This is a genomic window from Sphingobium nicotianae (assembly GCF_018603885.1).
GTDB classification, from domain to species: domain Bacteria; phylum Pseudomonadota; class Alphaproteobacteria; order Sphingomonadales; family Sphingomonadaceae; genus Sphingobium; species Sphingobium nicotianae.
The window spans coordinates 57,672-115,342 of the sequence record NZ_JAHGAW010000014.1; the positions used below are offsets into that span (position 1 = coordinate 57,672).

Annotated in this window: 47 protein-coding genes (2 of these 47 cut by a window edge); 21 read left to right on the plus strand and 26 right to left on the minus strand. The window is 64.5% G+C overall.

Features of this window, described 5'->3' with window-relative positions; translation table 11 throughout:
* A protein-coding gene (locus tag KK488_RS19040) for a heavy metal translocating P-type ATPase (RefSeq protein ID WP_214625298.1) crosses the window boundary here: on the plus strand, window positions 1–236 show its end. Its footprint begins 1,909 nt before the window's first position; the window shows 236 of its 2,145 coding nt (coding positions 1,910–2,145); the start codon falls outside the window, past its left edge; it ends in the stop codon at window positions 234–236.
* Entirely contained in the window at window positions 233–406 is a 174-nt protein-coding gene (ccoS, locus tag KK488_RS19045; protein WP_214625299.1) for a cbb3-type cytochrome oxidase assembly protein CcoS, read from the plus strand. The genes KK488_RS19040 and ccoS overlap by 4 nt, the downstream gene beginning before the upstream one ends.
* A gap of 73 nt (window positions 407–479) precedes the next feature.
* Here the strand turns inward: ccoS and KK488_RS19050 are convergent, their stop codons facing one another.
* The 4 genes from KK488_RS19050 to KK488_RS19065 all read right to left on the minus strand — a co-directional run bounded on the left by KK488_RS19050 (window position 480) and on the right by KK488_RS19065 (window position 5,178).
* Window positions 480–998, minus strand: a complete 519-nt coding sequence (locus tag KK488_RS19050) for an aromatic-ring-hydroxylating dioxygenase subunit beta (protein WP_214625300.1) — start codon at window positions 996–998, stop codon at window positions 480–482.
* Window positions 995–2,338 (minus strand): aromatic ring-hydroxylating oxygenase subunit alpha, encoded by a 1,344-nt coding sequence (locus KK488_RS19055; RefSeq protein WP_214625301.1) that lies wholly within the window; start codon window positions 2,336–2,338, stop codon window positions 995–997. The genes KK488_RS19050 and KK488_RS19055 overlap by 4 nt, the downstream gene beginning before the upstream one ends.
* Window positions 2,339–2,360: 22 nt before the next feature.
* Complete coding sequence (locus KK488_RS19060) at window positions 2,361–4,301, minus strand: flavin-containing monooxygenase (protein ID WP_250890758.1); 1,941 nt, start codon at window positions 4,299–4,301, stop codon at window positions 2,361–2,363.
* 364 nt (window positions 4,302–4,665) lie between these two features.
* Window positions 4,666–5,178 (minus strand): HdeD family acid-resistance protein, encoded by a 513-nt coding sequence (locus KK488_RS19065; RefSeq protein WP_432653876.1) that lies wholly within the window; start codon window positions 5,176–5,178, stop codon window positions 4,666–4,668.
* A gap of 212 nt (window positions 5,179–5,390) precedes the next feature.
* Here KK488_RS19065 and KK488_RS19070 point away from each other — a divergent pair, with 212 nt between their 5' ends.
* A complete protein-coding gene (locus KK488_RS19070) occupies window positions 5,391–6,428 on the plus strand; it encodes a zinc-dependent alcohol dehydrogenase family protein (RefSeq protein ID WP_214625303.1) in 1,038 nt (345 codons plus the stop codon).
* A 32-nt stretch (window positions 6,429–6,460) separates the two neighbouring features.
* Window positions 6,461–7,348, plus strand: a complete 888-nt coding sequence (locus tag KK488_RS19075; protein WP_214625304.1) for a universal stress protein — start codon at window positions 6,461–6,463, stop codon at window positions 7,346–7,348.
* 62 nt (window positions 7,349–7,410) lie between these two features.
* Here KK488_RS19075 and KK488_RS19080 read toward each other — a convergent pair whose 3' ends face one another.
* Window positions 7,411–7,995 (minus strand): NAD(P)H-dependent oxidoreductase, encoded by a 585-nt coding sequence (locus tag KK488_RS19080; RefSeq protein WP_214625305.1) that lies wholly within the window; start codon window positions 7,993–7,995, stop codon window positions 7,411–7,413.
* On the minus strand, window positions 7,992–10,673 hold the full coding sequence (locus KK488_RS19085) for a bifunctional acetate--CoA ligase family protein/GNAT family N-acetyltransferase (RefSeq protein WP_214625306.1): 2,682 nt from the start codon (window positions 10,671–10,673) through the stop codon (window positions 7,992–7,994). The genes KK488_RS19080 and KK488_RS19085 overlap by 4 nt, the downstream gene beginning before the upstream one ends.
* A gap of 348 nt (window positions 10,674–11,021) precedes the next feature.
* Here KK488_RS19085 and KK488_RS19090 point away from each other — a divergent pair, with 348 nt between their 5' ends.
* Genes KK488_RS19090 through KK488_RS19100 form a run of 3 tightly spaced genes read left to right on the plus strand, consistent with a single transcriptional unit; the run spans window position 11,022 to window position 15,173 of the window.
* The gene (locus KK488_RS19090) at window positions 11,022–12,155 is read left to right on the plus strand and encodes an HlyD family secretion protein (protein ID WP_214625307.1); all 1,134 of its coding nucleotides are present in this window, start codon (window positions 11,022–11,024) and stop codon (window positions 12,153–12,155) included.
* Between the two features lies 1 nt (window position 12,156).
* Window positions 12,157–13,731: an MDR family MFS transporter gene (locus KK488_RS19095; RefSeq protein WP_214625308.1), complete on the plus strand. Its 1,575-nt coding sequence runs from the start codon at window positions 12,157–12,159 to the stop codon at window positions 13,729–13,731.
* Window positions 13,731–15,173, plus strand: a complete 1,443-nt coding sequence (locus KK488_RS19100) for an efflux transporter outer membrane subunit (protein WP_214625309.1) — start codon at window positions 13,731–13,733, stop codon at window positions 15,171–15,173. Before KK488_RS19095 ends, KK488_RS19100 begins: the two co-directional genes overlap by 1 nt.
* Here the strand turns inward: KK488_RS19100 and KK488_RS19105 are convergent.
* Complete coding sequence (locus KK488_RS19105) at window positions 15,144–15,719, minus strand: TetR/AcrR family transcriptional regulator (protein ID WP_214625310.1); 576 nt, start codon at window positions 15,717–15,719, stop codon at window positions 15,144–15,146. The genes KK488_RS19100 and KK488_RS19105 overlap by 30 nt on opposite strands.
* Window positions 15,720–15,884: 165 nt before the next feature.
* Window positions 15,885–18,146 carry a heavy metal translocating P-type ATPase gene (locus tag KK488_RS19110; protein ID WP_214625351.1) on the minus strand — a complete coding sequence of 754 codons (2,262 nt, stop codon included), beginning with the start codon at window positions 18,144–18,146 and terminating at the stop codon, window positions 15,885–15,887.
* 424 nt (window positions 18,147–18,570) lie between these two features.
* Between KK488_RS19110 and KK488_RS19115 the strand changes: the two genes are divergently transcribed.
* The 3 genes from KK488_RS19115 to KK488_RS19125 all read left to right on the plus strand — a co-directional run bounded on the left by KK488_RS19115 (window position 18,571) and on the right by KK488_RS19125 (window position 22,360).
* Window positions 18,571–21,144, plus strand: a complete 2,574-nt coding sequence (locus KK488_RS19115) for a cation-translocating P-type ATPase (protein ID WP_214625311.1) — start codon at window positions 18,571–18,573, stop codon at window positions 21,142–21,144.
* Between the two features lie 173 nt (window positions 21,145–21,317).
* Window positions 21,318–21,977 carry a peroxiredoxin gene (locus KK488_RS19120; protein WP_432653875.1) on the plus strand — a complete coding sequence of 220 codons (660 nt, stop codon included), beginning with the start codon at window positions 21,318–21,320 and terminating at the stop codon, window positions 21,975–21,977.
* A 2-nt stretch (window positions 21,978–21,979) separates the two neighbouring features.
* Entirely contained in the window at window positions 21,980–22,360 is a 381-nt protein-coding gene (locus tag KK488_RS19125; protein WP_214625313.1) for an ArsR/SmtB family transcription factor, read from the plus strand.
* Window positions 22,361–22,388: 28 nt separating this feature from the next.
* Here KK488_RS19125 and KK488_RS19130 read toward each other — a convergent pair whose 3' ends face one another.
* Together KK488_RS19130 and cydD are read right to left on the minus strand one after the other, a co-directional pair.
* Entirely contained in the window at window positions 22,389–23,981 is a 1,593-nt protein-coding gene (locus KK488_RS19130) for an ATP-binding cassette domain-containing protein (protein WP_214625314.1), read from the minus strand.
* Window positions 23,978–25,555: a thiol reductant ABC exporter subunit CydD gene (cydD, locus tag KK488_RS19135; protein ID WP_214625315.1), complete on the minus strand. Its 1,578-nt coding sequence runs from the start codon at window positions 25,553–25,555 to the stop codon at window positions 23,978–23,980. Before cydD ends, KK488_RS19130 begins: the two co-directional genes overlap by 4 nt.
* A 109-nt stretch (window positions 25,556–25,664) precedes the next feature.
* On the opposite strand from cydD, the gene KK488_RS19140 reads away from it, so the two are divergent.
* From KK488_RS19140 to cydX, 3 genes are read left to right on the plus strand one after another with little or no spacing between them, the layout of a single operon-like run.
* The gene (locus tag KK488_RS19140; protein WP_214625316.1) at window positions 25,665–27,239 is read left to right on the plus strand and encodes a cytochrome ubiquinol oxidase subunit I; all 1,575 of its coding nucleotides are present in this window, start codon (window positions 25,665–25,667) and stop codon (window positions 27,237–27,239) included.
* 11 nt (window positions 27,240–27,250) lie between these two features.
* Window positions 27,251–28,399, plus strand: coding sequence for a cytochrome d ubiquinol oxidase subunit II (gene cydB / locus KK488_RS19145; protein ID WP_214625317.1), 1,149 nt, complete (start codon window positions 27,251–27,253; stop codon window positions 28,397–28,399).
* A 17-nt stretch (window positions 28,400–28,416) separates the two neighbouring features.
* Complete coding sequence (cydX, locus tag KK488_RS19150; RefSeq protein ID WP_214625318.1) at window positions 28,417–28,527, plus strand: cytochrome bd-I oxidase subunit CydX; 111 nt, start codon at window positions 28,417–28,419, stop codon at window positions 28,525–28,527.
* Window positions 28,528–28,824: 297 nt separating this feature from the next.
* Here the strand turns inward: cydX and KK488_RS19155 are convergent, their stop codons facing one another.
* The 4 genes from KK488_RS19155 to KK488_RS19170 are packed head-to-tail and all read right to left on the minus strand — an operon-like array spanning window position 28,825 to window position 33,748.
* The gene (locus tag KK488_RS19155) at window positions 28,825–29,148 is read right to left on the minus strand and encodes an ArsR/SmtB family transcription factor (protein ID WP_250890760.1); all 324 of its coding nucleotides are present in this window, start codon (window positions 29,146–29,148) and stop codon (window positions 28,825–28,827) included.
* Entirely contained in the window at window positions 29,145–32,360 is a 3,216-nt protein-coding gene (locus KK488_RS19160; RefSeq protein ID WP_214625319.1) for an efflux RND transporter permease subunit, read from the minus strand. Before KK488_RS19160 ends, KK488_RS19155 begins: the two co-directional genes overlap by 4 nt.
* Window positions 32,357–33,388, minus strand: a complete 1,032-nt coding sequence (locus KK488_RS19165; protein WP_214625320.1) for an efflux RND transporter periplasmic adaptor subunit — start codon at window positions 33,386–33,388, stop codon at window positions 32,357–32,359. The genes KK488_RS19160 and KK488_RS19165 overlap by 4 nt, the downstream gene beginning before the upstream one ends.
* A gap of 18 nt (window positions 33,389–33,406) precedes the next feature.
* Window positions 33,407–33,748, minus strand: a complete 342-nt coding sequence (locus KK488_RS19170) for a rhodanese-like domain-containing protein (RefSeq protein WP_214625321.1) — start codon at window positions 33,746–33,748, stop codon at window positions 33,407–33,409.
* An 87-nt stretch (window positions 33,749–33,835) separates the two neighbouring features.
* Here KK488_RS19170 and KK488_RS19175 point away from each other — a divergent pair, with 87 nt between their 5' ends.
* From KK488_RS19175 to KK488_RS19190, 4 genes are read left to right on the plus strand one after another with little or no spacing between them, the layout of a single operon-like run.
* Window positions 33,836–35,116, plus strand: a complete 1,281-nt coding sequence (locus tag KK488_RS19175; RefSeq protein WP_214625322.1) for an NAD(P)/FAD-dependent oxidoreductase — start codon at window positions 33,836–33,838, stop codon at window positions 35,114–35,116.
* 31 nt (window positions 35,117–35,147) lie between these two features.
* Window positions 35,148–35,351, plus strand: a complete 204-nt coding sequence (locus KK488_RS19180; protein WP_214625323.1) for a YgaP family membrane protein — start codon at window positions 35,148–35,150, stop codon at window positions 35,349–35,351.
* Complete coding sequence (locus tag KK488_RS19185) at window positions 35,348–36,619, plus strand: TolC family protein (protein ID WP_349356938.1); 1,272 nt, start codon at window positions 35,348–35,350, stop codon at window positions 36,617–36,619. Before KK488_RS19180 ends, KK488_RS19185 begins: the two co-directional genes overlap by 4 nt.
* 39 nt (window positions 36,620–36,658) lie before the next feature.
* Window positions 36,659–37,006 carry a carboxymuconolactone decarboxylase family protein gene (locus KK488_RS19190; protein WP_250890762.1) on the plus strand — a complete coding sequence of 116 codons (348 nt, stop codon included), beginning with the start codon at window positions 36,659–36,661 and terminating at the stop codon, window positions 37,004–37,006.
* Window positions 37,007–37,563: 557 nt separating this feature from the next.
* Here the strand turns inward: KK488_RS19190 and KK488_RS21625 are convergent.
* From KK488_RS21625 to KK488_RS19205, 3 genes are read right to left on the minus strand one after another with little or no spacing between them, the layout of a single operon-like run.
* Complete coding sequence (locus tag KK488_RS21625) at window positions 37,564–40,650, minus strand: bifunctional diguanylate cyclase/phosphodiesterase (RefSeq protein ID WP_214625324.1); 3,087 nt, start codon at window positions 40,648–40,650, stop codon at window positions 37,564–37,566.
* Complete coding sequence (locus KK488_RS19200; RefSeq protein ID WP_214625325.1) at window positions 40,643–41,248, minus strand: TOL_0243 family YfiR-like periplasmic protein; 606 nt, start codon at window positions 41,246–41,248, stop codon at window positions 40,643–40,645. Before KK488_RS19200 ends, KK488_RS21625 begins: the two co-directional genes overlap by 8 nt.
* Before the next feature lie 3 nt (window positions 41,249–41,251).
* Window positions 41,252–43,378, minus strand: coding sequence for a TonB-dependent receptor plug domain-containing protein (locus KK488_RS19205; protein ID WP_214625326.1), 2,127 nt, complete (start codon window positions 43,376–43,378; stop codon window positions 41,252–41,254).
* Window positions 43,379–43,871: 493 nt separating this feature from the next.
* Between KK488_RS19205 and KK488_RS19210 the strand changes: the two genes are divergently transcribed.
* Window positions 43,872–47,882, plus strand: a complete 4,011-nt coding sequence (locus KK488_RS19210) for a bifunctional diguanylate cyclase/phosphodiesterase (RefSeq protein ID WP_214625327.1) — start codon at window positions 43,872–43,874, stop codon at window positions 47,880–47,882.
* 123 nt (window positions 47,883–48,005) lie between these two features.
* Window positions 48,006–48,650 (plus strand): helix-turn-helix domain-containing protein, encoded by a 645-nt coding sequence (locus KK488_RS19215; protein WP_214625328.1) that lies wholly within the window; start codon window positions 48,006–48,008, stop codon window positions 48,648–48,650.
* 11 nt (window positions 48,651–48,661) lie between these two features.
* Here the strand turns inward: KK488_RS19215 and KK488_RS19220 are convergent, their stop codons facing one another.
* Genes KK488_RS19220 through KK488_RS19260 form a run of 9 tightly spaced genes read right to left on the minus strand, consistent with a single transcriptional unit; the run spans window position 48,662 to window position 56,588 of the window.
* Complete coding sequence (locus KK488_RS19220; RefSeq protein WP_214625329.1) at window positions 48,662–49,588, minus strand: type II secretion system F family protein; 927 nt, start codon at window positions 49,586–49,588, stop codon at window positions 48,662–48,664.
* A gap of 15 nt (window positions 49,589–49,603) precedes the next feature.
* The gene (locus KK488_RS19225; RefSeq protein WP_214625330.1) at window positions 49,604–50,557 is read right to left on the minus strand and encodes a type II secretion system F family protein; all 954 of its coding nucleotides are present in this window, start codon (window positions 50,555–50,557) and stop codon (window positions 49,604–49,606) included.
* Window positions 50,554–51,855: a TadA family conjugal transfer-associated ATPase gene (locus tag KK488_RS19230; RefSeq protein ID WP_214625331.1), complete on the minus strand. Its 1,302-nt coding sequence runs from the start codon at window positions 51,853–51,855 to the stop codon at window positions 50,554–50,556. Before KK488_RS19230 ends, KK488_RS19225 begins: the two co-directional genes overlap by 4 nt.
* The gene (locus tag KK488_RS19235; protein ID WP_214625332.1) at window positions 51,852–53,048 is read right to left on the minus strand and encodes a CpaE/TadZ family protein; all 1,197 of its coding nucleotides are present in this window, start codon (window positions 53,046–53,048) and stop codon (window positions 51,852–51,854) included. Before KK488_RS19235 ends, KK488_RS19230 begins: the two co-directional genes overlap by 4 nt.
* Window positions 53,048–53,437, minus strand: a complete 390-nt coding sequence (locus KK488_RS19240) for a CpaD family pilus assembly lipoprotein (RefSeq protein ID WP_214625333.1) — start codon at window positions 53,435–53,437, stop codon at window positions 53,048–53,050. Before KK488_RS19240 ends, KK488_RS19235 begins: the two co-directional genes overlap by 1 nt.
* The gene (locus tag KK488_RS19245; RefSeq protein ID WP_214625334.1) at window positions 53,434–54,882 is read right to left on the minus strand and encodes a type II and III secretion system protein family protein; all 1,449 of its coding nucleotides are present in this window, start codon (window positions 54,880–54,882) and stop codon (window positions 53,434–53,436) included. The genes KK488_RS19240 and KK488_RS19245 overlap by 4 nt, the downstream gene beginning before the upstream one ends.
* Entirely contained in the window at window positions 54,879–55,811 is a 933-nt protein-coding gene (cpaB, locus tag KK488_RS19250; RefSeq protein ID WP_214625335.1) for a Flp pilus assembly protein CpaB, read from the minus strand. The genes KK488_RS19245 and cpaB overlap by 4 nt, the downstream gene beginning before the upstream one ends.
* Window positions 55,808–56,353, minus strand: a complete 546-nt coding sequence (locus KK488_RS19255) for an A24 family peptidase (RefSeq protein WP_214625336.1) — start codon at window positions 56,351–56,353, stop codon at window positions 55,808–55,810. The genes cpaB and KK488_RS19255 overlap by 4 nt, the downstream gene beginning before the upstream one ends.
* A 43-nt stretch (window positions 56,354–56,396) precedes the next feature.
* Window positions 56,397–56,588: a Flp family type IVb pilin gene (locus KK488_RS19260; RefSeq protein ID WP_250890763.1), complete on the minus strand. Its 192-nt coding sequence runs from the start codon at window positions 56,586–56,588 to the stop codon at window positions 56,397–56,399.
* Window positions 56,589–56,868: 280 nt separating this feature from the next.
* On the opposite strand from KK488_RS19260, the gene KK488_RS19265 reads away from it, so the two are divergent.
* Both KK488_RS19265 and KK488_RS19270 read left to right on the plus strand, forming a co-directional pair.
* On the plus strand, window positions 56,869–57,531 hold the full coding sequence (locus tag KK488_RS19265; RefSeq protein ID WP_214625337.1) for a tetratricopeptide repeat protein: 663 nt from the start codon (window positions 56,869–56,871) through the stop codon (window positions 57,529–57,531).
* 77 nt (window positions 57,532–57,608) lie between these two features.
* Window positions 57,609–57,671: the beginning of a pilus assembly protein TadG-related protein gene (locus KK488_RS19270; protein ID WP_214625338.1), read on the plus strand. The gene runs 1,143 nt beyond the window's last position; 63 of the gene's 1,206 nt are visible here — the first part of the coding sequence; it begins with the start codon at window positions 57,609–57,611; the stop codon falls past the right edge of the window.

The following is a 57,671-nucleotide window of genomic DNA, read 5'->3' on the forward strand; positions in this document are numbered from 1 at the left end:
CCGATATCGTGTTCCTGGGCGACAGCTTGCTCTGCCTGCCGAAGGCAGTGCGCGCGGCGCGCGCGACGATGCGGATCGTGCGCGAGAATTTCGCGCTGGCCATTGGCTACAATATCCTGGCCGTTCCGCTTGCCATGACCGGTCACGTGACCCCCCTCGTCGCGGCGCTGGCCATGTCGACCAGTTCGCTGATCGTGATCGCCAATTCGCTGCGCTTGCGCTGGGCCGTCAAATGAACGGCCTGCTCATCCTCATCCCCGTGGCTCTCGCGCTCGGCCTTGGCGGCCTGGTCGCCTTTCTATGGTCGCTGCGCGCCGGTCAGTTCGATGATCCGGACGGCGCGGCCATGCGCATCCTTATCGACGACCCGAACGACGACCGGCCGACGCCCATCAAGGATCGATAGTCCTCGGATACGCAAAAGGGGCCGGCCTTGGACGGCCGGCCCCTTCGCAATGGCGTGACGGAAATCTCCGTCGTCAGATCGCGTTCACGTCCAGAACGGTCGGCACCAGATCGTTCGCGAGGCGGATGATCTTGCTGGCGATGCGCCATTCGCCGTCCACCTGCCGCAGTCCGTGACGGTAGCGGCCGAAATGATAGGAAAGGCGATCGCTGCGCGGATCATAGGCGTGAGTCACGAAGCTGGAGAAGACGACATGCTCGTCGCCGTCCATGCCGCCCAGCTCGACATTGCTGAGGATGTGCGCCACGCGCGGCAGGGTGCGCGAGACCGGCGAGAGGCCGGAGGTCAGGCGCGTGACCCGGTCGCGCAGATTGGACCGTCCGCGATAATAGATGAGCGACAGCTCCCGGTCGGGATCTTCCGTCTGGCTGTTGTCGTCGCGCCAGGCCGGCATCCAGTAGAGCGCGTCCTCGGTATAGAGGTCGAGCCAGCCCGCGAAGTCCTGCTCGTCGAGCAGCCGGGCTTCGCGCGTGATCAGCGCCTGCGCGTCCGCCAGCGTCAGCCGCGCGCGCTCAAGGGTCAAGTCGTTCATGCCAGCACCTCGCTCATCCGATCCAACCATGCGTGATAATAGCCCTGGAACAATGTCTCGTCGGCCAGTTGCGACGGGCCGGCGACGCTGCTGACCGGTTCCATCCCGAGCCGGTCGGACAGGTCATTGCCGCCCTTGCGGGTGGCGGCGAGGCCGCGGGCATGGCCTTGCAGCCAGGGGCCGTCCTGACCCGTCATGCCGGTCTGGCATTCCTCGTACACGGCGTTGTCATCAGCGATCGCCATGCCGGTGGGATTGAAGAAATCCTCATACTGGCGGATGCGCAGCCGTCGCGCCTCGGCGCTTTCGCCCTTGGGGACAAGGCACCATGTCTCCATCTCGGTCAGATTATGCGCGATCGGCCGGATGACGCGCAGCTGGGTGGAAGCGTTCACCGCCACCTGCGCGTTCGGGAACAGGCTGAGGTTGCGCATGTTGAACATCCAGGCGGTGCGGTCCGCGCCGAACTTTTCCAACAATGCGGTGTGGGACGAGTAGAGCGCCTGACTGGGGTTCGGCTCCATGCGCCCCCAGGTCACGACATGCCCGTGCTCGAAGATGTAGGAGCCGCCGACGATCCCCTCGTCGCCGCCTTTCCAGAAGTCGGCGCCGGCCAGGCTGGACTTGACCGCCGCGCCATTCTCGCCCGCCGCACGGCGCTCCAGCACCTTGATCAGGCTCGGATGGGTCGAGGTGAAATGATACTGGTCCGAGCAATTCTCGAGTTGCATCTTCCAGTTGGCAGCGAAGGTGAAGCGGACGCGGCCCGGAACGAGTTCGAGGCCCTCGTCGCTCTGGTCGGCCACCAGATCGAGCATGTGGCGCGCCTCGCCGAGATGATCGTCGAGCGAGGGGACGTCGGCGCTCAGGCTGCCGAACAGGAAGCCGCGATACTCGCCGAACCTCGCGATCGGGGCGAGGTCGTGATCCTCCTCGGTGAAGCCCTGGCCATAGGCGCCGGCGTTGTGCCACTTCACATTCTTGCAGGCGCCCGAGCTGTCGAAGGTCCAGCTATGATAAGGACAAGCGAACAGCCGCGCATTGCCCGAGGGCTGCGTGGCGATCCGCGCGCCCTTGTGCGGGCAGCTGTTGACGAAACAGCGCAGGACGCCGTCCTTGCCGCGCGCGACGATCACCGGGATGCGCCCGATGCGCGTCGTGAAATAGTCGTGCAGGTCGGCGGCCTGGCTGGCCATGCCGAGGAAGACCCAGCCGCTCTCGAAGACATGCTTCATTTCGAGATCGAACAGCTCGGGATCGGAGAAGAGAGCGCGGTTGACCCGGAACACTCCCTCCGCGGGACGGTCATCGACCAGGTCGACAAGACGATAAGGCTTCATGTCAAAGCTCCAATTTCTGGGGTCAGCGAACGTCCATGTCGCCGAAATCAGGGCGCAGCAGATGCTCCCGGATCTCGTAGCCGGTGAACGGGGTCTGCGAGACGGAGCGGCCGAAGCGGCTCCACCAGTAGCTGTGCGAGCGCGGGTCGGCCCAGACCTTGCGCGCGTTGCCCTCATCGACGATCCGGTTGTAGCGCCAATAGGCGTCTTCCTTGACCTCGATCGCCTTCTTGCCCTCGAGGATCAGCTTTTCCATGCACTGCATCAGATACAGCGTGGTCATTTCCTCATATTGCGGCACGCCGATGCCGCCATTGGTGTTCGGCCCATAGAGCGTCCACAGATTGGGGAATCCGGGGATCATGCAGCCGAGATAGGCGCGGGCGCCGTCCTGCGCCCACAGCTTGTCCAGCGTCATGCCGTCCTTGCCCGTGACCTCCATCGGCCAGAGGAAGTCATGGGCGCGGAAGCCGGTGGCGAAGATGATCACGTCGACATCGTGCTGGCTGCCGTCCGCCGCGACGAGGCCATTGCGGTTGGCGCTCCTGATCCCCTGCGGGACGAGCGTGACATTCTCCTCCTGGATGGCGTCGAGCACGCTGTAGGTGGGGTCGCAGACGACCGGCCGCGCCGACCACATCGGATGCGGCGGGGTCATCGCCGCGAGCAGGTCGGGGTCGCTGATCTTGCTCTTGAGGAACTCGATCGCCCGCTCGCGCGCCGCCTTCCCGGCTTCGCTGACCGAATAGGGATCGTCGAAGCCCGGTTCGATGTCGAACTGCTTCACGAAGTCCGGGCCCGATCCGTAGATGGTTTTGAAGCGCAGAAAATTGGCATGATAGGGCAGGTTGCGGTCCAGCCACATGAGCTGCCTGGGCGATTCCGAGAGATAGCCGGGGATCGGGATCAGCCACTGGGCGGTGCGCTGAAAGACGGTGAGCTCGATGCCTTCGACCTGCGCGAGCACCGGGATCATCTGATAGCCGGTGCAGCCCGTGCCGATCACTGCGACCCGCTTGCCGCGCAGGTCGATGCCGTCCGGCCAGCGCGCAGTGTGCCAGGATTGGCCCTCGAACTGGTCCATGCCCGCAATGTCCGGGATGCTCGGGCGGCTGAGGAAACCGACGCCGCTGATCACCGCGTTCGAGCGGATCGTCCGCTCGCCATCGGGGCCGACGACGCGGATGTCCCACAGGCCGGCTGCCTCGTCCCAGGTCAGCGAGCGCACCTCGGTGTTGAAGCTGATGTCCTTGCGCAGGTCGAAATCGTCGGCCGTGCGCTCGAACACGGCCTGGCATTCCTTGTTCGTGCCGAACTGGCGGGGATAGGGGTAATTGACCGCCGTCAGGTTCGTATAACCGCGGCTGGGCGTGTCGACGCGGGCGCCCGGATAATGATTTTCGTACCAGGTGCCGCCGACCTCGTCATTCTTCTCGATGATCTGATAGTTGATGCCGGCGCGGCCGAGCTGGATCGCGGCGTTGAGGCCGCCCATGCCGGAGCCGATGATCGTCACCGAGAAATTGTCGAGCCGTTCCGGATCGGGCTCGGCCTGCCATTTGAGCGATCGCACCAGTGGATCGAGCGCGGTCTCCTCGACCATCAGGTCGCGCGCGGCATCCATGATCCGCTCGCCGACGACGAGGTCCAGGCTTTCCACCACCCGCGCCCGGTCATAGTCGATCTCGCCAGCGCCGGCGTCGCGATAGGCCTTGAGGAAGTCGACGGCCTTGCGCCGCAGCATGGCGATGACCTCGTCGCTGGCGGGGGCTACCGTCTCCACCCTGCCGACGCGGAACTTGCGCAGCTCCATGGTCTTGAGCTCGGTGTCGCCAGTCAGCAGATAGAGCAGGCCGCGCAGCGCCATCGGATCGGCATAGCCGACCGCATCCTCGATCATCTCGTCGCTCGCGCTGAGCAATTCGGGCCGTACCGGCCGCACGGTCGCTTCCATCACTGACATGCCTTGCATCCTCCTCATCACGCGCCGCTGCTCTGAAATCTACTTAACATGTTAAGTTGTGCCGCGCGGCATCGGCCACATAAGGAGCGTTGTTGTGCAGTCGTCAGCGCCCGTCCTTGATCTGGATCAAGCGCGCGCAATTGGCCTGTCTTGTTGGGCGAGCGTCCGCGGTGCTCTCCGTCAGGGCGGTGGAACGTCCTGTTTCAGCGGCAGGTTCGGGGAAGGGCTTCCCTACAGGTGACTTCAGCCGACCTTGCGTATCGCGTCGGTTGCCTGATCGGCACGACCCCGAGCCTCTGCACGGGGGTGTCTAAATGGCGATCACGCGGATGACCCTAACCGGTGGTCGCCGATTTGTGTTTGGTCATCGCGCCACTCGGGGTCGCAACGCGAACCCGACGGACATCAGCATCACGCCCTGCATCAGCAGGTCGATCGCCAGGAACATGCCCAACACCCAGAAGCTGTTCGCCGGCCAGCCGAACAGGATGATAGCGGCGACGCTGAGGCTGATCAGACCGGACAGGAGAAGCCATCCCCAGCCATTGCCGCGCCATCCGATGGAAACGACGCTGCGGACAAGGCCCGATGCGCCAAGCGCATAGCCCAGCAACAGGGTCAGCAGGCTGGCCGCGAACGCTGGATTGTAGAGCACGGCAACCGAGGCCGAGAGATAGAGGAGGCCCGATAGGGTCCACAACGCGACCCAGGTCCAGCGTCGGACCCCGACGGCATGGACGAGCTGCAGGATGCCGCCTGCGAACATCATCGAGCCGGCAATATAGGTGGCCGCCATGGTTGCCAGGAAGAGATTGGCCGATGCGATGAAACCGAGGGCGGCGAGCGCCGCGCCAATGCCGACGAACCATCCCCACAGTTTCGCTTCGGCGGGCGGTAATTGCGTGTCCCCCCATATCGTCTGTGTCGTCATGACTGCGTCCTTTGAATCAGCTCGATCAGATGCACGACGATTAAATCCGACGCGTCATCGCCGCATTCCGGGAATCTACTGATTTGTCGCGGCCTTCTTCACCGTCATCAGGACAGGCAATGGCCGCTGCCGGCGGCCTCGGCATTCGGAGACACGACATGAAAGCATTGGTCTATCACGGTCCTGGCCAGAAGAGCCTCGACGACTGTCCCAAGCCGGAGATCATCGACATTGGCAATGCGATCGTCCGCATAACCCATACGACCATTTGCGGGACGGACCTGCACATCCTCAAGGGTGACGTGCCGACATGCACGCCGGGGCGAATTCTGGGGCACGAAGGCGTCGGTATCGTCGAGACGGTGGGCAGCGGCGTTGCCAGTTTTCGCCCTGGCGATCATGTGCTGATCTCCTGCATCACCGCCTGCGGGCGCTGCGACTATTGCCGGCGCGGCATGTACTCGCATTGCACCACCGGCGGCTGGATCCTCGGCAACATGATCGATGGGACGCAGGCTGAATATGTGCGGATTCCCCATGCCGATACCAGCCTCTATCCTATCCCGTCGGGTGCGGACGAAGAGGCTCTGGTCATGCTCAGCGACATTCTGCCCACCGGCTTCGAGTGCGGCGTCCTGAACGGCAAGGTGCAGCCCGGTGCCAGTGTCGCAATCGTGGGATCGGGGCCGATCGGCTTGGCCGCGCTCCTCACTGCGCAATTCTATTCGCCCGCCGAGATCATCATGATCGACCTGGACCACAATCGGCTGGCGATCGCGCAACGCTTCGGCGCGACGCATATCGTCAACAGCGCGACGGAAGATGCGGTCGCGGCCGTGCAGGCGGTCACCGCCGAGCGCGGCGCTGACACGGTGATCGAGGCGGTGGGCGTGCCGGCCAGCTTCGAACTTTGCCAGGATCTTGTCGCGCCGGGCGGCGTCATCGCGAACATCGGCGTGCATGGTCACAAGGCCGATCTCCATCTCGAGAAGCTCTGGTCCCACAATATCGCGATCACCACGCGGCTGGTCGATACCGTGACCACGCCCATGCTGATGAAAACCGTGATGGCGAAGAAGCTCGATCCGGAAAGCCTCATCACCCACCGCTTCAAGCTCGATGCGGTCATGGATGCCTATGACGTGTTCGGGCGCGCTGCGGAGACTCAGGCTCTCAAGGTGGTCATCTCCACCTGATCCCGGCGATCGCGCGCGGGGAAATCGCCCGGTTGCCGGTTCCCGGCGCGGAGCGGGCTGGCCAGAAACAAGGAGGATTATCGATGAGTGTCGCGACAATCATGGTCCATCTGGACCTGGGCGGTTCCAATGAAGCGCTGGTGAGGATCGCCGGCGAGCTCGCGGAGCGCTGCAATGCGAAACTCGTCGCAATCGCTGCCTGTCAGTCAATCCTGGCAATGCCGGCCAGCGCGGCCTTCGTGTCCGGGGAAGCGGTCGCCATCGACGAGGCGGAGACCGCGCGGCAGATGCAGGAGGCGGAGGCCGAATTTCGCGACGTGCTGGCGGGGCGGCCACTCAGGCTGGAATGGCGATCCGCGATGCTTTTCGCGCCGCTCTCGGACCATCTCGTCTCCCAGGCACGCTGCGCCGATCTGATTATCACGGCGCCGGGCAGTCAAAGCTCCCTGTCGCCGAACGCGCGCCGCACCAATGTCAGCGACGTGGTGATGCAGGCGGGGCGGCCGGTGCTCCTGGTTCCCCACCATGTGACGTCGATCCCGCTCGATCATGCAGTCGTGGCGTGGAAAGAGGGCAGGGCCGCCCGTCGCGCCTCTCTCGACGCGATACCGCTTCTGAAGCTGGCGAAAGCCGTCACGATCGCCGAAATCGTCGAGAAGGGGAATGAGGCGCAGGACGCTCGCCAGGCTCTTCAGGACGTCAGCGGCTGGTTCGCCGAACACAAGGTCGAAGCCCAATGTCTCGTCGAGGTGGCGAAGGGACCGGATGCCCGGTCGATCGCGCATGTCGCACATGACCTCGGCGCCGATCTTATCGTCGCGGGAGCCTATGGCCACAATCGGCTGCGCGAATGGATACTGGGTGGCGTGACCAGGGATTTTCTCCTGAATCCACCAAGGCCCGTCCTGCTTTCGCACTGAGGCCGCCATCCTTGGCCGGCATTGCGCTCTACGGCGAGCACGAGGCCGGCAACGCCTGCCTCTCAGATCCCGCGTTTGCCCAGCTCGAAAATTTCCTCCAGCCAGCTGTCGCGCTTGTCGGCATCCGCTTCCACGTTGCCGAGCAGAAGATGCTCGAACGGTTGGATGCCGACGAACCGCAGGATATTCCGCTCGAAGCTCTTCACGCTATGGGCGCCATAGAAGGCCCGATAGAAGAAGGCGGGCATCCCCATGGTCACGACGAGGCGGGCCGTGTGGCCCTTCAGCTTCTTCTCCGGCAGCTTCCCTTCGCGATAGGCAAAGGCGAAGCCTGGCCGCATGACCTGCTCGAGAAAGGCCTTGAGCAGCGCCGGAACGTCCCCGAGCCAGAGCGGATAGAGGATGGTCAGATGCTGGGCCCAGGCAATGGTCTCCTGTGCCTCGCGGATGACGGGATTCCCGGTTTCGCCTTCCCATTCCTGGCGCGAGGTGACCAGCGGAAAGTCGAGCGCCGCGAGGCGGATCAGCCGTACCTCATGGCCGCCGGCGGTGGCACCATCGGCATAGCTGTTCGCCAGCGCATGAATGAAACGACCGGCATCCGGATCGGGATGCCCATCGATGACGACCAGGCGTTTGCGTGTCATGAGGCGGGTTGCTCCAGGAGGTTGCGGCGCAGGATCCGGATCGTGGGATCGTCGGGATCGGTGTTGGAGACGAAGCCCATTTCGCGTTCCATTCGCAGCGCTGCTTCGTGGTCGGCGCATTCGATCGCCTCGATCGTGCCGATGCGTTCGGACTTCGCATAGCGCAGGACATGGTCGAACAGGGTCCAGCTCAGCCCCCGCCGCTTCATGTCCGCTCGCGTCGTGAGCGCGACTTCGGCACGCGTACGATCGGGATCGGTCGCGAGCATCGCCGTGGCGATGACGGTCTTGCGTGTCTCGTCGAAAGCGAGAAAACTGATCGTGCGCCGATAATCGACACGGGTCATCATCGCGAGGCGGTCATGACCCACGGTCTGAATGCCGCTCATGAAGCGGAAGCGCAGATCCTCCGGTGAGACATGGGTGAAGAATTCGGCGAGCAATGGTTCATCGTCGGCACGCACGGGGCGCACGAAGCAGCGCAGCCCATCCTGGGTGACGAGTTCCGCCGCCCACTCCATTGGCGCCGGCCGGATCGTGAGCCGGGATCCGGAGACGGGTTCGGCAGCGATCTTGATGCGCGCGTCCAGGGCGATAACATCGTCCGCGTCGACCAGCAGCGGATTGATGTCGAGCTCAAGGATGTCCGGGAGAGACACGCAGATGGCCGACAGGGCGCCAAGTACATGTGCGACGCCGTCCATATCGACCGCTGGCTGGTTCCTGTAACCGTGAAGCAGCTTCGATATGCGAGTGCGGTCGATGAGCGCATGGGCCTGCGCGTCGTCGATCGGTGCCAGGTCGATCGCCTTGTCGGCCACGATCTCGACCGAGGTGCCGCCGGCGCCGACCATGATGATCGGGCCGAATGTCGGGTCGGTCGCGATGCCGGCAATCAGTTCGAAGGCGTGCGGACGCTCGACCATTTCCTCGATCGCGAAGCCTTGCAGATGCGCGTCGGGATGTTCCCGGCTGATCCGCATCTCCATTGCGCTCGCCGCCGCGGCTGCCGCCTCGCGATTGTGCAGATCGAGCGCGACGCCGCCGACATCGGATTTATGGCTGATGTCCGGCGAGACGATCTTTACGGCATAAGGCGGTTTGAGCCAGCCGCATTCCTCGTCGACCGTCTCGACTGCGGCAGCGAAGCGGGTCGGCACGGTCGGGATCCGAAAGGCATCGAGAAGCGCCTTGCTTTCTATCTCTGTGAGAACCGTCCGCTTGTCGGCGCGGACGGCCGCGATGATGCGTTCCGCCGCGTGAATATCGGGCGTGATCTCCTTCGTCGCGGCGGGTCTGTCGCTCAGAGACAGCTTGGCGCGCCGGGCGGCGATCAGATAGCCGAAGGCGCGAACCGCATCGTCCGGTGTCGTGTAGGTGGGGATTTGCAGGGGTGCCAGAGCGTCGCGCGCGGCACGAGCATTGGCGTCCCCCAGCCAGCAGGCGAGCACAGGCTTGTCGATGTGACCCGCGCGCGCGCTCCGCACTTCCTCGCCGACCGTGGTGGCGATGTCGCTCGCGCTCGCCCTGCCTGTCGGGCAGTTCATGACGAGAAGCGCGTCGACCGTCTCGTCCGACAGGACCGCGCGGGTCGCGGCCCGGTAACGTTCGGGATCGGCATCGCCGATGATATCGACGGGGTTCGCCTTCGACCATGTCGGGGGGAGCGCGCTGTCGAGCGTGGCAAGGGTGGACGGCGCCAGCGGGGCCAGGGCAGCATGTGCCGCGCCGATCGCGTCCACCGCCAATATGCCGGCACCGCCACCATTTGTGACGATGCCCAGCCGGTCGCCAGCCGGCTCCCGGCAGGCGCATAGAATCTCGGCGGCGTTGAACAGCTCGGTGAGGGTGTCGACCATGACGATGCCGGCCCGATCGAACGCGGCCTGATAGACATCGTAGGATCCGGCAAGCGCGCCGGTATGCGACAGAGCTGCCTTCGCGGCCGCGGGGGACCGGCCCGCCTTGATGGCAATCACGGGCTTGCCGCGGGCTGCGGCACTCGCTGCCGAAAGGAGCTTCGCCGCTTGGGTGACGCCTTCAACATAAATGAGGATGGCATCGGTCATGGGATCGAGCGCGAAAAGGTCGATGAGATCGCCGAGATCGACATCGGCCATGTCTCCGGCCGAGACGATCCCGGAAAACCCTATGTCGCGGCTCTCGGCCCAGTCGAGAATGGCGGTAATGAGCGCGCCGCTCTGTGAGATGAGCGCCAGGCGCCCCGGCCTCGCCGGCGTGCGCGCGAAGGTGGCGTCGAGCTTCGCGTGCGGCGCAACGATCCCCAGACTGTTGGGCCCGACAATGCGCAGGAGATGGGGCCTGGCCGCGTCGAGCATCTGCTGGCGCAGGCCGCTCGCCTCCGTGACTCCAGCGGAAATCACGACTGCCGTACGCGTTCCAGCCTCGCCGAGCTCGGCAATGAGGCCGGGGATCGTCTCGGCGGGCGTCATGAGGATTGCGAGATCAGGCGTCTGGGGAAGGTCCTTGACGGTGGGCGCCCATTGCACGCCGACATGTTCGACGCGATGCGGGTTCACGGCATAAACCCGGCCCGCAAAGCCGCGTGAGTGGATGTTGTCGAGAACCACCGCACCGAGCGTCCCCGCCCGGCTCGATGCGCCGATCAGAGCGACGCTCGCGGGATGGAGCAGGGCGGAGAGATTGCGGATCGTCATGCTTGCCTCGCGATGCGACGTGGAAGGGGCTGCCACCTCGCCTTGCCAATGCCCGAGTGGCGGGGCCGGGCACCATTCGTAGTTTCCCCATGAAGGCCGTCGAAGTGACATAGGAAAAGTGCGTGAGCGGCTGTCCGCCCGCAGGCTTGCCCGGTGCAGGCCGGAAGTCCGGATGCCCGCCCGCCAAATTACGCCGCCAGGAACGGGAACGGATTGATTGAATTCATCGTTCGAGATCGCGCTTGTCGCGCTGCAGCAAATGGAATAAGCGGACACCATGTCCGTTTAACAGAGTCGCCTTTCGGACATTCCTCGCCCCGCCTCCCTCATGTGCATCGAAGGTTTTGCATGGCCCAGGACAATGATACCGATGACAAGCCCGCGCAGCGCATCAGCGGACGGGCGCGCATCATCCTGCTCGTCGCGGCGCTCGTGCTCGTCGTCGGGGGAGCCTTCTGGTTCGCCTATCACCAGATGCGCGGCAAATATTATGAGGAAACCAATGATGCGGAGATCCGCGCGGACATGGTCACGGTGGCGCCGCGCATCGCCGGCTATGTCTCGCAGGTGCTGGTCAGCGACAATCAGGATGTGAAGGCGGGCCAGCCGCTGCTGAGGATCGACGCGCGCGATTATGAAGCCCGCCAGGCCCAGGCGGATGCGCAGATCGCCGTCGCGCGCGCCGCAGCGGACAATGTCCGCGCGACGATCAGCGAGCAGCTGGCGACGATCGATCAGACCCGCGCCCAGCTCGCCCAGGCCCGCGCCAAGGCGGCTTACGATGCCGCCGAAGTGGCCCGCTATGCGCCGCTGGTCGAGACCGGCGCCGAGAAACGCGAGCAACTGGCGCAGCTTCGCGCCACCGCCACGCAATCTGCCGCGCAGGTGCGCGCGCAGGAAGCCGCGCTTGCCGTGCAGCAGCGTCGCGTCGGCACGCTGGAAAGCCAGATCCGCCAGTCCGATGCGCAGGCCCAGGGCGCGCGGGCACAGCGCGCCTCGGCCAATGTCGACGTCAATGCGACGCTGGTCCGGGCGGCGAGCGACGGGCGCATCGGCGACAAGACGGTCACGATGGGCCAGTTCGTCCAGCCCGGCATGCGGCTGATGTCGATCGTGCCGCTCGACAAGATCTATGTCGTGGCGAACTTCAAGGAGACGCAACTCGGCCTGATCCGCCCTGGCCAGCCCGCGACGATCAGCGTCGATGCGCTGGGCGGCACGGAGCTGCATGGCAAGGTGGCGAGCATCATGCCGGGGACGGGCGCGCAATTCTCGATCCTGCCGCCGGAGAATGCGACAGGCAATTTCACCAAGATCGTGCAGCGCGTGCCGGTGCGGATCGAGCTCGACGCCTCGCCGGAGGCGCGCCGTCTGCTCGTGCCCGGCCTGTCGGTCACCGCCACCGTCGACACCATTTCCGCCAGGGACGCCGGCGCGCGCATCAAGGACGCGCAGGCGCGCACAGCGGCAAAGGCGAACTGACATGGCGGGGGCGATCGCCGCCGATGCGCCGATGCGTTCGCCCGCGCCGGCTGCCGAGCGTGCCGATCTGGCGGCCTGGCTGGCGGTCGCGGCGGGGACGCTGGGCGCGCTCATGGCGACGCTGGACATTTCGATCGTCAATTCCGCGCTGCCGACCATCCAGGGCGAAATCGGCGCGACCGGGACGGAAGGCACCTGGGTCGCAACGGCTTATCTGGTGGCCGAGATCGTCATCATCCCCATGGCCGCGTGGTTCGAGCGGCTGCTCGGCCTGCGCACGTTTCTCCTGATCGCAGCAGGGTTGTTTACGGCCTTCTCCGTCATCTGCGGCCTCTCCGACAGCCTCACCATGATGATCATCGGCCGCGTCGGTCAGGGCTTCACCGGCGGCGCGATGATCCCGACCGCCCAGACCATCATCGCCACGCGCCTGCCGCGCTCCCAGCAGCCGGTCGGCATCGCCATGTTCGGCGTCACCGCGATCATGGGGCCGGTCATCGGGCCACTCATCGGCGGCTGGCTGACCGAGAATATCAGCTGGCACTATGCCTTCTTCATCAACCTGCCGATCTGCGCGATCCTGGTCGCGCTGCTGCTGGTCGGTCTGCCGCATCGGCGCAGCCATCTGGACCAGCTGCGTGAGGCGGACTGGCTCGGCGTCGCCGGGCTGGCGCTCGGGCTGGGCGGGCTCACCGTGTTGCTGGAGGAAGGGCAGCGCGAGCTCTGGTTCGCGTCGAGGTTGATCTGGGCCATGGCAGGAGTTTCTGCGGTCGGCTTCGCGCTGCTGATCACGGGCCAGCTCACCGCGAAGCGGCCGGTCATCAAGCTGTCGCTGCTGCTTGATCGGCAGTTCGGGTCGGTCGCGTTGATGGGCATGGTGCTGGGCGTGGTGCTCTATGGCACGGCCTTCGTGATCCCGCAGTTCCTCGCCGCCATCGCCGGCTACAACGCGCTGCAGGCCGGCAAGATCGTGCTGATCTCTGGCATCCCCAGCCTGTTCATGATGGCGATCGTCCCGATCCTCCTCAAGCGGATCGACATCCGCATCGCGGTGGCGACCGGCCTCGCGATCATGGGCGGCTCGGCGCTTCTGGATGCCAGTCTGACGGCGGACTCCGTCGGCGGCGATTTCGTCGTCTCCCAGCTCATGCGCGGCGTCGGCCAGATTCTCGGCATGCTGTTCCTGAGCCAGGCGGCGATCCAGTCGGTGCCGCAGCAGGATGCGGGCGACGCGTCCGGCCTGTTCAATTCCGTCCGCAATCTCGGCGGTAGCCTCGCGCTCGCCGGAATCTCGATCATCCAGGATCAGCGCCTGTGGCTGCACACCCGCCGGATCGAGGAAACGCTCAGCGCCAATTCGCTGGCGGTGCAGGAACGCATCGCCGGCATGGCGGCGATGCTGGGCGGCCAGCCGGCGGCGCTGCGCTCGCTGTCCCAGCAGATCCAGGGGCAGGCGCTGGTCATGACCTACAACGACATTTTCACGATCATGGGATTTGGAACGTTGATCATCATTCCCTTCGTGCTGTTCCTGCGCCCGCTGCCCAAGAGCAGTGCGCCGGCGGCGATGCACTGATGCGCGCGCTTTCCGCCATCGCGCCGCTCGCCTTGCTGTCGGCTTGCACCGTCGGGCCCGACTATAAGGCGCCACCCGCCACCGCATCGGTCGCGACCGCCCGCGGCAATTTCGTGCGCGCGCAGGATGCCGCCTTCACGCCGGCGCCCGGCCTCGCGCGCTGGTGGGAAAGCCTCGGCGATCCGACGCTCGACGGGCTGGTGCAGGACGCTCTGGCCCACAGCCCCGACATCGACGTCGCGCAGGCGCGAATCCGGCAGGCGATGGCCCAGCTGAGTGCCCGCAAGGCCGACCGCATGCCGAGCGTAAGCGCCAATGGCGCCTATCTTCATGCCGAGGCGCCAAGCCTTGGCGGCAGCGGGGGCAGCGATTCATCGCTCGAATTCTATAATCTCGGCCTCAACGCTTCCTGGGAAGTCGATCTGTTCGGCGGGAGCCGGCGCCAGCTGGAGCAAAGCCGCGCGACGCTCGGCGCGCGGCAAGCCGATCTTGCCGATGTTCAGGTCAGTCTCTCGGCGCAGGTCGCCCAGGCCTATGTCAATCTGCGCGACGTCCAGGCGCGCGTGGCGCTCAATGCCCGCTCCATCGCGCTGCAGGAGCAGGCGCTGGGCCTGACGCGGCAACGATTCGAGCGCGGCGCCGCCTCGGCACTCGACATCGAGCGGCTGCAGGCGCAGCTCGACAATACGCGCGCGCAGGCCCAGCCGCTGGCCGCCGATGTCGATGCCTATCTCGACCAGCTCGCGCTCCTGACCGGGCGCGAGCCCGGAGCGCTCGATGCGCAGCTCGCGACTGCCGCGCCGATCCCGCTGCCGCCGGCGCAGGTCGCCATCGGCGATCCCGCCTCGCTTGTCGCGCACCGGCCCGATATTCGCGCCGCCGAGCGCAGTTTGGCGGCAAGCACGGCCGCGATCGGCGTCAGCGAGGCGAAGCGGCTGCCCCGGCTGAATTTCCTCGGCTTGCTCGGGCTGGGCGGTACGTCACCCGGCGATGTGTTCGATGTCGACAAGCTGACCGCCCTCGGCGCGCCGATGCTGACCTGGTCCTTCCTCGATTTCGGGCGCGGTGCCGCGGGCGTCCGTCAGTCCGAGGCGGAGCGCGATCAGGCGGAGGCGCAATATCGCAAGGCTGTGCTCGCGGCTTTGCAGGATGCCGAGACCTCGCTGTCGCGCTTCGGCAAGGCCCGCCTCCAGGTCGCCAGCCTCGCGCGGGCCGAGCAGTCGGCCGGACGCTCCGCGACCCTCAACAATCAGCGCGTCACGGCGGGCACCAGCTCGCTGATCGACCAGCTCGACATCGAGCGCCAGCGCCTCACCGCAGCCATCGCGCTCAGTCAGGGTACGGCCGCGCTGACGAACAGCTATGTCGCCGTCCAGAAGAGCCTGGGGCTCGGCTGGTCGGAAGAGCCCGCGTCAGCTCGCGCGGAGACCGCGCAGCAGTAGCGAGATCGCCGCATCAATTTGCGCCTGCACGTCCACCTCGGACAATCTTGGCAGCAGAAGTCCGCTCGTCATCTTGATGCACAGCAGCAGGTCCTTGGGACCGAGCTCCGGCCGCATCGCGCCGGTGGCATGCGCCTTGACGACCAGCGGCCGCAATATCTCGGTGACGCGCTCGCCCAGCTTGTGGAACCCGTCGAGATGCTCGGGCTCGAGGGGAAGTTCCATTGCGAGCCGCCTGAACAGGGCAGAGGCTTCCGCCCCGCGACGGAGCAGGTCGCCGATCACCTGTTCCGTCGGCAGGGTCAGGTCGAGCTCGGCCTCGAGTCCCTCGATATCCCGCTCGAAGACCGCCAGGGCGAGCGCCATTCGGTCACGGAAATTGCGGTAGAGCGTCCCGCGCCCGACCCCGGCACGATCCGCAATTTCCTCCAGCGGGACGGTGTAGCCTTTCTCGGCAAAGCAGGCTGCGGCCGCCTCGATCAGCGCATCGCGGCGCTCGCGCGCATCGCGTCGCGAGGGAGCGGTTTTCAACGGGGTGAACTGCATGTTTCCTCCAATTCCCTCCGTTGTTTCCACATGGTGTGCTCTCCGCACGGACAGGCCGTGTCCTCCGGCTGAAACGCTCCGTCGGGCTATTCTAGGAGACTGCGGCCAGTCCTTCAATGTCGGCGAAATGATCGGGGCGTGCCCTATTCAAGACGTCGCCGTCGGTCATAGCGATTGCCTGCCGAGACGCAGCGCGTTGGTGACCACGCTCACCGAAGAGAGGGCCATGGCAGCGGCTGCGATGACAGGCGACAGCAGAATGCCGAAGATCGGATAGAGCAGGCCGGCGGCGACAGGTACCCCGGCTACATTGTAAATGAAGGCGAAGACCAGATTCTGCCGAATGTTGGACATGGTCGCCTGCGACAGTCGCCGTGCGCGCACGATGCCGTTGAGGTCGCCCTTGAGCAGCGTCACGCCGGCGCTTTCGATCGCCACATCGGTGCCGGAGCCCATGGCGATGCCGACGTCGGCGGCGGCCAGGGCCGGCGCGTCATTGACCCCGTCGCCGGCCATGGTGACGACGCGTCCCTCTGCCTTGAGCCGTGCGACGACGGCGCTCTTCTGATCAGGAAGCACATCGGCCTCGACCTCGTCAATGCCGAGTCTGGCCGCCACGGCCTGCGCGGTGGTCCGGTTGTCGCCGGTCAGCATGACGACGCGGATACCCTCATTCCGTAGCGCCGCGAGCGCCTCCGCCGTGGTCGCCTTGATCGGGTCCGCGATGGCGATGACGCCCGCGACTTGTCCGTCCACACCCATGAAGATGGCTGTCGCGCCACTTTTGCGCAGAGCTTCCGCCTGGGTGTCGAGCGCCGTGATGTCGATTCCCTCGTCCTTCAGAAACGCCGCGTTGCCCAGCACCACGCGCTTGCCCTCAACCCTTCCGAGAGCGCCGCGTCCGGTGGGAGAATCGAAGTCCGTCACTTGCGGCACCGCGATGCCTCGCGCCTGGGCTGCTTCGACGATCGCGAGCGCCAACGGGTGCTCGGAGGCGCGTTCGACGGCAGCCGCGAGACGCAATACCCCCGTCTCGTCATGGCCGTTCGCAGGGACGATCTGCGTCACGGCGGGCCTGCCTTCGGTCAGGGTGCCCGTCTTGTCGACCACAAGCGTGTCGACCTTCTCCATATGTTCGAGCGCCTCGGCATTCTTGATGAGTACGCCGAGGCTCGCGCCCCGGCCGACGCCGACCATGATCGACATGGGCGTGGCGAGGCCGAGCGCGCATGGGCAGGCGATGATCAGCACCGTCACGGCGGCGACCAGCCCGTAAGCGAAGCGCGGCTCCGGCCCCCAGATGCTCCAGCCCGCGAACGCGAGGAGCGCGATCAGGATCACCGCCGGCACGAACCATGCCGCCACCCGGTCAGCCATGCGCTGGATCGGCGCGCGCGAGCGCTGTGCCTCGGCGACCATCTGGACGATGCGCGCCAGCATGGTATCGCGTCCCACCTTGTCGCAGATGATCTCGATCGCGCCGCTCTGGTTCATCGTGCCGCCGATGACCTGGTCGCCCTTGCTCCTGGTCACCGGCATGGACTCGCCGGTGACCATGGACTCGTCGAGCGATGAACGACCCTCGGCGACGGTGCCGTCGACCGGCACCTTTTCACCGGGACGCACGCGGAGCCGATCCCCGACGGCCACCTGATCGAGACCGATTTCTTCCTCGGTTCCATCGGGAAGCAGTCGCCGGGCGGTCCGCGGCGCAAGATTGAGCAGCGCCTTGATCGCGCCGGAGGTACGCTCGCGGGCCCGCAGTTCCAGTACCTGCCCGAGGAGCACCAGCACGGTGATGACCGCGGCCGCCTCGAAATAGACGGCCACCGCGCCGTCGGCGTCATGGAAGGCCGGCGGGAACAGGCCCGGCGCCAATGCCGCGACCATGGAATAGGCCCACGCGACGCCGATGCCCATCGCGATCAGCGTGAACATGTTGAGATTGCCAGTCCTGAGCGACGCCCAGCCGCGCTCGAAAAAGGGCCAGCCCGCCCAGAGCACGACCGGCGTCGCGAGGATCAATTGCATCCAGATCGAGACGGGCATCGGGATGAGATGGTGCAGGCTCGGGAGGACATGACCGCCCATCTCGAGCAGGAACACCGGTGCAGACAGAATGAGGGCGGTCCAGAAGCGGCGCGACATGTCGCGCGATTCCGCGCTCGATCCGCTATCTGCCGCTGCCAGCACCGGCTCGAGCGCCATGCCGCAGATCGGACACGCACCGGGACGATTTTGCCGGATTTCCGGATGCATCGGACAGGTCCAGATCGTGCCTTGGGGCGCGTCCATTGGGGCAGGGGCGCCGCCGCCGAGATAATGAACGGGATCTGCCACGAACTTGTCGCGGCATTTGGCACTGCCGAAATAATAGGTCTGATGTGCATGTTCGGCGTGGGGCGCGGCCTCGTGATCGACGGTCATGCCACAGACGGGATCGCGCACCCGGTTGCCTTCCGGGGTGTCCGCTTCACGGTGATGACGAACAGATCCAGGACTGTGGTCATCGGGCTGACGAGACTGCGCCACGGTACGGATTCTCCCTCTCGGCAGACTATAAATGCCCTGCGACCCCACGTCCGGGTCAAGCCCGAAATTCGATGGGCCGAAGTGTCAAACGCGCGCCGCGGCGCGGGTCGACGCTATGGCAGCAATGGATCGGTACCAATTTGCGGACGTATTTTTTCCCTCACGCTGCACCGGAAGCTGGTTCGGTAGACTGATCATCCTATGATGGATTGCGCGTCAGGCTTCCACCGCGATGCCAGTGAGGGCAAATGGCGCAATCACGGGCAAGGTAAGAACCAGCTTCAGTCGGTCCGATTTTCGAAGGGTGAAGGGAGATATTATGTCGGATGTCGACCGGGCGAACCTATTGGTCGGTCTTTCGACGCAGCAAGCGCAAGCACGCCTTGACGCAGAGGGACCGAACGAACTGCCTCGCGCCCGGAGCCGCACCGTCTGGCGTATCGCGATCGAGGTTCTGCGTGAACCGATGCTTGCGCTGCTGCTCGCGGGCGGCGTGGCCTATCTGCTCCTCGGCAGCCTCGCCGAGGCGCTGATTCTGCTCGGCTTCGCCAGCTTCTCGATCGCGGTTACGGTCGTCCAGGAAACGCGGACCGAACATGTGCTTGAGGCGCTCCGGGATCTTTCGAGCCCGCGCGCGCTCGTCATTCGGGGCGGCGAGCGCGTTCGCATTGCCGGGCGTGAGGTCGTACGCGGCGACCTGCTGGTACTGGAGCAGGGCGACCGTATCGCCGCCGATGCCTATTTGGTGGAAGCCACCGATCTGCAGACAGACGAATCCCTCCTGACGGGTGAATCCGTGCCCGTCCGGAAGCGCGCGGGAATGAGCGATGATCCACGCGCGCATCGGCCCGGCGGCGAGGATCTGCCTTTTGTCTATTCCGGCACCCTGATCACGCGCGGCGCCGGCGTTGCGGAGGTGACGGCGACCGGTCCGGCAAGTGAGATTGGCCGGATCGGACAATCGCTCGCGACGCTCGACAGCGAGCCGCCCCGTCTACGCCGGGAAACCGCGCGGATCGTCCGCTTATGCGCGATCGGCGCCGGGTTGATGACACTCATGGTGGTGGTGCTGTTTGGATTGCTGCGCGGCGGTTGGATCGACGCGGTGCTCGCGGGAATCGCGATCGGCATGTCGCTGCTGCCGGAGGAATTCCCTGTCGTCCTCACCATCTTCATGGCGATGGGCGCGTGGCGGATCGCGCAGGCGGGTGTGCTGACGCGCCGCGCTGCCGCGATCGAGACGCTGGGCGCAGCGACCATTTTGTGCACCGACAAGACCGGCACCTTGACCGAGAACCGAATGGCGGTGACCGAGCTGTGGCTCGCGTCCGGTGACGTGATTGCCCCATCGGCGACCGCGCCGGCTGAACCGTTTCGCGCGCTGCTGGAGGCCAGTGTCCTCGCCAGTGCGCCGGTCCCCGCTGATCCCATGGAAATCGCGTTCCACGACGCCAACAAGGCGATTTCCGATCGAGCTGCCGATCGCGACGGCTGGAAGCTCGTCCACACCTACGGCCTGCGAACCGAATTGCTGGCGATGTCGAACGTCTGGCAGCAGGCGGACGGTGCCGACGACCTGATGGTGGCGGCGAAGGGCGCGCCGGAAGCGATCGCTTCCCTGTGCCGGCTTTCGTCAATCGAGCGCGCGAAGTTCGACGCCGCGGTGGAGGCGATGGCAACGCGAGGGATGCGGGTTCTCGGTGTCGCGACCGCCCGCACTCTCGCCGAACATCTGGGCGTGCAGAGCGATCATGACTTCTCGCTCCTCGGGCTGATCGGCCTGTCCGATCCGCTGCGTGCAGGCGCGGCGGACGCGGTGGCCGAGTGCCGTTCGGCCGGCATCCGGGTCGTGATGATTACCGGCGACTATGCCGCAACCGCGCGCTCGATCGCGTCGCAGGCTGGCATTGCCGAGGGAGATCTCCTGACCGGTGCTGACCTTGCGGCCCTCGATGATGCCGCTCTCGCGCGCGTCGTCGGGTCCGTTACCGTCTTCGCGCGGATCATGCCGGAGCAGAAACTGCGGATCGTTGCGGCATTGAAGGCGGCGAACGAGGTGGTTGCGATGACCGGGGACGGCGTCAACGACGCCCCGGCGCTCAAATCGGCCCATATCGGCATCGCGATGGGCAAACGCGGCACGGACGTCGCGCGTGAAGCAGCGGCGATCGTGCTGCTGGACGATGATTTCGGCTCGATCGTCAAGGCGATCCGTCTGGGGCGGCGGATCTACGACAATATCCGCAAGGCAATGGCATTCATCTTCGCCGTCCACGTGCCGATCGCCGGACTGGCGCTGCTACCACTGGTGACCGGCCTGCCGGTCCTGTTTGGGCCGATCCACATCGCGCTGCTGGAGATGATCATCGACCCGGTCTGTGCGCTGGTGTTCGAGGCCGAGCGCGACGAGGTCAACGTCATGAAGCGTGCCCCACGCAACCCGGGGGAGCGCCTCTTCTCGCTGCCGATGATTGTCTGGAGCCTGTTCCAGGGAGGTCTTGCCTACGCGTTCCTTGCTGCGCTGTATCTCGCCGGCAGCCATATGGGGCTGCCGGATGCGGAAGTGCGCGGCCTTACCTTCTTCGCGCTTGTCGCGGCTATTCTCGCGCTCATTCTCGTCAACCGGTCGTTCGGCACATCGCTGGTGCTCGCCATCTCGCGGCGCAATGTGGCGTTGCGTTATGTCCTTGGCGCCATCGCTGCGATCACGGCGCTCGTCCTGCTCGTGCCGCCAGTCCGAAACCTGCTGAAATTCGGGCCGCTTCACGCGCACGACCTGCTGATCGTCGCGGCCGTTGGCGGCTTGGTCACCATCCTGCTCGAAGCATTGAAACCGGTCGCCTATCGCAGTCTGAGGGCCGGTCCTCGAAGAGGCGTGGCTGCGGGGCTCTGACCCGCCGATTGGGGGCGATTATGCTGGTCGTTATATTTGCGTGACGGGTCTGCCGTCGGCTCGACCGGCCGGTTGAATATCGCACTTTACTCCCGCCAATATGTCGATTACATTTCTTATGTAATCGTGTAGGGGCGCCAGCGGAGTTTGGCGTGCCGGGTAGAAAGATCGCAATGAACGACATGACTGCTCCTGCCGCCCGCGTTGCCGAGACACTCCAGATCGGCGACCCGGCGCCTAATTTCCAGGCGCGCACCACGATGGGCGTGATCAACCTGTCCGACTTTCGCGGGCGCTGGCTGGTGCTGTTTTCCCATCCTGCGGATTTCACGCCGGTGTGCACCAGCGAGTTCGTCGCGTTAACACGGGCCTCTGATCGCTTCGAGGCACTGGATTGCGCATTATTGGCCGTGTCCGTTGACAGTCTCTATTCCCATCTCGGCTGGATCAAGGCCATTCGCGACGCCTTCGACGTGACCGTCAGCTTTCCCATCGTCGAAGATCCCTCGCTCATCATCGGGCGGGCCTATGGTATGATCTCCGACCGGTCGCCGGACGCGGCGACGATGCGCTCGACCTATTTCATCGATCCGGAAGGGATCATCCGGGCGATGATCTGCTATCCTGCCACCATCGGCCGCTCGGTCGAGGAAATGCTGCGCGTGCTCGCCGCGCTGCAGCGGGTCGATGCCGATAATGTCGTGACGCCTGAAGGCTGGCATCCAGGCGATGATGTCCTTTTGCCGCCACATCAGGATCAGGCTGCGCTTCTCAGGGAAATCGATGATCCCCGCTGGTTCCACAGGAGCCAGGCCGACCGAAAGGCGGGGTGATCATGTCCGAGCGTCTGTCCGACACGCAAATCGAGGCCATCGCGGAGACCATGCGGGCGCTCGGCCATGAAACCCGGCTGCGCTTGGTCGACACGATCTATTCGGAGGGTGAGAAGTCGGTTGGTGAGCTGGAGGTCCTGACCGGGATCGGGCAGCCCGGCCTCTCGCAACAGCTCGCGATCCTGCGCAAGGCAGAGCTTGTGACAACGCGTCGCGCCGCAAAGCAGGTCTATTACAGCGTCGCGGCGAAGGCCCTCGAAACAGTCGCTCGCTTTCTGGCCGGGCTGGCCAATCTGGCACCGGCCGAGATGGCCAGCCAGATCGAGCAACCGGCGTCCCGGCGTGCGCATGGGTCGGCGGCGATGTTCGCCAAGATTCTCTAGGCGTCGTGGACCTTCGGGCAGAGGCCCGTTAGCCGGCCAGCGTCAGCTGCCGGTCTGCCAGCGCAAGCATCGCCGGGCGATGGGTGACAACGATCAGCCCTGACTGTGTCCGGTCCAGCCAGGCGATGATATTATCCTTCAGTTTTTGCTCGGTCGCCACGTCCAGCCCCTCGCTTGGTTCGTCCAGCAGCAGCCATGGACGCCCCGCAAGGAGGGCCCGCGCCAGGGAGAGCCTTTTGCGCTGGCCACCGGAAAGCCGCGTTCCGCCATCTCCGATCCAGGTCATCAAGCCTTGCGGCATGGCGCGGACCTCATCGGCAAGGCAAGCAGTCGCGAGAGCATCCCAGAGCGCTGCCTCGGACAAGCCGGAGCGCGCGAGCCGGAGATTGTCGGCGATCGTGCCGGCAATCATCTGCGCGTCCTGCGGAGAGAGCGCGAACAGCGGCCGGCGATCCTGCGCCGCACAGTTGGCAAGCGGACGGCCATCGATGCACACGGCCAGGGCGCAGCTGTCCTGCAGCCCCGCGAGGCAGGACAGGAAGCTGGTCTTTCCACTGCCGGATCGGCCGGTAATCGCCAGCCTGTCGCCCGGCTGCATCGCGATCACCCCGGCACCCGTCCCGATCGTGATCCGGGTCCCCGGCAGGCGTGTTCCCTGCAGCGGCGGCTCGGGCGTCCGGGCGACCAGGGCGGAGAGCCTGTCAATCCCGGCAGCGACCGTCGCATCGCGCCCGATGGAGCGCACCCCTGCCCCTATGGCCTCGATCGCCCCGGCGGCGGCAAGTCCGGCCAGCATTGTCACGGGAAGCGACGCATCGGAGAGACCGATGACCGCGGCCATTGCGACACCGCCCATCAGCGTGACGAATGCCGCCAGCATGGCTTCGCCACGGGTAAATGCGAACCGGACCCGGTCGAGAGCCGCTGCACGGCCGTGCAGTTCATCCTCGACGGTCTCGCGCATCGCATAGGCAACGAGTTCCGCCGAGCACACGGCATATTCCACGACATCATGCTTCAGGCGGGCAATAGCTTCCTGAATCTGGCGCGCCGGAGCAGGGAGCAGGCGACGGGCCAGAAGTGATGATGCCCCCAGCGTCACGATGAGGATGGCAAGAAGCGCCAGTGCAGACGCCCAGCCCGCAGCCCCGCACAGAAGGAGCGCGGCACCCGCGCCTCCGAGTGATCCAAGCGTGGCGGGGGTCCGGATGAAGCGGTCCTCGATCGCCTCGACATCCTGCAGCAAGGTCGCAGCCATGTCGCCGGAGGCACGGCTCAGGTCGGGCGCCCCGACGAAGCGCTGAAAGAGACCCGCCCGTACGGCGGCGAGCGTCAGGAGCGCCGCTTTGTGGCCCTGAAGGCGCTCGCCGTAGCGGGTGAGGGTTCGGACGATCGCCAGCAGGCGGATGGCGGCGCTGGGCAGAAGATAGTTGAACGCCTGGACCGCGGCGACGCCTGCGAGGCCTGCCAGAGCGGCGCCGGTGATGAACCAGCCCGACAGTCCCAGCAGGGTGACGGCGCTGACAGCCGCCAAGATCGCGTAGAGAATCGCCACGCGCATCGAACTTCGCTGCTCGCGACTGGCGCTCGACAGCAGAGCCTCGAGGTCCGAACCGGTCATGCCAGGCTCACATGCTGGTCGGCCATTGCCGCTATGCCAGGATCGTGGGTCACGATCAGCACCGTGCGCCCCGCCGATGCCTTGCGGATTTCGTGCATGATCAGGTCGACGGACTGGCGATCCAGATCAGCCGTCGGTTCATCGAGCAACCACAGGGGGGCGTCGCGCAGCAGTGCGCGGGCGATGCCGATCCGGCGGCGCTCGCCGCCCGACAAGCCCGAACCGCGCGTATCCACCCGGGTGCCGAGGCCTTCTTTCCGACCCGCGATGAAGGCGAGGAGGCCGGCGCGCCGTGCCGCATCCGCCACGTCCGCATCGCTTGCGCCGGGGCGCGCCAGCCGGATATTATCGAAGATCGTGCCGGGAAGAAGTGCGATGCTTTGACCTGTCCAACTGGCCTGTCCGCCCAGGCTTCGCATCGCGAGCGACATGCTATCGATCTGGATGTCACCCGCCGTTGCGGGCGCGAGGCCCATCAAGGCGTTGAGCAGGCTGGACTTTCCGCTGCCGGTCGGCCCGGAGACTACGGTCATGCGGCCGGCAGGGATATCCATTGTGAATGGCCCCACGTGCCGCTCGCCATAATCGACTGTCAGACCTTCGATTCTGATCGCCGGCGGCCGCAGCAAAGGCGCAAGAGCGGGCGAGGGCTCGGGCAAGGGCGAGGGCAGCGCTGCAAGTCGTTGCATCGCAGCCTCGCCGACCTGTTTGTCGTGATAGGCGGCAGCCAAGCGCCTCATCGGCAGATAGAATTCCGGCGCGAGGACCAGCACGAACAAGGCCCGGCCCAGATCGAGCCTCTCGGGCGCCGGGAAGGGAAGCAATCCGAGCAGGTTGAAGCCGCAATAAACCGCCACCAGGGCAACCGAGAGGGCTGCGAAGAATTCCAGGACCGCGCTCGAAAGAAAGGCGATGCGCAGGACGGCCAGCGTGCGCGTGGCAACCTCCTGCGTCGCCCCGGCCAGATGTCGGCCGATCCGCTCCTGCGCGCCGAAACCGATGATGATCGGCAGGGCCCTGACGCGATCGATGAACAGGCCGGACAGCCGACCGAGTATGTCGAGTTGCCGGGCCGCAACCCGGCTCGCGGCCGTGCCCGCCAGAATCATCCCCAGCGCGAAGGGCAGCAGCGTCCCAAGCAGAATCGCCGACGCCACCCAGCTCGCTGCCGCTGCCGCCGCGGCGATCAGGAGGGGCGTCGCCACCGCCGCAAATCGCAGCGGCAAAAAGCGGGCATGATAGCCGTCCAGATCCTCGATCCGGTCCGTGGCGTCGGCAACCTGTTCCCCGAGCATGGTCCGTGAACCGGCAGGGGCCGTCAGAACCGCGGCAAAGGCGCGCCGCCGCCAGCCATGCTTGGCTGTCACCGCCGCCTTCTGGCCGGATCCTGTCGCCGCCAGCTGAACGCTCGCGCGCAATATCGTCGCAATGATCAGCCCCGCCAGAGAGGCCAGAAACCCCGGGCGGTCGAATGCGGAGATGCCAAAATGCGCAGCGCAGGCGAGCGCGGCGGCCATCGCGATGGCCGCCGCGCCGTCGGCAAACCAGAGGAGGGAAGGGGGTGTCGCGCGCATCGTCGGGTCAAGGCTGCTTGCTCATATACATAATTAACTCTATTGGTTAAACGAAATCGACTCGACCGTGCGATCGAGCCGCCAGTTGCCGTCCGGAGGTGTTACCAAGATGGATATGGCTGTAATCGAGCTCTCGCGCCTCCAATTCGCTCTGACTGCGCTCTATCACTTTCTGTTCGTGCCGCTCACGCTCGGTTTGTCCTTCATGCTGGTCATCATGGAGAGCATCTATGTGATGACCGGCCGGCCAATCTGGCGGACGGTCACCCGCTTCTGGTCGAAGCTGTTCGGGATCAATTTCGTCCTCGGTGTGGCCACCGGCCTCACCATGGAGTTCGAATTCGGCACGAACTGGTCCTATTTCTCGCACTATGTCGGCGATATCTTCGGCGCGCCGCTGGCGATCGAAGGGCTGATGGCCTTCTTCCTCGAAGCAACCTTTGTGGGCCTCATGTTCTTCGGCTGGGACAAGCTGTCGAAGCGCCAGCATCTCTTCACGACCTTCATGGTGGCGCTCGGTTCGAACCTTTCCGCGCTGTGGATTCTCGTTGCCAATGGCTGGATGCAGCATCCGGTGGGATCGCGGTTCAACCCGGACACGATGCGGATGGAAGTGACCGATTTCATGGCGGTCCTGTTCAATCCCGTCGCTCAGGCCAAGTTCGTCCATACCGTGAGCGCTGGCTATGTGACGGCGTCCGTCTTCATACTTGGCGTCTCTTCATGGTATCTGCTCAAGGGCAAATGGGTGGCGGTCGCGAAGCGATCCTTCACCGTCGCTGCCGCTTTCGGTCTCGCGTCGTCGCTCTCGGTCGTCGTGCTGGGCGATGAATCCGGCTACGCGCTCACCGACAACCAGAAGATGAAATTGGCGTCGCTGGAAGCCATGTGGCACACCGAACCTGCGCCCGCCGGCATCGCCATCTTCGGCATACCCAGCCTCGAAGGGCGGGACACGCGCTATGAAATCAAGATCCCCTATGTGCTGGGCCTGATTTCGACCCGCAGCCTGACCGGCCAGGTCGAGGGCATCACCGAACTTGTCGCCAAGGCGCAGGGCCGGATCGAAAACGGCATCCAGGCCTATGACGCGGTCGAGAAGCTGAAGGCCAATCCCACCGACATGGTCGCGCGCGAGCAGTTCGAACGGCACAAGCTCGATCTGGGCTATGCCATGCTGCTGAAGCGCTATGTCGCCGACCCGCGTAAGGCCACGCCGGATCAGGTCGTCCAGGCCGCATGGTCCACGGTACCCAACGTGCCGGTCATGTTCTGGGTGTTCCGGGTGATGGCAGGCCTTGGTTTCTTCTTCATCGGCTTCTTCGTGCTCGCCTTCTATTTCTCGACTGTCCGCCGTTTCGACGCGCGCTGGTTCCTGCGCGCGGCTGTCTGGATCATACCGCTTCCCTGGCTTGCCGCTGAGTTTGGCTGGGTGCTTGCCGAGATCGGGCGTCAGCCCTGGGCGATCGAGGGCGTCCTGCCGACTTTCCTCGGTGCTTCCAGCCTGACCGTTGGCCAGCTCTGGACCACGATCATCGGCTTCACGTTGCTCTATGGCGCGCTGGCGGTGATCGAGGTGCGGCTCATGCTGGCGACGATCCGCAAGGGGCCGCTGGAACACGGCGATGAGCCGTCGGATGCCGCTGCATCGGGGCAGGGCTACGCGCCGCTGCCCGCCGAATAAGGAGAGCGATCATGGTGCCTCCCATCGACTATGAGACACTTCGCCTGATCTGGTGGGGCTTGATGGGCATCTTGCTCATCGCGTTCGCGCTGACCGACGGGTTCGATCTTGGCGTCGCCGCCCTGCTGCCGTTCGTCGCCAAAACCGACGCCGAGCGGCGCATGGTCATCAATTCGATCGGCGCCACCTGGGAGGGTAATCAAGTCTGGTTCATCCTGGGCGGCGGCGCGATCTTCGCAGCCTGGCCGTTCGTCTATGCGGTGAGCTTTTCGGGCTTTTACCTTGCCATGTTCCTGGTGCTCGCCGCACTGATCCTGCGCCCCGTCGGCTTCAAATATCGCTCCAAGAAACCCGATGCCGCATGGCGCAGTCGCTGGGATTGGGCGCTGTTCGTCGGCGGGCTCGTGCCGGCGCTGGTGTTCGGCGTGGCCGTGGGCAATGTGCTGACCGGCATTCCCTTCCGTCTGGATGGCGACTTGCGCGCCTTTTACGAGGGCTCGCTGCTGGGGCTGTTTCACCCCTTCTCGCTGCTGGCCGGCCTGCTCTCGGTGGCGATGCTGGTCCTTCACGGCGCCAGCTGGCTGGCGATCAAGATCGAACGCGGTGCGGTTCACGATCGCGCCCGGCGTTTCGGGCAGATCGCGGCGATCCTGTCCGTCCTGCTCTTCGCCGTCGGCGGCGTGATCGTGGCGCGCGGGGGCATGGGGTTTCGCATCCAGGGGGTGGTTGCGTCGACAGGGCCATCCAACCCGCACCTGACAGCCATGATCGCCGCACCCGGCGCGTGGATGGATAATTATGCGCTCCATCCCTGGACGCTGCTCGCGCCGGTGCTGGGGTTTGCCGGGCCGCTGATCGCGCTTGCCGGGATCCGGACGGGCAGGGAGGTGCTGGCATTTGGAGGATCGTCGATGGGAACGCTCGGCATCATCGCCACCGTCGGCCTGTCGATGTTTCCCTTCATTCTGCCCAGTTCGATCGATCCGGCCTCCAGCCTGACCGTGTGGAATGCGTCTTCCAGCCATTTGACCCTGTTCGTCATGCTGTTGGTGACGTTGATCTTCCTGCCCATCGTGCTTCTTTACACGGCGTGGGCCTACAGGGTGCTGTTCGGGCGCGTCACGCTCAAGGAAGTCGGCACCAACCCGGACTTCTACTGATCTTTAGGACATGAACCATGTGGTATTTCAGCTGGATATTGGGTCTTGGCCTGGCCGTGGCTTTCGGCATTCTCAATGGACTCTGGCATGAATTCCATTCCGACCCGGACGAAGACATGACGTTGTAATGCGCGGGCCATGTCCTAGCTTGGGCCAGCCGTCATGCGGTTCCGGGTCTGCGGTCGCTACATCGACGGAGATTGACCTTGGCGGGCGCGGCTGGAGACTGTCCTGGTGAGATTGAACCATCGCTTCCGTTCGTGTCGAGCGAAGTCGAGACACGTCGGCACCGCGCTAACGTGTCTCGACTTCGCTCAACACGAACGGATCGGTTCCATCCGAACAGGACAAACTCTAGACGAGCGGCTGTCCTATGGACCCGCAGCGCGAGCAATGCGCCTGCGTAGCCAGTCGGGCGAGGCGCTCTACGCCTGCACGTCCTTCGGACCGAAATTATCGCAGAGAAATCCGATCAGGGCATCCGCGTCTGGATTGGCGATGCTGTAATAGATCGTCGTGCCTTCCCTGCGGTTCCGCACGAGGCCGCCCTCTCGCATCTTGCCCAGATGCCGGGAAACGCTGGATTGGGAGAGGCCGCACAAGTTTACCAGCTCGCCGACCGGCGCCTCTCCCTCGCGCAGGCGGCACAGCAGCAGCAGCCTTTGCTCATTGGCCATCAGGCCGAGCAGGCCGGCGATTTCCGTCGCACGCTCGCAGAGCATTTCGGCGGCACCCAAGGCCATCATCATGTCGCGCTTTTCCCGTCATCCCGCAGCACGACGTAGATCGCCGGGATGACGAGCACGGTGAGCAGGGTCGAGGAGGCAAGGCCGAACAGCAGCGAGATTGCAAGACCCTGGAAGATCGGATCGGTCAGGATGACCGCCGCGCCGATCATTGCTGCGGCCGCCGTCAGCACGATCGGCTTGAACCGGATCGTGCCCGCCTCGATCAGCACATCGCGCAGCGGCTTGCCCGGTGTCGCGGTGTGCCGGATGAAATCGACCAGCAGGATCGAGTTGCGCACGATGATGCCGGCGAGCGCGATGAACCCGATCATGGAGGTCGCCGTGAAAGGCGCCGAGAACAGCATGTGCCCGATGACGATGCCGACCAGGGTCAGCGGGACGGGCGTCAGGATCACCAGCGGCAGCTTGAAGTTGCGGAACTGCGCCACGACCAGGATGTAGATGCCGAGCAGCGCGACCATGAACGCCGCGCCCATGTCGCGGAAGGTGACCCAGGTGATTTCCCACTCGCCATCCCACAGCAGCGACGTGACGGACTCATCGTCGGGCTGGCCGTTGAGGCGTATGATCGGCTTGGTGAGGCCCTTGGAAGCCCAGTCATAGGCGTCGACCGCCTTGTCGACGGCGAGCATGCCATAGATCGGCGCTTCGTATGCCCCGGCCAGTTCAGCCGTAACCATGTCGGCGAACCGGCCGTCGCGCCGGAAGATCGCCGGGCTGCCTTGTTCGTCGCGCGCGTCCACGACCGCGCCCAGCTCGATCAGCTGGCCGGCCGGCGTTGCGGCGACCGGCGTGCTGGCCAGCGTTTGCGACCATCCTCGCGCCGATTGGGGCAGCGCGATGGTGATCGGCAGCGGCGTGCGGCCCTGGCCGCGCGGCGCATAGCCGACCGTCTGGTTGCCCATCAGCGCGCCGATGCTGTCCGCGACCTGACGATCCGAGAGTCCGTAATAGTCGATGCGATCGCGCTGCGGGATCAGGCGCAATTTAGGCCGAGGCTGGCCGAAACTGTTGTCGACATCGACGATATAGGGGACGGAACGGAAGATCTTTTCCAGTTCGGTCGCGGTGCGCTGCCGGGTCTGCGCATCGGGACCATAGATCTCGGCCAGCAGGGTCGCGAGCACGGGCGGCCCGGGCGGTGTCTCGACGACCTTTACCGATGCCCCATCGGGCAGTTTCAGCGCCTTGAGCTGTTGGCGCAGGGCAAGCGCGATCTGGTGGCTTGACCGGTCGCGCTCGCCCTTGGGCAGCAAGGCGACCATCACGTCGCCCATCTCCGGCTTGTTGCGCAGGAAATAGTGACGAACCAGGCCATTGAAGTTGAACGGTGCGGAGGTCCCGGCATAGGCTTCCATCGCGGTTGCCTCCGGCAGCCTGCGCGCCACGGTCGCCACGTCCTCGAGCGTCCGGCTGGTCGCCTCCAGGCTCGTACCCTCGGGCATGTCGACCACCACCTGCAGCTCCGACTTGTTGTCGAACGGCAGCAGCTTCACGGTCACGGCCTTGAAATAGAACATCGAGCAGGCGAGCAGCGTGGCGACGCCGACCGCGATCAGGAAATTGCGCGCCGAGGCACGGCTGTCGATCACGCGATGGGCAACGCGGGCATAGAGCCGGCCGAGCTTTCCACCACTCTCGTCATGCGCGTGGCCGGCATGCGCCGTCCCGTCCGCCAGCGCCTTGCGCGCGAAGCGAACCATCAGCCAGGGCGCGATCACGACCGCGACGAAGAAGGAAAAGACCATCGCCGCCGAGGCGTTGACCGGGATCGGCGCCATGTAGGGGCCCATGAGGCCCGAGACGAACAGCATGGGCAGCAGCGCAGCGACAACGGTCAAGGTTGCGACCACGGTCGGGTTGCCAACCTCGGCAACAGCCTCGATCGCGGCCTGCGTCCGGGTTCGATCGTCCGGCATCGCCCAATGGCGGGCGATATTCTCGATCATGACGATGGCATCGTCGACAAGGATGCCGATCGAGAAGATCAGCGCGAACAGGCTGACCCGGTTGATCGTGTAGCCCATGAGGTTGGAGGCGAACATGGTAAGCAGGATCGTGGTGGGGATGACGACGGCGGTCACGCCGGCCTCGCGCCAGCCAATGGCAAAGCCGATCAGGACGACGATGGAGATGGTAGCGAGTGCCAGATGGAACAGCAGTTCATTGGCCTTCTCGTTGGCCGTCGCGCCATAGTTGCGCGTGACCGCGACATCGACTCCATCGGGGATGAGCTTGCCCTTGAGGCTTTCGATCCTGGACAGCACGGCTTGGGATACGACAACCGCATTGGCGCCCGACCGCTTGGCGATGGCGATGCTGACCGCGGGCGCGCTCGACCATTGATTGCCCGCTCGCGCCCAGCGCCACGCGCGGGACTGGTCCTCGCGTGGCCCCTGGCTGACGGCGGCAACGTCGCGCAGATAGACCGGCGCCCCGCGCGCCGAGCGGACTGTGAGCATGCCCACTTCCTGCGCCGAGGACAAAGTGCGGCCGGCGGTGACGGAGACCGCCCGGCCGCCCTCCCGAATGCTGCCTGCCGGAAAGCTGCGATTGGCCTGACCGGCCGCTTCGATGACGCTGCCGAGCGGCACGCCATATTGGTTGAGCTTCGCCGGGTCCGGCGCGATCCTGATCTCGTCGGGGCGGCCGCCGGTCAGGAAGGTCAGGCCGACATTGTCGACCTTGGCAATCTCGGTGCGCAGCTTGGTGGCGAGATCGTAGAGCGCCTGATCGCTCCATTGCCCGGCGGCGCCAGGCTTGGGCGTGAGCGTCAGCACGATCGCGGGTACGTCGTTGATTCCGCGCACCGTGACTTTGGGGTCTGGGATTCCGACCGGAATCCGGTCCCAGTTTGCGCGCAGCTTCTCGTCGATGCGGGTCGCTGCATCCTCGGGATTTGATCCCACCACGAAGCGCGCCGTCACCATCACGCCGTCATCTTCGGCCTGGGTATAGACATGCTCGACGCCATCGACGCTCTTGACGATGGTCTCGAGCGGAATACCGACAAGCTCGACGGCATCGGCAGCGGCGAGCCCGGGCGCCATCACCTGGATGTCGACCATCGGCACGCTGATCTGCGGCTCCTCCTCGCGCGGAATCGAGAAGAGCGCGAGGAGCCCGACCGCGATTGCTGCCATCAGGAACAGCGGCGTCAGCGGCGACATGATGGTCGCGCGGGTCAGCCGCCCTGAGATGCCGAGGTTCATTTGCGCGCGCCCGCCAGGAAAAGCGTGTCCCCGGCCGCGACGCCGCTCAGTATCTCGATCCGGTCGGGGTCGGCGGTGGGCGCTACCTGGACAGGCACGGCGCTCACGCGGCGGTCGGCCGTCACGACATCGACCTGGTCGATGCCGTAGCGGGTCGAGACGAAGCGACGCGGCACGACCAGGGCACGGCGCCGGCCAACTTCGATCGAAACGCCGACGCGGCGGCCGACAAGCTGCGTCGAAAGACCGGGCACGGTCGCATCGACACGCACCCGGCCCCCGGTGACGGCGGGATAGACCTGCGTCACCTGCCCGCGACGCGACCCGTCGGGCAGATCGCCTTGCGCAACCAGAATTTGCGCACCGTTATGCACCTGTCCGGCAAGCGATTCCGGCAGTTCGAGCCGCAGAAGGGGGGGGCCGGCGGTGATTGTCGCCACCGACATGCCCGGCGCGACGACCGATCCGGCCGGGATGTCTGCGCGCAGCACCCGGCCGCTGGCTGGCGCGAGGATCGCGCCTTGCCCGGCCACGCTGGCGCTCGCGCCTTGCTGCGCACGTGCCGCCGCGACCTGCGCGTCGGCCGCGCGCGACGTGGCGACTGCCTGGTCGAGACGTGCCTTGGCATAGACCTTGTTGTTGTAGAGATCCTGGATGCGGGCGAGGTCGCCGCGCGCGCGCGCCGCTTCGGCCTGTGCGGCGGCGACCTGGGCGCCATAGGCACTGGTCTCGTAGCCGAGGCGCGCATCGACGACCATGCCGATGCGCTGGCCTTTCTGGACCATATCGCCTTCGCGGACCGAAAGGCTGGCGAGCGTGCCCGGTATCCGCGCGAGCGCCTCGGCAGAATCGCGCGTGGTGATCTCCGCGCCCACCGCCTTCATGTCAGCAATGTCGCTGGTCGCAAGCCTGAGCGCCTCACCGGCCGGGAGCGTCGCGGAGGGCTGTTCGGCGGCCTCCTTGCCGCCGCAGGAGGCCAGCGCGAGCGTTGCGCCTGCCAGCCATGTCCATGTCGTCGTCCTGCGCATCCCCCGACCCTTTCGCTCCTATTTGCCGCTGACGATCGGCAGACCGGCTTCTTTCCAGGCGCCGATCCCGCCGCCCAGATGCGTGTCGATCGCTGCTTGCGCCTCGCTGCAGCGATCGAGCGCCATGCCGGACCGCTTTCCGCCCGCGCACTGAAGCACGACGGTTCGTCCGGCGGCATCCGGAACATTACGCGGTGAAAAGGTCGACAAAGGCATGTTTACTGCACCGGCAATGTGGCCCGCGGCAAATTCGTCCGGTTCACGCACATCGATGAGGAGCGCGGAACCGTCCGCGAGCATGCCCTGAAGCTCCAGGGGCCGGACTTCCCGATGGGACTTTGCCTTACCGAATCCAAACATGGATAGTCTCCTTCAATTTATATATTGCATATATCGTGTAATCGTTATATTCGTCAAGTCAGTTGTCGAGGAGCGTGAGAGGAACTCATGGACAAGCCTAAAATCGTGGTGCTGGGCGCCGGGCTGGGCGGAACGATCGCCGCCTATGAAATCAACGCCGCGGTAAAAGGGCGCGCGGAGGTGATGATGGTTTCCGAATCGGAAACCTACTCCTTCGTGCCTTCGAACCCTTGGGTCGCAGTCCGTTGGCGCGAGCCGGAGGCGATCCAAGTGCATCTGCCGCCGATCTTCGCGAAGAAGAAGATCGGCTTTACGGCTTTGGGTGCCAAGCGCCTCCATGCTTCGGAAAAGCGACTGGAGCTCAACGATGGCAGTTCAGTCAATTACGATTATCTTGTAATTGTAACCGGACCGGATTTGGCATTTGATGAAATCGAGGGATTGGGGCCGCATGGCGGTCACACCGTTTCGATCTGCCAGACGGCCCATGCCTCCGCAGCGGCCGAGGCCTTCGAGCGCTTCGTCGAAAATCCGGGGCCTATCGTCGTCGGCGCCGTCCAGGGCGCCTCCTGCTATGGACCGGCCTATGAGTTCGCCCTGATCCTCGACACCGAGCTGCGCCGTCGCAAGATCCGCGACAAGGTGCCGATGACCTTCGTGACCGCCGAGCCCTATATCGGCCATCTCGGCCTCGACGGCGTCGGTGACACCAAGGGTCTGCTCGAAAGCGAGATGCGTGAGCGGCACATCAAATGGATCACCAATGCCAAGGTCGCAAAGGTCGAGGCGGGCATGATGCATGTCGAGGAAGTCGGCGAGGACGGCGCGGTCAAGAAGACCCACGACCTGCCCTTCGGTTTCTCGATGATGCTTCCCGCCTTCCGGGGCGTACCGGCGGTGCGCGGCATCGAGGGGCTGACAAATCCGCGCGGCTTCATCCTCGTGGACAAGCACCAGCGCAACCCGGCCTTTCCCGAAATCTTCGCGCTCGGCGTCTGCGTGGCCATTCCGCCGACGGGGCCGACGCCCGTGCCAGTGGGCGTGCCCAAGACCGGCTTCATGATCGAGAGCATGGTGACCGCAATCGCCGCGAACCTCGACATGGTCCTGGATGGCAAGGAACCCACGGCCGAAGCGACCTGGAACGCCGTCTGCCTCGCCGATTTCGGGGATGGCGGCGTCGCCTTCGTGGCGCAGCCGCAAATCCCGCCGCGCAACGTCAACTGGTCGGCGAGCGGCAAATGGGTCCACCTCGCCAAGATCGGCTTCGAGAAATATTTCCTGCGCAAGGTGCGCAAGGGCGAGAGCGAGCCCTTCTACGAGAAGCTCGCCCTCCATGTCATGGGCATCCGCAAGCTGCGGATGTGACCTTCATTCTCGACAAGCAAGGAATGCGACAATGACTCTCGATCGCGCCGTCATGATCTTCGCCGGATGTGTCGTCCTTCTGGGCATCGTCCTGTCTCTCACGATTCACCCCTGGTGGATCGCGCTCACGGCTTTCGCGGGTCTCAACATGATCCAGGCCGGCTTCACCGGCTTCTGCCCCGCCGCGATCGCCTTCAAGGCGATGGGCGTTCGGCCGGGGACCGCCTTCAAGTGAGCCGATCCTGCCGGTTCGTTCGTCTGACGCTGGGACTCGCCGTTTTTCTTGCGGCGAGCACCGCGGCCAGCGCCGCGACGCTTGAGGAAGCGATTGCGGCGGCACTGCGCCACGCGCCCGAGATCGTGGTCGCCGATGCGGAAACCGACGCCGCCAAAGCTCGCCTCGAGCAGGCGCGGTCGGGGCGGCTTCCCACCGCGACGCTGAGCGGGACGATCGGCTATGGCCGCCTCGATCCCCAGAACTTCTTCAACCTGGGCGCCGCTGACGTCACGCCGCGCGCCGCGCAGGTGGTGGTCGAACAGCCGCTCTTCACCGGCGGGCGGGTTGGCGCGGGCATTGATCGGGCACGCGCGGGGATCGCGGGCGCAGAGGCGGGGCAAAGCGGCGCACGCGCTCAGCTCGCCATGGCCGTGACACAGGCTTATGGCGACGTCCTGACGGCGGCCCGCATGCTGTCCCTCTACGAACGGTTGCTCACCGAAACCACAGAGATCGAGCGCCAGGCACGGCTGCGCTATCGGGCCGGAGAAAGTCCGAGCACCGATGTCGCGCAGGCCGGCGCGCGTCTGGCCGAGGCCCGTGCAGGGTTGGCCCGGGCGCAGGGCATGCAGATCTCGGCGCGCGCGCGTTTTACCAACCTGGCAGGGATCGAGCCCGTCGATCTGCAACCCTTGCCCGCCAATCCGCCGCTTCCAGGAACGCTCGATGAGGCCGTGGAGGAAGCGATGCGCAGCAACCCTCAGCTCGTCCAGGCCCAGGCCGGCCTGCGCGCGGCACAGGCCGCAGCGCGCGGCGCGCGCGCCGAACAGCTGCCCACCGTCGGTGCTTTTGCCGAAGCCGGAACGGTGCGCGACCAGTTTTTCCCGGATTATCGCGCGGACAGTGCGACTGTTGGCATCCGGGCGCGTTGGGAATTCTTCAGCGGCGGCCGCGTGTCGGGCAGGGTTTCGGAGGCGAGCAGCGAGGTCCGCGCCGCGGATGCGCGGATGCGCGCGGCCAGCATGCAGGTCGAGGAACAGGTCATTTCCGCCTTCCAGGGCGTGCGCACCGCCCAGCTCGTCGAACAGGCCGCGAGCGACCAGGCCGGTTCGGCGACGCAGGCGCTCGAGAGCGTTCGCCATGAGGTACGGGTCGGCATGAAGCCTCAGCTCGACCTGCTCGATGCCGAGCGGGAGGCGATTGCCGCCGAGGCGGCATCCATTCGCGCGGGCACAGACCGCATCGTGGCGGCCTATCGGCTCGCCGCCTTGCTCGGTCGCCCCTGAACCATGAGGATAAGCATGATGCACAAGAACTGGCCCGCCATGGCCGCTGAACTGACCGGCGCAATCAAGGAAGTGCGCCTGGGCAGCCCCGAGGTGACCAAAGCCTTCTCGGCGATGGCGCGTGCCGCCACCGAGGCGGGCGTGCTCGACACCAGGACGAAGGAGCTGATTGCGCTCGCCATCTCGGTTGCGATCCGTTGCGATGGTTGCGTCGCCTTTCATGCGCAGGCGGCGGTCAGGCAGGGCGCGACCCGTGACGAAATCATGGAGACGATGGGCATGGCGCTCTACATGGGCGCGGGCCCAAGCCTGATGTATGCGGCGCAAGCGGTGGAAGCGTTCGATCAGTTCGCCGCCGAAGCTGGCGGCGAAGCGCCAAAGCAATGATCGCGGTTGCCTAGACGGCGTGGACAAATTCCCGCTTCAATGATTTCCGCTCTTAAGCGCTGGCACTCGATGACGGATGGCCGAAACGTTGTGGGAGCGGGCACACCTATTCCTCCCCAAGCTTGTCTTCGGGAGGGGGACCGCGAAGCGGTGGAGGGGCCGCCGAACGCGGAAGGCCGGTCCATTTCCCCTCCACCACCCTTCGGGTGGTCCCCCTCCCCGAGACAAGCTCGGGGAGGAACTAAATGTGCGAAAAGTCGTCGCGTCCTGACAATCCGCTTCCGGGATTAAATACCGGATGGCCGTCGTTCGAATTTGTCCACGCCGCCTAGAGTCTGTCCTGTTAGACTGAACCAGCATGTTCCCCCAAAAGCAGGAACCAGCGCACAATCGACGACCCTGACCGCCCTGGGCTCCTGCTTCCGCAGGAGCACTGATTCCGCTCACGCAGGACAAGCTTTTGATTTGGAGGCGAGGGTGGGATGACGGCCCAAATTCGGGGCCAGTCTTCCAGTAGAGGGCATTCTGACTCGTGGCGGCCGAAAGGGTGAATCCTGTCAGGTCGTCACTCCGCTGCGATCGATGATGCTGCCGGCCTTGAGCAGTTCGGTGGCGCGGTCGACTGCGACGGCTTCCGAGAAGTAGAAGCCCTGGCCACGGGTCTTGGGGCTGAGCGCCAGCAGCATCTCGCGCTGTTCGGACGTCTCGACCCCTTCCGCGATCACCTTGATGTCCAATTCGCGGGCAGCGCCGATGATGGCGCGGACGGTCTTGGCCTTTTCGTCGTCCTGACCGGCGCGTTCGATGAAGTCCCGCGCCACCTTGAGGTGGCTTACCCGATAGGCGCGCAGATATTCGAACGATGAATATTCGCCGCCAAAGTCGTCAAGGGCGATCTTGACTCCCAGTTCGGTGAGGCGGTCGAGTATCGGGTTTCGAGCGAGGGTCATTTGGGCGAGCATCGACTCGGTGACATCCAGTTCGAGCTGGTTGGCGTTGACCCCGGTCTTGGCCAGCAGGGCGGTCACGTCCTTGATGAATTCGGTGCCGTTCTTGAGCTGCAGCAACGACACGTTGACTGCGATCACCGGCGGGGCCACCCCCTCGTCCTGCCAGAGTTTCATCTGTGTCAGCGCCTTGTCGAGGACCCAGCGACCCAGATCCTGGATGACGCCGACGCCCTCGGCGACGGGGATGAACTGGGCAGGGACCAGTATGCCACGGGTTGGATGGCGCCAGCGCACCAGCGCCTCCATGCCGATGATCCGACCGTTCGCCAGCTCGATCTGAGGCTGATAGTGCAGGAAGAGTTCGTCGCGCGTGAGCGCCAGTCTGAGATCGGCGGCGATCGTGACGCGCTCGTTCACTTCCTGGTCGAGCTCGACGGAATGGAACCGATACTGGTTGCGACCCTCCTCCTTGGCGCGATAGAGCGCCAGGTCCGCCTCTGCCAGCAACTCGTCCGGCCCGATCGACTTGGTGGTGTAGATGGAAATGCCGACGCTCGCGGTGACCCGCAGTGCGGCGCCGCCGATGTCGTAGGGCGCACTGAGCACGCCGATGATTTCGGTGGCCAGGGAACCTGCGGCGGAAGGCTCGCTGATGTCTGCCTGAAGAATGGCGAATTCGTCGCCGCCCAGTCGAGCGACAAGGTCCGTATCGCGCACCCGGTTCTTCAGTCGATCGGCGGCCTCGCGCAGCAGCAGATCGCCCACCGGGTGTCCGCGCGTGTCGTTGATGTCCTTGAAGTGATCGAGATCGAGATAGAGAACGGCGAACGGCATCCCGCCCCGGCCGGCCGCGATGAAGGCCTGATGCATGCGTTCGACGAAGGTGGCGCGGTTGGCGAGGCCAGTGAGGGAATCGGTGCGCGCGAGGAGGGTGATCTTCTCCTCCGCCGCCTTGCGCTCGGTGATGTCGGTGAAGATCCCTTCGATCTCGACCAGCCGCCCGACCTCGTCGCGCACCGGCGAGTAGCGGTTTTCCAGCCAGCGGAACGATCCGGTGGGAAGCATCATGCGCACCTCGATCGACGCCGCTCCGCCCTTCTTGTCCATGACATTGCCCATCGCCTCGACCCATCTCGACCGGTCGTCGGGATGGATAAGCTTGTCGAGCAGGTGGAGGAATGAGGTGTCGCCGCTCAGCAATGTCTTGGCGCTGTAGCCGAACTTGCTCACATTGCTGGATATGTAGGTGAGCGGCAGCGCCGGTTCGCCCTTCAATCGATATAGCACCGTCGGACTGTTCTGGACGATCGTGTTGGCATCGGCGAGCTCCGCCAGGTAGCGCGCGCGCATCGTGGAGATCCCGATCAGACCAGCCAGGGTGGACAGCGTATCGGTCTCGGCCCAACTCCAGGCACGCGCTGTCGCGCTCGAATCGATGAACCACAGCGCCTCCCACAGCTTCCCGTCGATCATCACCGGAACGATGAGCATCGACCGCATCTCCGCCTGTTCGAACGCCTCGCGGGCCGGACCGGCGACATTGTCGAGGGTCACGGTGCTGCGTTCCCCGATCAGACTTGCCGCTCTCGTCGCGGGAAGGGCGATATTGAGGTCGAGCGCCTGGAACATCGCGTCGTCGATCATGGCGCGCAGGCCCGGCGCGCACCATTCGTGGCGGATCGTCGATCGCAGATGGCCGTTTCGATCCGAGGTGATCGGGCCCAGTTGAACCCGGCTCACGGCCAGGGTCTGGCCGATCAGTTCGAGCACGGCGGCGATGGCTTCGTCCAGATTGATCGAACCGAGCAGTTCGGCGGCGCCGTGCGTCACGGCCTTCAGCATGGCGTCGTGGGCGACGAGCGCTTCCTGCGCCTCCTTGCGCTGGGCAAGTTCCTCGCCCAGACGCTGATTGGACTGGTTGAGTTCCGCCGTCCGCTCGCGCACCGTCTCTTCCAGGATCGTCTGCTGGTTGGCCAGCCGCTTGTCGCGATCCTGGATCACCTCGAGCATGTCGTTGAACGAGAGCGCCAGCGCGCCGACTTCGTCCTGGTTGCCGGGCTGGGCGCGTATGGCATAGTTGCCATCCCGCGTGACGCTGATCATGGCTTCCGACAGGTCGATGATGGGCTTGAGGATGCCGCGCTGCAGCCTCAGGAAGAGCCAGGTCGCCAAGCCGAAGGCCAGCACCGCGATGCCGAGAGTCAGTCCGCCGGCCAACAGCAGGCTGGAAATCAGCCGCCGCAGGTCCGACTTCAGATAGATCGTGCCGAGCCGCTCGCCCTTGAACCGGATCGGCTGGCTGAGGACGAGCGAGTTGCCCGAGAACTGATAATCGGTCTCCTGAGGCGATGAAGCCAACCGCCCCGGTCCGCCGGTTTTGGCGCCATAAGTGGCGAACATGTTGCCCTCTTTGTCATAGACCGCCGCGAACATCACGTTGGGCACCTCGGACAAGGCCGCCAGCGTGTCGGCGGCGGCCTTGCGATCATCGAACAGGAGCGCGGGCGCGGTGTTGGCCGCGATGATTCCGGCGCTCGATTTCAGTTCCGAAAGCGTCTGCCGTCGCCAGTCCGTCACTTCTCTGGTGATCGCCAATCCCGAGAGTGCGAACAGCATCACACCCGTCACCAGCAGGCACACCAGCAACAGTTTGCGGCCGATCGGCTGGTCGGCGAAGGAGAATTTCTTAGCCACTGGTACGACCCTTATCTCGCGTGATCCGCCCAAGCCTCAACAGTTGGGAACTGATCGAGAGACCCGTGCGGCGGGCGGCATCGATGTTGACCTCAAAGCGGATCTTGTTGTTTTCGGGATAGAAATTGAACACCGCGCCGCTCTCCGCGAACCCTCTGGAGTCGCCCACGGTCAGGATCGGCCGGCCCCTGATCCCGGTCAGCACCTTGCCGAGCGTGGCGGTGTCCGAGCCGGCAATGTAGATAATCTGGCAATCCGCCACATCGTCGGCGTCTACCCGCCGAACACTCAGCTTGTCGCTTCCCACCGGCTTGCCGGCGACGACATCGATGTCGCCGCCAAACGGATCTGTCCCCACGATGCAGAGCGCCAGGACCCCCGGGCGATGGGATTGCGCGGGCCAGTCGACGAACCTGGCGAAGTTGTAGAGAAAGGCGGCCTTGACCTGATATTCGCCGGCCGGCGCGGCGGAGAAGGCGGGGGAGGGGAGCACCAGAAGGCCGGCGACGAAAGAGAATGGCAAAAGTGGCTTGAGCAGTCTCGCTGCGCCCTTTGCCGCGATGTCCGCCTTGAGTTGATTTTCCGGGCGCCGTCTCATGGCTCAGAACCTCGCTGTGGCCGTCAGGTTGACCGTGCGCGGAACCTCGGTCTGGACGCTTAGAGTTGGCGAGGATTCCGGGTGGCGGGACTGCAACAGATTCTCGCCAGAGAGACTGAAGGACAGGTGATCACTCGCCCACCAGCCGAAGCGCAAGTCGAGGCGGACATAGGCCGGAATGGCGGTTGACGCGCTGTTTGCCAGGTCAAAGTCGCCGACTTGGTATTCGCTGGCATAGTAAATGGCCGCATCAAACTCGGTTCTTCCCGGCAGATCGAGCTGGGATCGAATCTGAAATCCATGGTGCGGCCCTCGTCCTACCAGGAGTGCCGCAGACGGATCGACGGGCCTGATATCTCCCAGATTGAGGCTGTAGGCACCGAACAGTTGCCAGGTGCGGAGGATTTGCCAGCGGATCGCGAGCTCCATTCCATAGAGCTCGCCGGCTGCCTGATTGCGGTATACGAGAGGGACGACAAGATGCGTCGGCGGCGGGGACGATTCCAGAAACGGCGTTCCGGTCGTGACCGACTGGGCTTTGGTATACCGGTTGTAGAAACCCGAGGCGTCGATCGCCAGATTGTCCTCGATGGCGCCACGGTAGCCGACCTGCCATGAGGTCAGGCGCTCCGCGTCCACTGCGCCCGGATTGCCGAAAACTGCGATCAATGCCGGCGGCGCCGTGGGCGATGCCGGCGTCACTGCAAGATTGGCACGGGCGAACTCGTCGCCGAACGATGGCGTGCGCACCGCCTTCGAGACCGCGGCCCAGACGGTGTGATCAGGCGCGATGCTCCACCTCAATCGCAAGGTCGGCTCGTTCTCCCAGCCGGTATAGCTATTGTGCTCCAGCTTCAGGCCAGCGATCAGGTGGAGCCTGCCGGTCAGGGCGAAATCGTCCTGGGTGAAGAGATTATAGACCGTCTCGCCGCCGCTCGGCGGCGAGACGGAAATGACTTGAGTCGCTCGCGAATCGTAGGTGATCCGGCGATAGCCGCCGCCCCACACCAGGTCGTGCCGCATGCCCAGAACGACGTGATGGCGCAGTTCCACGTCATAGGTGTCGAACCTGACGTCAGCGTTGATGAACTGGGTGTGCACTTTGTCGTAATAGCCTTGCGCCGTCAGGTCGGAGGCTGGCGAGAAGCGGTGATTCCAGTTGGCAAGAAGGTGACCGCCGCGGTTGATCTGGACCTGTGGCGTGGCCACGATCGGTCCGGTCAGATTCGGAAAGAGCGCCAGGCTATTGGCCCGCTCGTCATAATATTCGGCGTTCATGGAGAGGGTGTCGGCGGCGGACGGAGTCCAGTCGAGACGCACGCCGCCCCGGGTTTGACGCCAGCTATCCCCCGCATCGCCCCCGGTCGATGTACGGAGCGCAGCCCGATTGAGGATTTTGCCGTAGACCCGGTAGAAGGCGCTGTCGGACAGCTTGCCGCCATAGCTGACCGCGACCGTGCCGTCATCCGACGTCCCGCCGCTGGCGCTCGCCACCAGGCCGGGGGTGTCCCTGGCGTTTCTGGTGATGATGTTGATGACGCCGTCAACCGCATTGGCGCCCCAGATGGTCGCACCGGGGCCGCGGATCACTTCGATGCGCTCGATATCCTGCAGCGGCAGTTCATGCAGGTCCCACAGGACCGCTGAAAGGACCGGGGTGTAGACCGAGCGCCCGTCTACCAGCACGAGCATCTTGCCGGGAAAGGCAACGTCATAGCCGCGTGCGCCGATAGCCCAATCGTGGGCGGAGAAACGGGCAACCTGCAGGCCCGGGACCATGCGCAGCAGTTCCGGGACCGAAGACATGCCGGAGCGGCGGATGTCTTCCTGCGTGATGACATAGACGGCAGCCGCCGCGCCGCCCAGCGACTCAGGCCTCTTGCTGACGCTGGTCACCTCGATGTTCATCAGCTGATCCAGGCTGAGGTCCAGCAGTTGAGGGGTATCGCCATCCTGGTCGGACGGCGCCTGCGTATCGGGGGTGCCTGAGGTGGTGGGGACGGCGATTGACGGATCTAGGGGGGCGACCAACGCCGATGCGCAGGCCAGCGTCGCGGCCAGCCCCGTCCTCCGGTGCGCCGGCTTCCAGCCTCTGCCGGGAAAGACCGTTTTCGAAGACGTTGACGTCAAGCGCGAGATCCTACCCGGACCGCCGGCGTTCGATCAGACCACACCTTGTGGTGATCTGCCCCAATCACCTGAGCTGTTGTGCCAAGACAACTATCATATCCGGCGAGATTTTGGAAACTAAAGTTGGAAAATGGGACTTAATCTGGACTGCTCGTGAGATAGATAAGGGAGGAGGATGCTTCTTCCCTGACAGCGAGACAATGCTTTCAACCGGCGTACGAGTCGATAGCGCGATACCAGTATCATGATACGTATCTTCAGCTGATCGCGGTGAGACGCGACACGCTGGATCTCTACATGGAAAATTCAGTTAAAACGCCACGCCTTAGTCTCAGGCTATTTCAGCGCATTGGGGAATGAGCTTTGCGTTGTCGGAGGAATCGCATATGCTCATAGTCAAATAACGGCAGCCCGGAAAAGAATTCGGCTGCTCGTTGAAATTCGATCTTCCGATTGGACGTGTTGGCCGGATGGCCCTCCAAGGGAGCCGAGTGTGTCGGACAATCAGGTTGGCGTAGTGGGCGAAGGCGGCGGCAAACTGGACGCTGCGGTAGCCGCTGAGCAGCTTCGTCTGCTCGTGCGTCGACGCGCGGACCTGCTCATCAATCTGGTCGTTGCCAGCATCGCCAGCGCGGTGTTCTGGCCGCTCTATCCCGCCTGGGCCTTGGTGACCTGGCTGGGTCTGCTCTTCGGAATCATCGGTGTACGCTATCTGCTGCGGCGTCGCCTCCAGGCCGGCGGCGGGAGCGAGAATTGGAGGTGGGTTTCCTTGGCGGGGGCCTTCGGGACAGCCTGCCTATGGGGCAGCTTCGCCTCCGTCATTCTCATGACATCCGACACCTCCTATCATGTCTTCGTCATTCTCTTGCTCTCCGGCGTGATGGCCGGAGGCGTCGTGACAAATTCCCCCTATTTGCCGGCAATGGTCGCATTCATGGTGCCGACCATTCTGCCCGTCATCCTCATATTGCTGAGCCGGTCCCAGATGAGCCAGGTCGCGCTGGGAACAACGGTTGCGATATTCACCGCTGCCCTTTTCGCGGCCGGCCGCAGCGTCAACCGGTCGATCATCGAAAACGTCCGGCTGAGGGTCGGCCAGACCACATTGCTCGAGCAACTCAAGGTCAGCGAGTCATTGATGGCGCAGGCGCAGAAAACTGCGCTCGTGGGTGCAATCGAGCTCGATGTCGCGCGCGACAAGATCCTTTGCACGCCGGAGATTTTCGAAATTTTCGGTGTCGATCCCGCCACATTCGAACCGTCGGCGGGAACGCTCGTATCCCGGGTCAGTCCAGACGACCAGGACGTCGTGCGCGCACTCATCGCCGATTATATCGAAACCGGCGCCAGCAAGGATTTCGACTGCCGGCTCAAGATGGACGACGGCGCGATCAAGCATGTCCATGTGAACACGCGGGCCGCCCTGGATGCCAGAAATCGCCCGAAACGGCTCATGGCGATCATACAGGACGTGACCGAGCGCACGACGAACGAAATGGAAAGGTCGGCGCTCGCGGCAATCGTGGATTGTTCGAGAGACGCGATCGTATCCGAGACGGCCACCGGTGTGATCACAAGCTGGAATCCCGGCGCCGAGCGGCTGTTCGGCTATGATGCCCGGGAAGTCCTCGGAAAAAACATCAGAATGATCATTCCCGAAAGCCGGCACGAGGAATTGCGGAGGAACTTGCTGGCGCTGCAGCGTGGCGACAATATCGAGCCATTCGACTCCGTGCGCCGGCACAAGGACGGCAGGCTGATACCGGTTTCGATGTCCGTCTCGATCAACAGGGACGGGGCGGGAAAGGTGATCGGCGTTTCCTTCATTGCTCGCGATATTACCGAGCGCCAGGTGGCGAGCGAGGCGTTGGCTTATCGCGATCGACTGCTCCACGCCGTGACCCTCGGCACGGGCATTCTCGTCAAGGCCGGATCGCTCGATCAGGCGATGCCCGAGTCCCTGAGCCTGGTGGGCAAAAGCCTTGGTGTGGACCGCGTGGTCGTCATGCAGGATCGCCCGGCCGAGGGACAGGCGCCGATCGTGCGTGATGTCTGGCAGGCCGAGGATGTCGAGGCTCGGCTCAATGCGGTCGCCCTGCTGGGCCAGCCCGTCGAGGATCCCATCATGAACGCCTGGATCGCGCCCCTTCGCGACCATCAGAGCGTTGCGACCCAATTGAGTTCCAGCGAGGGTCACGTTCGCGCCTTCCTGGAGCGCCTGCAGATTCAATCCTCGTTGATCGTCCCGATTTTCGTCGGCGAGACGTTCTGGGGCGCTCTCGCCGTCGATTCATGCCGGTGCGTGCGCGCGTGGACCAAGACCGAGATCGACATGCTGAACATCTTTGGCGACATTGTCGGATCGGTGATGGTGCATGAGGCGAGCTCGCGCTCGCTGGAGCAAAGCGAGGCACGCTTTCGGGCCGTCACCACGGCTGCCCAGGACGCGATCATCGTCGTCGATGGCAGTGGCAAGATTGACTTCTGGAACAGCTCGGCGGAGCGCATTCTGGGCTATAGCGCGGCGGAAGCGCTCGGCAGGGAAGTCCACGATCTTCTCGTTCCGCCCAAGTTTCGAGAAGACGCCGCGCGAGGCATGGAAACCTTCGGAGCAACCGGGCAGGGGAGACTGGTCGGCAGAACGACCGAGTTTTCGGCGCTGCGCAAGGATGGCGTGGAGATCGCCGTCGAAATTTCGCTGGCCGGCGCGAAGCTGGATGAGCGCACGAGCGCCATCGGCATCCTGAGGGATATCACCGAGCGCAAGAGGGCGGAGGAAAAGCTCCAGTTTGCCAATCTGCTTCTCAAGACGCAGATGGAGGCATCGCTCGACGGCATTCTGATCGTCGACGCGCAGGCCAGGATCATCTCCTTCAACCAGCGGTTCATCGAGATATGGAATGTTCCGCAGGCCGATCTGCTCGCCGGCGATGACAATGTCATACTGGCGAAGGTGCAGTCGTCGGTGAAGGAGTCGTCCAGGTTCATCGAGCGCGTGCGGTATCTTTACGACCATCCCGACGAGGATGGCTATGACGATCTGGAAACGGTCGATCAGCGATCGCTCGAACGATATACGGTCGCGCTGAAAGCGCCGAGCGGGGAATATCTCGGCCGGGCCTGGTTTTTCCGCGACATCACCGAGCGCAAGCGCGCGGCGGAAATTGCGCACAGATCGGCCCGCGAGGATATCCTGACCGGACTCGCGAACCGGGCGGTCTTCGTCGAAGACCTGGAGCATGCGATCGCATCGGCGAAGCGCGGCGTCAGCAGCTTCGCCGTCATCTATCTCGATCTCGATCATTTCAAGGATGTGAACGACACGCTCGGCCATCCGATCGGCGATCAACTTCTGAAGGCAGTGGCCGGCGTGCTGCGATCCCACACGCGGGAAACCGATACCGTCGCCCGCTTCGGTGGCGATGAATTCGCGATCATCGTCGCCGATATCAGGGATCCGACGGACGCGGCGATCCTGGCCGACAAGCTCATCGACGCCCTGAGCGCGCCGTTCATCGTGCAGGGGCACGAGGTTCATAGCGGCGCCAGTCTCGGTATCGCCATGTTCGGCGCCGATGCGCCCGATGCGGAAACATTGCTCTCTTATGCCGACGTCGCGCTCTATCGGGCCAAATCCGACGGGCGCGGCGGCTATCGGTTCTTTACCGACGAGATGGACAGGGAAGTCCAGTTGCGCGTCAAGCTGGGGTTCGAGCTTCGCGAAGCGATCGATGCCGGCGACCTTTTCCTGCTCTACCAGCCCCAGGTGGCACTGGGCAGCGGGCAGATCACCGGCGTCGAGGCCTTGGTGCGCTGGCGTCACCCCGTGCGCGGCGTGCTGGGTCCGGACTTGTTCATTCCCATAGCCGAGCGGATCGGCGTCATCGCAAAGCTGGGCAACTGGGTGCTCTGGACAGCCTGTCGGCAGGCCAAGATCTGGCTCGATATGGGCCTGCCGCCAGTGCGCATGGCGGTGAATGTCTCGGCTTTGCAGTTCAAGACGCCGGTCGCGCTGGAAGATGAAATCACGAAAATTCTCTCGAAGACCGGGTTGCCGCCACAGTCGCTGGAACTCGAATTGACGGAGACCGTCCTGATGGAGGTGACCCGGGAACATAGCGATGTCCTCTCGCGCCTTCGCGCGGCCGGGATCACGACCGCAATCGACGATTTCGGCACCGGCTATTCCTCACTCAATTATCTGATTCGTTTTCCAAGCAATCGCGTCAAGATCGCGCAGAATTTCGTCGCCGATCTGGAGAGCATTCCCGAGAACGCCGCCATCATCAAGGCGACGATCGGACTCGCGCGGGAATTGGAGATGAATGTCATCGCGGAAGGTGTCGAAACCGAAGTTCAGGCGAAGATGCTGAAAAAATGGGGATGTCAGGAAGTACAGGGCTACCTGTTCGCCCGTCCGTTATCAGTTGAAGACACCACAGCCATATTAAAGGTCGGCAAAATTTGCGCCTTATCGAAGGTAACCAAATTGGGGGATGCGTGAACCATATTTGCGATTGAACAAGGAATAGCAGTCGCGGTACAATCAACATCGCATACTCAATTGTGCAATGCACTGGAGAGTTGCCGGGGTGAAACAGTCGGCCGGGTTTGCAGGGATCTTGCCATGACGCATGCGCTTTCGAACGGAATCGAATTTAATGCGCCCGCGATGGCGCTGGCCGTGAAGCGGCTCGGTGTGCGGATGACCTTCCCGAAAGGGGTCGAAATCTTCGGCCAGGATGAGGAGGCCGATCTCGTCTATGGTCTGATGTCGGGGGCCGTGCGGACCACGCGAATGCTCAGCGACGGTCGGCGCCAGATCGGCAATTTCTATTCCCGGGGCGATCTGATCGGCCTCACCACGGGCCCGGTGCACCGCTTCTCTGCGGAAACGCTGTCGGATTGCAGCTTTCGGGTCGTGAAACGATCGTCGATCCAGCTCCACGGCGGCGACGATGAACTCGACGACGCCATCTGGGAGGCCATGCGGCGCGAGCTCGAGCAAGCGCAGGAGCATCTTCTGTTCCTGGGCCGCACCTCGGCCTGCGAGCGTGTGGCCAGGTTCCTCATCAGCATCGCCCCCCGAAACTCCAGCGCGCGCGTTGCCCTGCCCATGAACCGCCAGGACATGGCGGACTATCTGGGCCTCGCCATCGAGACGGTGTCGCGGACGGTCTCGCATCTTCAGGCATCGGAGATCATCGAATTTTCGGGCTGTCGATATTTTCGCGTTCTGCGATGGGATGCGCTGGAGTTGCTTGCCGCATGACGGCAGGCGCGTCATCGCGCGAAGACATCCATCATCCGAAGCACCACCGGTCCGCCCACGATCAGGAAGATCGTGGGCATGATGAACAACATCATCGGCAAGGTCATGAGGGATGGCAGGCGGTTCGACCGTTCTTCAAGCGCGATCAGGGCATCGCTGCGCAATTCGGCGGCCGCCACCCGCAGGGCGTTGGAGAGTGGCGTGCCATAGCGGAGCGTTTGCGACAGCGTCGTCACCACTGACCTGATGCCGGGGGAATCGACGCGCTGCGCCAGCTTGCGGAAGGCTTCGTCCCGATCGAGCAGGATTTTGAGGTCGGCGGAGGTCACCTCCAGTTCCTGCGCCAGTGCCGGTTGGGTTGCGCGGATTTCCACCGTGATCCGGTCGAGGCCGTCCTCCAGTGCGAGCCCGGCTTCCACGCAGATGACCAGCAATTCAAGCGCCTCCGGAAGGCCGCCGGAAACGGCTGTGGCGCGCCCCTTGGCCATCCGCCTGACGATGAGCAATGGAGCGAACCACCCGATCATGACCCCCGCCGGCGCGAGCGCCAGGGCGCCGAGGGTGACGAGCGGGCCGGCCGTGTCGAGCATACCCAAGCCGATGAGCGCCATGCCGGCACACATCGCTCCGCACGCCAGGCGCGCCACCGCGAAGGCGAGCGATGCATTGCCGGCCCGAATCCCGAGCCGCGCACAGATATGCGCGATCTGCGCCAGATCGGAATCGTGCAGGCCTCGAACCGAAACACGCAGCAGCGCGGCATCGGCGCGCGCCGCCGCTTTTTCACGCGCGTCGGGGGCGGGCGAGGGAGGCGCGACCAGCGAGACGCGCGCCGTGATGACCTTGCGACGCTCCCGGACGAGCTGGACGATCAGCAGGGCGCCGCCCGCCAGAAGCGCGAAAGCGAGAAGACCGGGCAAGATGGGAGACGAGAACATCGCGGCTCGCGCTCCTCAAATTCGGGTCGCGTGGCGCATCATCTGGCGCATCGTCAGAAAGCCGGTCGCCAGGCTGCCGACCGCGATCACGACGATCACGTTGCCGCGCGGGTCGCTGATCAGGGGCGCGAGATAGTTCGGATTGATCGCGAGGAGGCCGGCGACGATGACCAGCGGGATCGAGGCGAGGATGTAGGACGTCATGCGGACTTCGGCGGTCACCGCCTTGGCCTTCAGCCGCATTGCCCGGCGCTTCCGAATGATATCCGAGAGGATTTCCAGCGTGGTGGTGAGATTGCCGCCGGTGGCGTGTTGCAGGGCCACGGCGACGGTGAAGAAGCGAAAGTCGGGAAGGTCGATGCGCTGCCCGGCGGCGGCCAGGGCCACATCGAGCGGAACGCCGATATCCATCTGGTCCGCGATCACCCGGAACACCGCGTCGACCGGCGGGGATGGTTCGGTCGCGACCGCCCTGATCGCGGCGCTGATCGGCAGGCCGGCGCGGAGCATCCGGATGATCGAGTCGATCGCGTTCGGAAAGCGATCGGTGAACAGCGCCTCGGTCTTGGCCTGCTCCATCGAGAGCTTGAGATGCGGCCCGGTGAGGAACGCCATGATCGTCAGTGGCACGGCAATCCATCCGGGCAAGCCCAGCATCGTGCGGGTGACCAGCCACGCGCCCGCGCCGCCGAGCAGACCGATCGCCAGGAGGATCGGGCTATGGCTGCGCGTTCCCCAGTCGTGGCTCTTGCGGAAACTGAAGACGGCGCTGATGAACTCGTCGGCCATCCGCAGGAACCGCGTGATCCTGGGCAGAGGGCCGGCGCGCAGCGTATCGACGTGAGCGGCCGCGATCATCTCGACGCGCCGCGTGATGATGACGCGGTGGGTCCGCGAGCCTATCGCCACCAGCAGCATCGCCCCGCCGCCGAGCATCAGCAGAACCATTGCAAGAAAGCCGCGGCTCATTGCGCCGCCTCCATGTCGCCGGTCAGGGTCTTCATGAAGGCATCGCCCAGGCCGAAATATTCGAGCCGGCTCATGAAGCGGGGCCTCGTCGCGTGCCCCTCGAACGCGCCTTTCAACGTGCCGTCCGGGTTTTCGCCGATATAGTGATAGCTGAACAGGGACGCGAGCGTGATCACCTCGCCTTCCATGCCGACCACCTCCTCGACCTGGGTGATCCGTCGCTTGCCGTCCCGCATGCGTTCGATCTGGATCAGCAGGTCCAATGCACTCGTCATCTGGGCGCGGATGGCCTGGACCGGAAGATTGGCGTTCGCCATCAGGATCATGTTCTCGATGCGGGCCAGCGCATCGCGCGCGGAATTGGCGTGGATGGTCGACATCGATCCGTTATGTCCGGTGTTCATCGCCTGCATCATGTCGAATGCCTCGGTGCCGCGGACTTCGCCCACGATGATCCTGTCGGGGCGCATGCGCAGCGCATTGCGCATCAGGTCGCCCTGGGTGACTTCGCCATGGCCTTCGATGTTGGCGGGGCGCTTCTCGAGCGACACGACATGCGGCTGCTGCAATTGCAGCTCGGCGGCATCCTCGATGGTGATGACCCGCTCGGCGGGGTCGATCAGTCGTGACAGCGCATTGAGGAGGGTCGTCTTTCCCGATCCCGTTCCGCCCGAGATGATGATGTTGAGACGGCAGCGTGCCGCGATCTCGAGAGCCCGGCTCAAGGCCGGCGACAGCGTGCCGAGCTCGGTGAAGCGCGAGAAATCGACAACGCTCTGCGAGAATTTGCGGATCGATATGCAGGGGCCGCAAAGGCTGAGCGGCGGAATGATGATGTTGACGCGGCTGCCGTCCGCCAGCCGCGCATCCAGCATCGGGCTGGATTCGTCGACCCGCCGGCCCACGGCCGATGCGATACGCTGCGCAATGTGCATCACATGGGCATCGTGACGGAAGGTCACGGCGGTAAGCTCGAGCTTGCCGCCCCGTTCGACATAGACTTTGCTCGGACCATTGACGAGAATATCGTTGACCGACCGGTCCTTCAGCAGAACCTCCACCGGGCCGAGGCCGATCATGTCATTCACGATATCGGCGGTGAGGTTGCGCTGTTCGTTCGTGTTGAGCAGCGTGCGCCGCTCGTTCGCGATCGCCGTGATGAGCTGGTCGATACGGGTGGTCAGATCCCCGGGCGCCATGCGAACGGCAGCCGCCGGTTCGATCCGCAACAGAACCAGATCGCGGATGGAATCCCGGACGGACGCCGCCGCCGTGCCCGCTGGCTCGTCATAACTCATGTCCGGCTCAGGATCCGCTGAAGAAGGCTGGGCCTGTGCTCGACCGCGCTGCCGGCAAGGATGCTGAGGACGGGCTCCAGACCCTTGTCCAGGGGCGGACAACCGGGATGGCCTTTCAATCCCAGCAGGGCGCCCATGCTCACCTCCCGGGCATAGGGGATGATGACGTCGGGCGGGGCGCCGGCTGCGTGCGTGAAATCGTCGAGGGGCAGACTCCCGGGCGCGCCGCTCATGTTGAGGATATGGATGAGTGTCCGCTCGGCGGTGTTGGCCCCCAGCCATTGGCGCCATCGCGCCACGTCGCGGGCCGAGACGAGGCGGCCGTCGCTGACCAGCAGCAGCGTGCTGGGCATGTGCAGCGAGCGATCGAGCGCGGGCGCGCGATAGGCGGGCACGTCGGCCAGAATATAACGATAGCGGCTCGCCACCTTGTCGAGCAGCGCGATCAGACCCGCTTCGTCGAAATCGGTCGGCGTATTGATCGGCTCAAGCGACGCCATGAGATCAAGCCGTTTCGTCACATGGATGAGGCCGCGCTCGAGGAAAAGATCGTCGACGCGCTCCGACTGGGCGAGCGCCTCATGCAGCGCATGGCTGGGGGACAGATCGAGCTGCAATGCGCTGTCGCCGCCCCGCAGATCGAGATCGAGCAGAAGCACAGGCCTTGGCGGCGATTCGGACAGGCCCAGTGCGGTCCGCAGGGCGATGGTCGTCGCACCGCTGCCGCCGCGCACGCCGACCACGAAGACGATCCGCCCCCTCCTGATGCTGGCCGGTTCTTCCTTGCCGGTGAGGATCGCGCGACATGTGTGGGCGACGACGGTCGTCACCAGCGGCTTGAAGAAATACTCGACCGCGCCGGCTTCCCGGATGTTGCGATAGAGGCGGATGTCGTTGACGTCGCCGACGATCAGTACCGCCGTGGAGGGCTCGCACATGTTGATCAGTTTGCGGACACTGTCGGCCGGATCATTCTCCCCGGTGGCATCGACGATCAGCAGACGCGGAGAATCCCGACTGCCGATGTCGGTCAACGCGGCGCTCATCCCGCCCGACTTGAAGAGCGCGCCGGGTGCCAGGTCGCTCAGCGCCTGACGGATGACGCCCGCCGAGTCCTGATCGGACATATAGACATTGACTTGCGGCGCGGTCGCCGCACCCCCCAGCCCGGATCCGGTGGACGCGCCGTTCATCAGCGGGTCTGCGGCGTCGTTTGCGCGGCCTCGGACGAGGATCCGGTGTCGTTCCCCGTGCTGAGCTTCTTCACCGCGCCTTTGTGATAGGCCTCGACTGCGCGGGCCTCGCGTATGCCGCTGGCCGGCTCCAGCGCCTGGCCCTGGTCGAGATCCTTCACGTCGGCGACCATTGCACGCAAGTTCGCACGGTTGTTACACCCCAGCGGAATGCCCACCCCCCCTCCCGCACCGTTCGATGTCTGGTCTTGCGGACAAGGCGACATCGAGGCCCGGTCGGTGATGGCCGCATCCTGATCATGCGCGACGCAACCGGACAGGATCAAGGATGCGGCAATCATAAGCGTGCCAATTGCGCTATGTCGCTTGATGAGATTGGTCAGGTTCAAGGCTTTTCCTCCAGCATGAAACCGGCCGGTCCGGCGAGATGGGGCCGCTCCCCCGCCGGCGGCGCCCCGGCGTGATCGATGCGACCGTAGAGGATCTGCTCAAGCTGGTTCGCGAAGACCAGGTTATCCGTGGGCAGACGGAGATCAGCCGTGTGCGAGACAGGGCGCACGACATAGGGGGTGACGATGATCACCAGTTCGCTCTCGTTGCGGGTGAAACTGGTCGAGCGAAACAGGGCGCCAAGGATGGGGATGTCGCCGAGCCAGGGGAAACGCTTGACGTTGCTGGAGGCGCTGTTCTGAAACAGGCCGGCAATAGCGAAGCTCTGGCCGCTGGCGAGTTCGACGGTTGTCTCGGCGCGCCGCACCGCGATGCTGGGCACCTTGACGTTGTTGATGGTCACCGCTCCCTTGTCGGAAAGCTCGCTGACTTCGGGCCGGACCTTCACGCTGATGCGGCCGGCTGCGAGCACGGTCGGGGTGAAATCGAGGCTGACGCCGAAATGTTTCCATTCGATCGTGACCTGATCGCGGCTCTGCGCGACGGGAATAGGGAATTCGCCGCCTGCCAGGAAGCTTGCGGTTTCGCCGGATGTCGCGGTCAGATTGGGCTCGGCGAGGATCGTGACCAGACCGTCATTCTGCAGGGCATCCACCAACGCCGAGATGTTGGTGGAGTCGCTGTGATAGCCAAAGCCGAGGGAACTGAGCCCGTTCAGCGAAGTGTCGCGTGCGAAGTCGCCAAAGCCGCCGGTGACGGGATTCCGACCGGTCAGCAGGCCGACGGCGACTGACCCATTGTTAAAGACGGCGCTCCAGTTGAAGCCAAATGATCGCGATACCGATCTAGACACTTCGGCGATCCGCACCTGCAGATTGATCTGTGTTCCGCCGGTCACTGCGACGTTGAAGTTCAGGCCATCCTTTTCCTGGAGATATTGCTGGGCCGCCGCCTTGAGCGCTTCGGCCTCGCGAGGGGTCGCAACCTGGCCGGTCACTGTCAGGCCGTTCGAGGCGCTCTCGACTTTCACGCCCGCACCGGGATTCGTCGCCCTCAGCGCATCCTGGATCTGATCGGCGCCGCGAACGACATTCACCGTATAAGCCCTGACCTGTCCGCTGCGCGTTGTCACATAGAGCGATGTCGAGCCGGGCTTCTTGCCATAGACGACGATCCGCGTCGGATCATTGGCCTGCACATCGGCGATGTCCGCGTTGGCGATGAACACGGTGACGGCCGGTTCGTCCTTGGCGATCGTCATCGCCTTGTCGACATCGACCGAGATCACGCCGGCCTGTTTCACCTGTTCCGCAGCCGCCACGGATGCGGTCATCCATGACGGGGTGCCGGTCAGCAGGAGCAGCGCAGCGGCCGCGAAAAGCTCCTTGTGTCCGCGTGAGCCCCCTGCCGGACCCGCCATCAAGTCCCCGGTACGCCGCGTCATTTGTTGCCTCCCCCGGAGCCGCGGATGATGAGAACGGAGGGAGGGCTGACGGGTAATATGTCCCGAGAAACGCTCGGAGCACTCGGAAGGCTCTGACGTCTGGACAGGGGCGAGGGCGGGGGGGGCAGTCCCGCCAACGCTGCGGATACATCGCCGGCCCAGACGGGTGGCGATAGAGATGTCGCGCCGGTGCGGTCACCCAGAGGGCGCAGCGCCAGTTCGAGTGTGCCGATCTGACCCGCGACAACCACGCGCTGGACCTCCAGCGGCCGCGCTTCGAGAGTGATCGTCTGCGGCGTCACGCTGCCGGAACTCGTCGCGCTGCTGTCAGACAGGGTGCTGCTGCTCCTTTGTTTTGCGGGCTTTTGCGTGAGGCCAAGGGCGTGGCCCACGGCAACCACCCGTGCATCGGAAAGAAGGGTTTCGCTGACCGTCTTGCGGGCCGGGGAAACGCCGTCGATTGTCTGGACGAGGATGACATCGACCCGGTCGCCCGGCAGGACGAGCCCTGATGCGCTTTGCCGCGCGTCAACGGGAATGGTCACAGCTCGAAAACCGGGCACCAGCGTTGCCGCGAGGAACCCTCGCTCATCGGGACGCAGCAGCGCGGCGGCGGTCAGGACTTCACCGGCGGACAGATTTCGGCGGGTCAGAGCACCGACCAGTTCGGTTTCGGTGTTGATCCCCTGCACGAAACTACCGGGTTGTGGCTGGGCCGTCACAACAGGGCGCCAGACAAAATCGCCGGCGCGCAGCAAGGTGCCGGCGTCGATCGGTCGCGCTGCAACGAGAACCATCTTCCTCGTATCGGCGACCGCCAGTCTATCCATGCTGGCCCCGCTGCGCAGCCAGATGAAGCCGACGAAAATGCCGGCGATCAGCGCAAGGGCGCCGATCCCGAACAAGATGCTGCGCAGCAGCGGTGTCATGGCAATCCAGACAGAACCAGGGCGGCGCCCGCCAGGATGGCGATCCCATAAGGCAACTGGTCACTACCGGCGATTTGCGTGACCGGGGCCGCGACGGGAGCGTCCGCAGGCATGTGCGACGGCGCGGAGGGATGCGGGGCGAGGGCGGCCGTCTGCCGCCGTTTCGCATAGCGCGATGCCAGTCCTCCAATGGCGTACAAGATGGCCAGAATACCGCCAGCCAGCGCGATTGCGGTGACGAGCGTGAGGACCTGCGAAGGCGCGACCAGGAATGTGACGGCTGCAATCATCTTGGCATCGCCCCCGCCGATATGATCGCGACGGGCCAGGCTGGTCAGGGCGATCAGCATCGCTGCGCCGATCGCGAGGCTGATCAGCAAACCAAGACCGCCATCGATCAATCGCAAGCCGAGGCCCGCCACCAGGACGCATAGCACCAGCTCATTGGGAATTGTCCGCGTCCTGAGATCGATGGTGGCGGCGAGCGCGAGGCTCGCCAGCGCAAAGACCTGCAACGATACCAGTGTTGTCGACCAGGTCATGTCGAGCGCCCGCCCGGCGGCGGAGCCGGTCGTGCTTTCGTCATCAGCCGGCGGGAACCGCAACCTTTTCGGCGACGCCGCCGAAAACGTCGGCAAGATTCACGCCCAAAAGGGTGACCGCACCGATGATGGCAAGTGAAATAAGGGCAGCGAGCAGCCCATATTCGATTGCTGTTACGCCCTTTTCATTACGTATGGAAACCAGGCCAGCTATCATCCGAGCAAAGCCATTCATGCTAACCTCCTCTGGGAAAGATAAATCCCAAAGGAGGAAGTTAGTGTCGAAATTTCGAAAAGATTTGACAATTGTCATTGAGAGGTCGGTTTATTCAAATAATGCTGCGTCCTGCTTCCAGAACTAAGTATTTTTACTTACGATCGAATCGGCGGCAAATAGGGAGCCAATCATTAGCTTTCGTGTATTTCAGGTTGTCCTAATCTCCATAATGGCGGCAATGTCATTGCTTTGGACGCCTGCGCTTGATGCGCGTGAGCGGCCCGGCTCGTCCCAATCTGTGGACGATGAGACCTCCATCCGACTTGCCAGCGCATTCAGGGCGGCCGGGGATTACCGCTCGGCGATTCAAGTCTATCGTCGGCTTCTGTCCCAAAAGGCGTCGTCTCCCGACCTGAGGCTCGAACTCGGCGAGACATTGATCGATGCGGGTCTCATCGACGACGCCATCGGCGTATTTCTGGCCGTTTCCGCGGAGTTTCCCGACAATGGTCAGGCGCAACTCGGGCTCGCGCGCGCGAATCTCATGCTGAATTCGCCGCCGGAGGCGCTCAAATATGTCGAGAAAGCGGCTGCCCTGGATCAGAGCAACCAGCGGATCCTGATCGTCCGTGGCGTCATATTGGATCGTTTGGGGCGCCATTCGGAAGCGCAGGCCAGCTACCGCGCGGCGCTCTCCCTGGAGCCGCGCAGTGTCGCGGCCCGGAACGACCTGGCGTTATCGCTGGCGCTCTCCGGTCAATATAAGGAGGCGATTGACATCCTGACGCCGATCGCGCGGTCGGCCGACGCGACGGCCGGCGACCGTCAGAATCTGGCCTTCGTGCTTGGACTGAGCGGCGATGTCAAAGGCGCGCTCGCGCTCAGCCGCGTCGATCTGGACGAAGCGGCGGCGCAGGCGAACTCCAGGTTCTTCGCCTTTGTCGGCCCCAAAGGCAGGTAATCGCGGTGCCTGACGGCAGCGCCGCCGGCCGGAGCGCTCATGGGCAGGGCGGTGTGGGCCGGCGTGGTAATGTCGCTGTGACTGTCGCGATCCTGCTCGCCGTCATCATCGGCATGGCCTCGCTCGGGATCGAAGTGACC

Coding starts and splice junctions, on each gene's coding strand:
- ccoS (WP_214625299.1), top strand. CDS start 233: ATGAACGGCCTGCTCATCCTCATCCCCGTGGCTCTCGCGCTCGGCCTT.
- KK488_RS19050 (WP_214625300.1), bottom strand. CDS start 998: ATGAACGACTTGACCCTTGAGCGCGCGCGGCTGACGCTGGCGGACGCG.
- KK488_RS19055 (WP_214625301.1), bottom strand. CDS start 2,338: ATGAAGCCTTATCGTCTTGTCGACCTGGTCGATGACCGTCCCGCGGAG.
- KK488_RS19060 (WP_250890758.1), bottom strand. CDS start 4,301: ATGTCAGTGATGGAAGCGACCGTGCGGCCGGTACGGCCCGAATTGCTC.
- KK488_RS19070 (WP_214625303.1), top strand. CDS start 5,391: ATGAAAGCATTGGTCTATCACGGTCCTGGCCAGAAGAGCCTCGACGAC.
- KK488_RS19080 (WP_214625305.1), bottom strand. CDS start 7,995: ATGACACGCAAACGCCTGGTCGTCATCGATGGGCATCCCGATCCGGAT.
- KK488_RS19085 (WP_214625306.1), bottom strand. CDS start 10,673: ATGACGATCCGCAATCTCTCCGCCCTGCTCCATCCCGCGAGCGTCGCT.
- KK488_RS19090 (WP_214625307.1), top strand. CDS start 11,022: ATGGCCCAGGACAATGATACCGATGACAAGCCCGCGCAGCGCATCAGC.
- KK488_RS19095 (WP_214625308.1), top strand. CDS start 12,157: ATGGCGGGGGCGATCGCCGCCGATGCGCCGATGCGTTCGCCCGCGCCG.
- KK488_RS19100 (WP_214625309.1), top strand. CDS start 13,731: ATGCGCGCGCTTTCCGCCATCGCGCCGCTCGCCTTGCTGTCGGCTTGC.
- KK488_RS19105 (WP_214625310.1), bottom strand. CDS start 15,719: ATGCAGTTCACCCCGTTGAAAACCGCTCCCTCGCGACGCGATGCGCGC.
- KK488_RS19110 (WP_214625351.1), bottom strand. CDS start 18,146: ATGACCGTCGATCACGAGGCCGCGCCCCACGCCGAACATGCACATCAG.
- KK488_RS19115 (WP_214625311.1), top strand. CDS start 18,571: ATGTCGGATGTCGACCGGGCGAACCTATTGGTCGGTCTTTCGACGCAG.
- KK488_RS19120 (WP_432653875.1), top strand. CDS start 21,318: ATGAACGACATGACTGCTCCTGCCGCCCGCGTTGCCGAGACACTCCAG.
- KK488_RS19125 (WP_214625313.1), top strand. CDS start 21,980: ATGTCCGAGCGTCTGTCCGACACGCAAATCGAGGCCATCGCGGAGACC.
- KK488_RS19130 (WP_214625314.1), bottom strand. CDS start 23,981: ATGACCGGTTCGGACCTCGAGGCTCTGCTGTCGAGCGCCAGTCGCGAG.
- cydD (WP_214625315.1), bottom strand. CDS start 25,555: ATGCGCGCGACACCCCCTTCCCTCCTCTGGTTTGCCGACGGCGCGGCG.
- KK488_RS19140 (WP_214625316.1), top strand. CDS start 25,665: ATGGATATGGCTGTAATCGAGCTCTCGCGCCTCCAATTCGCTCTGACT.
- cydB (WP_214625317.1), top strand. CDS start 27,251: ATGGTGCCTCCCATCGACTATGAGACACTTCGCCTGATCTGGTGGGGC.
- cydX (WP_214625318.1), top strand. CDS start 28,417: ATGTGGTATTTCAGCTGGATATTGGGTCTTGGCCTGGCCGTGGCTTTC.
- KK488_RS19155 (WP_250890760.1), bottom strand. CDS start 29,148: ATGATGATGGCCTTGGGTGCCGCCGAAATGCTCTGCGAGCGTGCGACG.
- KK488_RS19160 (WP_214625319.1), bottom strand. CDS start 32,360: ATGAACCTCGGCATCTCAGGGCGGCTGACCCGCGCGACCATCATGTCG.
- KK488_RS19165 (WP_214625320.1), bottom strand. CDS start 33,388: ATGCGCAGGACGACGACATGGACATGGCTGGCAGGCGCAACGCTCGCG.
- KK488_RS19170 (WP_214625321.1), bottom strand. CDS start 33,748: ATGTTTGGATTCGGTAAGGCAAAGTCCCATCGGGAAGTCCGGCCCCTG.
- KK488_RS19175 (WP_214625322.1), top strand. CDS start 33,836: ATGGACAAGCCTAAAATCGTGGTGCTGGGCGCCGGGCTGGGCGGAACG.
- KK488_RS19180 (WP_214625323.1), top strand. CDS start 35,148: ATGACTCTCGATCGCGCCGTCATGATCTTCGCCGGATGTGTCGTCCTT.
- KK488_RS19190 (WP_250890762.1), top strand. CDS start 36,659: ATGGCCGCTGAACTGACCGGCGCAATCAAGGAAGTGCGCCTGGGCAGC.
- KK488_RS19200 (WP_214625325.1), bottom strand. CDS start 41,248: ATGAGACGGCGCCCGGAAAATCAACTCAAGGCGGACATCGCGGCAAAG.
- KK488_RS19215 (WP_214625328.1), top strand. CDS start 48,006: ATGACGCATGCGCTTTCGAACGGAATCGAATTTAATGCGCCCGCGATG.
- KK488_RS19220 (WP_214625329.1), bottom strand. CDS start 49,588: ATGTTCTCGTCTCCCATCTTGCCCGGTCTTCTCGCTTTCGCGCTTCTG.
- KK488_RS19225 (WP_214625330.1), bottom strand. CDS start 50,557: ATGAGCCGCGGCTTTCTTGCAATGGTTCTGCTGATGCTCGGCGGCGGG.
- KK488_RS19230 (WP_214625331.1), bottom strand. CDS start 51,855: ATGAGTTATGACGAGCCAGCGGGCACGGCGGCGGCGTCCGTCCGGGAT.
- KK488_RS19235 (WP_214625332.1), bottom strand. CDS start 53,048: ATGAACGGCGCGTCCACCGGATCCGGGCTGGGGGGTGCGGCGACCGCG.
- KK488_RS19245 (WP_214625334.1), bottom strand. CDS start 54,882: ATGACGCGGCGTACCGGGGACTTGATGGCGGGTCCGGCAGGGGGCTCA.
- cpaB (WP_214625335.1), bottom strand. CDS start 55,811: ATGACACCGCTGCTGCGCAGCATCTTGTTCGGGATCGGCGCCCTTGCG.
- KK488_RS19255 (WP_214625336.1), bottom strand. CDS start 56,353: ATGACCTGGTCGACAACACTGGTATCGTTGCAGGTCTTTGCGCTGGCG.
- KK488_RS19260 (WP_250890763.1), bottom strand. CDS start 56,588: ATGAATGGCTTTGCTCGGATGATAGCTGGCCTGGTTTCCATACGTAAT.